This window comes from Granulicatella sp. 20925_1_45 (assembly GCF_041433555.1).
Lineage (GTDB): Bacteria > Bacillota > Bacilli > Lactobacillales > Aerococcaceae > Granulicatella.
The window spans coordinates 1-57,671 of sequence record NZ_JAPWBR010000010.1 but is presented as its reverse complement, the minus strand read 5'-3'; the positions used below and the strand labels follow the sequence as shown (position 1 = coordinate 57,671).

The 57,671-nt window shown below is 37.7% G+C and carries 54 protein-coding genes and 1 other RNA gene (1 of these 55 running past the window's edge); 8 read left to right on the top strand and 47 right to left on the bottom strand.

The genetic code is table 11. The features are described from left to right. The 3 genes in view from pyrR to lspA are tightly spaced (at most 14 nt apart) and all read right to left on the bottom strand, a layout consistent with a single transcriptional unit that may run on beyond the window. Positions 1-207, bottom strand: the start of a protein-coding gene (pyrR, locus tag O3798_RS04720) for a bifunctional pyr operon transcriptional regulator/uracil phosphoribosyltransferase PyrR (protein ID WP_285252285.1). Its footprint begins 330 nt before the window's first position; only the first 207 of its 537 coding nucleotides appear in the window; it begins with the start codon at positions 205-207; the stop codon falls past the left edge of the window. Between the two features lie 14 nt (positions 208-221). Next, complete coding sequence (locus tag O3798_RS04715) at positions 222-1,145, bottom strand: RluA family pseudouridine synthase (RefSeq protein WP_285252286.1); 924 nt, start codon at positions 1,143-1,145, stop codon at positions 222-224. Between the two features lie 9 nt (positions 1,146-1,154). After that, a complete protein-coding gene (gene lspA / locus O3798_RS04710) occupies positions 1,155-1,604 on the bottom strand; it encodes a signal peptidase II (RefSeq protein WP_048711861.1) in 450 nt (149 codons plus the stop codon). A 233-nt stretch (positions 1,605-1,837) separates the two neighbouring features. Between lspA and O3798_RS04705 the strand changes: the two genes are divergently transcribed. Next, positions 1,838-2,476 carry a YkyA family protein gene (locus tag O3798_RS04705; RefSeq protein ID WP_371463665.1) on the top strand — a complete coding sequence of 213 codons (639 nt, stop codon included), beginning with the start codon at positions 1,838-1,840 and terminating at the stop codon, positions 2,474-2,476. A 5-nt stretch (positions 2,477-2,481) separates the two neighbouring features. Beyond that, entirely contained in the window at positions 2,482-3,684 is a 1,203-nt protein-coding gene (locus O3798_RS04700) for a putative glycoside hydrolase (protein WP_371463663.1), read from the top strand. Positions 3,685-3,731: 47 nt separating this feature from the next. Here O3798_RS04700 and parC read toward each other — a convergent pair whose 3' ends face one another. After that, positions 3,732-6,200, bottom strand: a complete 2,469-nt coding sequence (gene parC / locus O3798_RS04695; protein ID WP_371463661.1) for a DNA topoisomerase IV subunit A — start codon at positions 6,198-6,200, stop codon at positions 3,732-3,734. 1 nt (position 6,201) lies between these two features. Beyond that, complete coding sequence (parE, locus tag O3798_RS04690) at positions 6,202-8,262, bottom strand: DNA topoisomerase IV subunit B (protein ID WP_371463659.1); 2,061 nt, start codon at positions 8,260-8,262, stop codon at positions 6,202-6,204. Positions 8,263-8,427: 165 nt separating this feature from the next. Here parE and plsY point away from each other — a divergent pair, with 165 nt between their 5' ends. Further along, a complete protein-coding gene (gene plsY, locus O3798_RS04685; RefSeq protein ID WP_048781945.1) occupies positions 8,428-9,048 on the top strand; it encodes a glycerol-3-phosphate 1-O-acyltransferase PlsY in 621 nt (206 codons plus the stop codon). A gap of 19 nt (positions 9,049-9,067) precedes the next feature. Here the strand turns inward: plsY and O3798_RS04680 are convergent, their stop codons facing one another. From O3798_RS04680 to deoD, 14 genes are all read right to left on the bottom strand, one after another. Further along, positions 9,068-9,940 (bottom strand): aldose 1-epimerase family protein, encoded by an 873-nt coding sequence (locus O3798_RS04680; protein ID WP_371463656.1) that lies wholly within the window; start codon positions 9,938-9,940, stop codon positions 9,068-9,070. A 15-nt stretch (positions 9,941-9,955) separates the two neighbouring features. After that, the gene (codY, locus tag O3798_RS04675; RefSeq protein ID WP_048781942.1) at positions 9,956-10,759 is read right to left on the bottom strand and encodes a GTP-sensing pleiotropic transcriptional regulator CodY; all 804 of its coding nucleotides are present in this window, start codon (positions 10,757-10,759) and stop codon (positions 9,956-9,958) included. Between the two features lie 17 nt (positions 10,760-10,776). After that, positions 10,777-12,183: an ATP-dependent protease ATPase subunit HslU gene (hslU, locus tag O3798_RS04670; protein WP_371463653.1), complete on the bottom strand. Its 1,407-nt coding sequence runs from the start codon at positions 12,181-12,183 to the stop codon at positions 10,777-10,779. 12 nt (positions 12,184-12,195) lie between these two features. Next, positions 12,196-12,726, bottom strand: a complete 531-nt coding sequence (gene hslV, locus O3798_RS04665) for an HslVU peptidase proteolytic subunit (protein WP_048709813.1) — start codon at positions 12,724-12,726, stop codon at positions 12,196-12,198. Continuing rightward, the gene (gene xerC, locus O3798_RS04660; protein ID WP_048709816.1) at positions 12,723-13,676 is read right to left on the bottom strand and encodes a tyrosine recombinase XerC; all 954 of its coding nucleotides are present in this window, start codon (positions 13,674-13,676) and stop codon (positions 12,723-12,725) included. Before xerC ends, hslV begins: the two co-directional genes overlap by 4 nt. Before the next feature lie 687 nt (positions 13,677-14,363). Further along, entirely contained in the window at positions 14,364-16,436 is a 2,073-nt protein-coding gene (gene topA, locus O3798_RS04655) for a type I DNA topoisomerase (RefSeq protein WP_285251982.1), read from the bottom strand. A 159-nt stretch (positions 16,437-16,595) separates the two neighbouring features. Further along, positions 16,596-17,462, bottom strand: a complete 867-nt coding sequence (gene dprA / locus O3798_RS04650) for a DNA-processing protein DprA (RefSeq protein WP_285251981.1) — start codon at positions 17,460-17,462, stop codon at positions 16,596-16,598. 64 nt (positions 17,463-17,526) lie between these two features. Next, entirely contained in the window at positions 17,527-18,294 is a 768-nt protein-coding gene (locus tag O3798_RS04645; protein ID WP_285251980.1) for a ribonuclease HII, read from the bottom strand. After that, the gene (gene ylqF, locus O3798_RS04640; RefSeq protein ID WP_371463648.1) at positions 18,294-19,154 is read right to left on the bottom strand and encodes a ribosome biogenesis GTPase YlqF; all 861 of its coding nucleotides are present in this window, start codon (positions 19,152-19,154) and stop codon (positions 18,294-18,296) included. The genes O3798_RS04645 and ylqF overlap by 1 nt, the downstream gene beginning before the upstream one ends. A gap of 174 nt (positions 19,155-19,328) precedes the next feature. Then, on the bottom strand, positions 19,329-19,985 hold the full coding sequence (locus O3798_RS04635) for an NAD(P)H-dependent oxidoreductase (protein WP_371463646.1): 657 nt from the start codon (positions 19,983-19,985) through the stop codon (positions 19,329-19,331). 122 nt (positions 19,986-20,107) lie between these two features. After that, a complete protein-coding gene (locus O3798_RS04630; RefSeq protein WP_048711194.1) occupies positions 20,108-20,809 on the bottom strand; it encodes an MgtC/SapB family protein in 702 nt (233 codons plus the stop codon). A gap of 136 nt (positions 20,810-20,945) precedes the next feature. Continuing rightward, the gene (lepB, locus tag O3798_RS04625; RefSeq protein ID WP_371444906.1) at positions 20,946-21,608 is read right to left on the bottom strand and encodes a signal peptidase I; all 663 of its coding nucleotides are present in this window, start codon (positions 21,606-21,608) and stop codon (positions 20,946-20,948) included. 15 nt (positions 21,609-21,623) lie between these two features. Further along, entirely contained in the window at positions 21,624-23,126 is a 1,503-nt protein-coding gene (locus tag O3798_RS04620; protein WP_371463644.1) for a S41 family peptidase, read from the bottom strand. Between the two features lie 27 nt (positions 23,127-23,153). Next, positions 23,154-23,858 (bottom strand): purine-nucleoside phosphorylase, encoded by a 705-nt coding sequence (deoD, locus tag O3798_RS04615; protein WP_371463643.1) that lies wholly within the window; start codon positions 23,856-23,858, stop codon positions 23,154-23,156. 207 nt (positions 23,859-24,065) lie between these two features. Here deoD and O3798_RS04610 point away from each other — a divergent pair, with 207 nt between their 5' ends. Further along, complete coding sequence (locus O3798_RS04610; RefSeq protein WP_371463641.1) at positions 24,066-24,731, top strand: hemolysin III family protein; 666 nt, start codon at positions 24,066-24,068, stop codon at positions 24,729-24,731. Positions 24,732-24,789: 58 nt separating this feature from the next. On the opposite strand, the gene O3798_RS04605 is transcribed toward O3798_RS04610, so the two are convergent. The 26 genes from O3798_RS04605 to mnmA form a co-directional block, all read right to left on the bottom strand. Beyond that, entirely contained in the window at positions 24,790-25,788 is a 999-nt protein-coding gene (locus O3798_RS04605) for a 2-hydroxyacid dehydrogenase (RefSeq protein ID WP_371463639.1), read from the bottom strand. Between the two features lie 62 nt (positions 25,789-25,850). Continuing rightward, positions 25,851-26,897, bottom strand: coding sequence for an AEC family transporter (locus tag O3798_RS04600; RefSeq protein WP_048781916.1), 1,047 nt, complete (start codon positions 26,895-26,897; stop codon positions 25,851-25,853). 104 nt (positions 26,898-27,001) lie between these two features. Continuing rightward, complete coding sequence (gene hemW, locus O3798_RS04595; RefSeq protein WP_371463637.1) at positions 27,002-28,162, bottom strand: radical SAM family heme chaperone HemW; 1,161 nt, start codon at positions 28,160-28,162, stop codon at positions 27,002-27,004. A gap of 18 nt (positions 28,163-28,180) precedes the next feature. Then, positions 28,181-28,816: a pyroglutamyl-peptidase I gene (gene pcp / locus O3798_RS04590; RefSeq protein ID WP_371463635.1), complete on the bottom strand. Its 636-nt coding sequence runs from the start codon at positions 28,814-28,816 to the stop codon at positions 28,181-28,183. A 9-nt stretch (positions 28,817-28,825) separates the two neighbouring features. Then, complete coding sequence (locus O3798_RS04585) at positions 28,826-30,541, bottom strand: NFACT family protein (protein ID WP_371463633.1); 1,716 nt, start codon at positions 30,539-30,541, stop codon at positions 28,826-28,828. A gap of 31 nt (positions 30,542-30,572) precedes the next feature. Beyond that, the gene (pepT, locus tag O3798_RS04580; protein ID WP_048781911.1) at positions 30,573-31,799 is read right to left on the bottom strand and encodes a peptidase T; all 1,227 of its coding nucleotides are present in this window, start codon (positions 31,797-31,799) and stop codon (positions 30,573-30,575) included. Further along, positions 31,792-32,937 (bottom strand): Nif3-like dinuclear metal center hexameric protein, encoded by a 1,146-nt coding sequence (locus tag O3798_RS04575; protein WP_371463631.1) that lies wholly within the window; start codon positions 32,935-32,937, stop codon positions 31,792-31,794. Before O3798_RS04575 ends, pepT begins: the two co-directional genes overlap by 8 nt. Beyond that, positions 32,924-33,631, bottom strand: coding sequence for a tRNA (adenine(22)-N(1))-methyltransferase TrmK (locus O3798_RS04570; RefSeq protein ID WP_048781907.1), 708 nt, complete (start codon positions 33,629-33,631; stop codon positions 32,924-32,926). The genes O3798_RS04575 and O3798_RS04570 overlap by 14 nt, the downstream gene beginning before the upstream one ends. 24 nt (positions 33,632-33,655) lie before the next feature. Next, complete coding sequence (locus O3798_RS04565; protein WP_048781905.1) at positions 33,656-34,423, bottom strand: DeoR/GlpR family DNA-binding transcription regulator; 768 nt, start codon at positions 34,421-34,423, stop codon at positions 33,656-33,658. A gap of 35 nt (positions 34,424-34,458) precedes the next feature. Next, positions 34,459-36,216 (bottom strand): aspartate--tRNA ligase, encoded by a 1,758-nt coding sequence (gene aspS, locus O3798_RS04560; protein ID WP_371463628.1) that lies wholly within the window; start codon positions 36,214-36,216, stop codon positions 34,459-34,461. Between the two features lie 14 nt (positions 36,217-36,230). Continuing rightward, the gene (hisS, locus tag O3798_RS04555) at positions 36,231-37,547 is read right to left on the bottom strand and encodes a histidine--tRNA ligase (protein ID WP_371463626.1); all 1,317 of its coding nucleotides are present in this window, start codon (positions 37,545-37,547) and stop codon (positions 36,231-36,233) included. A gap of 371 nt (positions 37,548-37,918) precedes the next feature. Beyond that, positions 37,919-38,728, bottom strand: coding sequence for a Cof-type HAD-IIB family hydrolase (locus O3798_RS04550; protein WP_371463624.1), 810 nt, complete (start codon positions 38,726-38,728; stop codon positions 37,919-37,921). Positions 38,729-38,830: 102 nt separating this feature from the next. Then, a complete protein-coding gene (locus O3798_RS04545; RefSeq protein ID WP_371463622.1) occupies positions 38,831-39,883 on the bottom strand; it encodes a 3D domain-containing protein in 1,053 nt (350 codons plus the stop codon). 138 nt (positions 39,884-40,021) lie between these two features. Beyond that, entirely contained in the window at positions 40,022-40,507 is a 486-nt protein-coding gene (locus O3798_RS04540) for a nucleoside 2-deoxyribosyltransferase (RefSeq protein WP_048711339.1), read from the bottom strand. 85 nt (positions 40,508-40,592) lie between these two features. Beyond that, complete coding sequence (locus O3798_RS04535; protein WP_371463618.1) at positions 40,593-42,218, bottom strand: ABC-F family ATP-binding cassette domain-containing protein; 1,626 nt, start codon at positions 42,216-42,218, stop codon at positions 40,593-40,595. A gap of 127 nt (positions 42,219-42,345) precedes the next feature. Then, on the bottom strand, positions 42,346-42,627 hold the full coding sequence (locus tag O3798_RS04530) for a helix-turn-helix transcriptional regulator (protein ID WP_285252044.1): 282 nt from the start codon (positions 42,625-42,627) through the stop codon (positions 42,346-42,348). Next, positions 42,575-42,835: a hypothetical protein gene (locus O3798_RS04525; protein ID WP_048781895.1), complete on the bottom strand. Its 261-nt coding sequence runs from the start codon at positions 42,833-42,835 to the stop codon at positions 42,575-42,577. The genes O3798_RS04530 and O3798_RS04525 overlap by 53 nt, the downstream gene beginning before the upstream one ends. Positions 42,836-42,945: 110 nt before the next feature. After that, the gene (locus tag O3798_RS04520) at positions 42,946-44,577 is read right to left on the bottom strand and encodes a Na/Pi cotransporter family protein (protein ID WP_371463615.1); all 1,632 of its coding nucleotides are present in this window, start codon (positions 44,575-44,577) and stop codon (positions 42,946-42,948) included. 72 nt (positions 44,578-44,649) lie between these two features. Continuing rightward, on the bottom strand, positions 44,650-45,867 hold the full coding sequence (locus O3798_RS04515; RefSeq protein WP_285252042.1) for a DUF438 domain-containing protein: 1,218 nt from the start codon (positions 45,865-45,867) through the stop codon (positions 44,650-44,652). Continuing rightward, entirely contained in the window at positions 45,868-46,101 is a 234-nt protein-coding gene (locus O3798_RS04510) for a DUF1858 domain-containing protein (RefSeq protein ID WP_371463613.1), read from the bottom strand. Between the two features lie 11 nt (positions 46,102-46,112). After that, on the bottom strand, positions 46,113-47,126 hold the full coding sequence (locus O3798_RS04505; RefSeq protein ID WP_285252041.1) for a CPBP family intramembrane glutamic endopeptidase: 1,014 nt from the start codon (positions 47,124-47,126) through the stop codon (positions 46,113-46,115). Beyond that, on the bottom strand, positions 47,127-48,482 hold the full coding sequence (locus O3798_RS04500) for an MATE family efflux transporter (protein ID WP_285252040.1): 1,356 nt from the start codon (positions 48,480-48,482) through the stop codon (positions 47,127-47,129). It abuts the gene before it with no gap. A gap of 9 nt (positions 48,483-48,491) precedes the next feature. Further along, entirely contained in the window at positions 48,492-49,214 is a 723-nt protein-coding gene (locus O3798_RS04495; protein ID WP_285252039.1) for an HAD family hydrolase, read from the bottom strand. Then, a complete protein-coding gene (locus O3798_RS04490; RefSeq protein ID WP_065426994.1) occupies positions 49,214-49,654 on the bottom strand; it encodes an ACT domain-containing protein in 441 nt (146 codons plus the stop codon). Before O3798_RS04490 ends, O3798_RS04495 begins: the two co-directional genes overlap by 1 nt. Positions 49,655-49,758: 104 nt before the next feature. Beyond that, positions 49,759-52,167: an ATP-dependent RecD-like DNA helicase gene (locus O3798_RS04485; RefSeq protein ID WP_371463610.1), complete on the bottom strand. Its 2,409-nt coding sequence runs from the start codon at positions 52,165-52,167 to the stop codon at positions 49,759-49,761. Between the two features lie 25 nt (positions 52,168-52,192). Beyond that, the gene (gene mnmA, locus O3798_RS04480) at positions 52,193-53,317 is read right to left on the bottom strand and encodes a tRNA 2-thiouridine(34) synthase MnmA (protein ID WP_285252036.1); all 1,125 of its coding nucleotides are present in this window, start codon (positions 53,315-53,317) and stop codon (positions 52,193-52,195) included. Between the two features lie 217 nt (positions 53,318-53,534). Between mnmA and O3798_RS04475 the strand changes: the two genes are divergently transcribed. Next, the gene (locus O3798_RS04475; RefSeq protein WP_048713376.1) at positions 53,535-53,771 is read left to right on the top strand and encodes a helix-turn-helix transcriptional regulator; all 237 of its coding nucleotides are present in this window, start codon (positions 53,535-53,537) and stop codon (positions 53,769-53,771) included. Between the two features lie 76 nt (positions 53,772-53,847). Here O3798_RS04475 and O3798_RS04470 read toward each other — a convergent pair whose 3' ends face one another. Together O3798_RS04470 and O3798_RS04465 are read right to left on the bottom strand one after the other, a co-directional pair. Further along, positions 53,848-54,195: a cysteine desulfurase gene (locus tag O3798_RS04470; protein ID WP_048713379.1), complete on the bottom strand. Its 348-nt coding sequence runs from the start codon at positions 54,193-54,195 to the stop codon at positions 53,848-53,850. Between the two features lie 70 nt (positions 54,196-54,265). Then, entirely contained in the window at positions 54,266-55,372 is a 1,107-nt protein-coding gene (locus O3798_RS04465) for a cysteine desulfurase family protein (RefSeq protein ID WP_371463608.1), read from the bottom strand. Positions 55,373-55,514: 142 nt separating this feature from the next. On the opposite strand from O3798_RS04465, the gene O3798_RS04460 reads away from it, so the two are divergent. The 3 genes from O3798_RS04460 to O3798_RS04450 all read left to right on the top strand — a co-directional run bounded on the left by O3798_RS04460 (position 55,515) and on the right by O3798_RS04450 (position 57,645). Beyond that, positions 55,515-56,783 carry a replication-associated recombination protein A gene (locus tag O3798_RS04460; RefSeq protein ID WP_371463606.1) on the top strand — a complete coding sequence of 423 codons (1,269 nt, stop codon included), beginning with the start codon at positions 55,515-55,517 and terminating at the stop codon, positions 56,781-56,783. A 73-nt stretch (positions 56,784-56,856) separates the two neighbouring features. Beyond that, positions 56,857-57,046: non-coding RNA, 6S RNA (gene ssrS, locus O3798_RS04455), on the top strand. Between the two features lie 140 nt (positions 57,047-57,186). Continuing rightward, positions 57,187-57,645 (top strand): universal stress protein, encoded by a 459-nt coding sequence (locus tag O3798_RS04450; protein ID WP_175814801.1) that lies wholly within the window; start codon positions 57,187-57,189, stop codon positions 57,643-57,645. Positions 57,646-57,671 lie beyond the last annotated feature (26 nt).

Here is a 57,671-nt window from a genome sequence, read left to right as displayed (position 1 = left end):
TGTGATATCCACTTCACCAACTGGAACTTTTTTCTTTTCAAGAGCCGAAATCTTTTCAGCAATGCGTTTTGCTAAAGTAATTCCTCTAGTTTTAATTCCAATGATAACTAAGTTCGAAACATCTTTTTGTTGCTCGATAATTTCATATGAGATTCTAGTTAATGCTCTGCTGATGGCGCCTTCGTCCATAATTCTAACTTCTTTCATTGTCGTCTCCTCTACTATGAAAAACGTCCTTTATGCAATTGGATAAAATCCTCAAACTCTTTTGGCGGTTCCACGTGGAAGTTTAACGTTTCTCCAGTCACTGGATGTGTAAAGCTAAGTGTTCTCGCGTGTAAAAATTGACCAAATTCAGTTGCGTGTTTACCTTTCGGATGATACAAAGGATCATTTACAATCGGATGTTTAATAAACTCCATATGCGCTCTAATTTGATGAGTACGACCTGTTTCTAAACGACAAGACACTAGCGAATAATCAGAAAATGCATCTAGCACTTCAAAATGCGTAACAGCATTCTTTCCGCCCTTTTCTACTACTCGTTTTAAACGGTTCGTTTGATGACGAGATAATGGAGCATCAATTACACCTGTTTCGTGGGAAAAATGACCATCAACAATAGCGATGTACTCACGGTTCATTTTATTCTCACTAATCTGCTGTGCTAACTTTTGATGAACGTCATTATTCTTTGCGATCACTAATAGACCACTTGTATCCTTATCAATTCGGTGAACAAGACCTGGACGATAAATTTCTTCACTCGTGCTATCTGATAAACTATTTGAATGATATAACAAAGCGTTTACGAGAGTTCCGCTATAGTGTCCTTTTGACGGATGAACAACCATTCCACTTGGTTTATTCACTACAATTAATGAATCATCTTCATAAACGATATCTAGAGGAATATCTTCAGGCTGAATGGTAATAGCTTCTTCCTCTTTTTGAAGAATTGTCACTACGTCTCCATTTTGAGCTTTATAATTGGATTTCACCACTTCACCATTAACAGATACAAGTCCAGCTTTTAACCAGCTTTGAATTGTACTTCTACTAATACCAAGCGTGGCAGTTAAGACTTTATCTAATCGTTCAGTTTTTTCTAAATCAAGTGTTAATTCTTTAAATACTGATGTCATAACGCTCTCCTATTTTGATTGTTCTTTAAAAATAACATAATAGAATAAGATAATTACCCCGAAAGTTAAACAAATATCAGCAACGTTAAAAATTGGGAAGTCGATAAATTCAAATTTAAACATATCCACTACATAACCCAAACGAATGCGATCAATAAAGTTTCCTACAGCACCTGCAAGAATAAAAGCATAAGCTGTTAATAATAATTTAGATTTCCCTTTTTCTTTAAACATTAAGTATAAAAGTGTCCCCACAGCTACAGCGGTGATTGCGTAGAAGAAAAACATCTTCCCTTCAAACATCCCCCATGCTGCCCCAGTGTTTCGAACGTATAAAATACTGACTAACCCATTAATGAATTCCATCCCATCATGTAAGTTAAAATTATTTACAATCCATAATTTCACTAATTGATCTGCAATAATTAATACAGCACTTAAAATTAAATATAAAAACATGTCACTTCTCCATTTCTTTTCAATAATAGTATTGTACAAAGAAGTCAACTTATAGTCAACGAACTGAAAATCTGGTTAAAATGAAACACTTTTTTCCACTCAAGGGGTAAAAACGGGTAAAATTTAACTGAAAATGGGGAGAAAGTCCTAAAAATCAACCAAAAGATTGAAAAATCATCAAAATACACGTATAATATCAACAAGAAAACGCATTACTGTAAAAGGAGTGTATTATGAAAAAAATCGCAGCCAAGGTATTCTTGATTAGCGCTGGGTTCTTATTTTTAGGAGCTTGCGGTAATACAAAGAAAAGTGCCGAATCTACTGTTCAAGAAGTACAAGATACCTTACCTGTTGTCGTTCAACAATTAAATGACATTCAAGCGTTAGAAAATTCGTTACAATCAGATTGGGAAGCGGATATCCAAGAAGATTACACGATGACTACTTACGCTAAGAAAACGGGTAAAGTATTCACCAATATTCAAGAACGTCAGCAATTGTTGAAGTCTATGCAAAAATCGCTCAAAGTTTTATCAGATGATGCGACTAGACTAAGTAACTTGAAGGATAAGAACCTCCCTTCAGCAGAAATTCAAATTGTAGTATCAAATCTTCAATCGATTGTTAATCATTTAAAGAACTACTCTGAAATGTCTCAAAAACAATTAGAAAAAGAAGCTGAGTTCTTCGTTAGCATCTCTGGCGGAAAACAAACAAACGATGAATTGAGATCACTCATCATTGAAGTGAACAACTCTGCTAACGAGCGTCAACAAATTATCGAAGAGATTAATTCTCCTATCAGTGAGTTAGATCGTCCAATTCGAATTCTAAAAGCTCGTTTGGCGAACAACGGAAAGGGTGAGTAATCATTATGAAGAAAAAGACTTTATTAACAAGCGCGCTCGCTGTAGCTTCAGTTAGTTCTCTACTCGCTTTCTATCCGATTGCAAACGCACAAGATGCTGCTGATAGTAAGTTGAATTTAAGAACCAATAGTTTATTACGGATGCCTTCAAATATTCCGCAGGAGCATATTTATGATTCAGGAATTTCGATTTCATACCCTGCAGACGGAGTTAAAGGAGTTTATTTACAAGCGTTCCGTGCCAAAGGACAAGACTTGGAAAATATGATTCAATTCGTGAAGTCTACTCCAATTAACTCATTAGTTATCGATGTTCGTGATGGTTATGGACAAATTACCATGCCTCTTGATACAGATAATCCATTAGTAAAAAAACATACCGTTAATGAAGTGCCTGACACAACTGCTCTTCTGAAACGACTCGAGCAAGAACAAATCTATCCAATTGCTCGTATTGTATGTTTTGGAGACCGTTATGTTCCAAAGGAAAACCCTGAGCGTTCATTCAGAAACGCATTAGGCCAATTGTGGTATACGGATGACGGTGAAACATTCTTAAATCCATTCCTAAAAGAAAACTGGGAATATATTGCTGAAATCGCTATTGGTGCTGCTAAGGCAGGATTTAAAGATATTCAGTTAGACTACGTTCGTTTCCCTCTTGGATTCGAGACAGTATCTGATGACTTAGTATTTGATAAAGGTGATTACGCTCATATTAAAAACGATGATGAAGCTCGAATCGCTGCTATCACAGACTTTGTAGCGTTCATTCGTGAAAAATTACAACCATATGGTGTTCATCTATCAGCGGATATTTTAGCGCATGCGATTACTGAATCAAAAATCGGTGGTATTGGGCAAAAATTTGTTAACATCGCGGATAAAGTAGATGTGATCTCTCCGATGATTTTCCCAAGTCACTGGGTTAATTACGCGCTTGATGTAAAAGACCCTGATAAAGATCCTTACGAAATCGTGAAACGTTATATGGTGATTGAAAAAGGATATGTGAAGACATTAAACCCTTCTCCTATCTCAAGACCTTGGATTCAGGCCTTCACGGCAGACTTCCTTGGCGAAGGAAATTATCAGCTTTATACTGCTGATGTCATTAGTGAAGAGATTCAAGCTCTAAAAGAAGCCGGTGTAACCGAGTATCTTCTCTGGAACGCAGCTTCTCAATATTCAACTGAAATTAATTTCTAATCAAAAAGGACTTCCAAAATCATTTGGAAGTCCTTTTCTATCTCTTTTTATTGTTGTGTTAATGAACTGTAATCAAAGTTTGCTAAAACAGCTTTCACTTCTTGGTCAGTATCTCCTAAAAGCGCCGAACCATTACTTGTGCGATCCACAAGCGTTAAGTCCATTGGTCTAACAACTTTTGTTTCGCCGTTTCCAGCAACAATCGTGTATTCGCTAGTTGAAGTGATTTCTCCATCTAAGAATACGACACGATGTGGTTTTGTCTTCAATTCACGTAAAACCATGAGTCCACGTTTTGCACGTGTGAGCATTGAGATTTCTAATACATTGAATCGTTTCACAGCACCACGCTGTGTTGTAAGGAATGCAGAAACAACTTTATGTTCTAATGAGTAAACCATCGCTCCAGCAACAAAATCTTCTTTACGAAGGTTGATTGCTTTCACACCGCTGGCTACTGTACCAACTACTGGGATTTCGCTTAATTCATAGCGTAAGCCAAATCCGCAGTGCGTTACGATAAATACTTCAAGTCCTTCTGGATTTGTGACAACCACTTTCACTACTTCGTCAGTCGTTGTCTTAAGTTTCATCGCGTTACTTGTACGAGTCTTGTATCCTCGGTACGTTGTAAACTCATTGAATAGTGTTTGTTTCACTAAGCCCTCTTTTGTAAAGAAGACAACCGTCCAATCTTTATAAGTCTCGTCGCTATCTTTTGCTTTCACAAATCCTGAAATAATCACTTCATTACTTGCTAGCGAAATCGATTGACTTAAGTGGTTTCCAACATCTTTCCATTTCGCTTCTGGAATTTCATGCACTGGTAAGTGTAAGTAATTTCCTTTCGAAGTAAATAGAATGAGGTTATCTAGTGTCGAAGCTTTTTGGCAAAGGATTACTTCATCCCCTTCACGCATTCCGTTTTCTTCTGGAGCGCTTGAAGCAAACGAACGTGGGCTAACACGTTTGTAGTACCCTTGTTTAGTAGCAACCACATAAACTTCTTCTTCAGTAACTAATACTTCAGTTTCAATCTTAATCTCTTCAATTTCCGCTTGAATTTGCGTTAAACGAGGAGTTGCATATTTCTTCTTCAAATCTCGCAATTCACTCTTCATTACTTGAAGAAGTGTTTTTTCAGATTTTAAGATACTTAAGAAAGTTGCGATTTGCTCATTCAAATCAAGCTTCTCATTTTGAAGGATTGTAATATCTGTATTTGTTAAACGATATAATTGTAAACTTACAATCGCTTCTGCTTGAATCATTGTAAAGTCGTATGTCTCCACTAAACGTTCTTTAGCGTGTTTCTTATCTTTACTATTACGGATTAACGCAATCACTTCGTCTAAAATCGATAAAGCCTTCATCAAACCGTCTACGATATGCAACCGATCTTGAGCTTTCTTCAAATCATACTGTGTACGTCTTGTAATCACTTCTTTTTGGAAGTTAATATATGAAGTTAGAATTGTTTTTAAGCCTACTTGTACTGGACGGCGTTCATCAATAGCCACCATATTGAAGTTATAGTTGACTTGTAAATCTGTATTCTTCAATAAGTAGTTTAGAATGCCTTCTGCATTGGCCTCTTTCTTCAATTCAACAACGATTTGAAGCCCTGTACGGTCAGATTCGTCCCTTACTTCAGCAATACCGTCAATCTTCTTATTCAAGCGAATTTCATCAATCTTCTTCACTAATAAAGCTTTGTTTACTTCATATGGAATTTCAGAAATGATTATTTGTGTTTTACCGCCTTTAATTGGTTCAATCTTCGTTTTCGAACGAATAACCACTTTACCGCGTCCGGTTTCATACGCTTGTTCCAATTCCTCAATCCCCTGGATAATTCCTCCTGTCGGGAAATCCGGACCTTTCACAAATTGCATTAATTCTTTCACAGTCGCTTTAGGATGGTCAATTGCATGAATGGTTGCGTCAATCACTTCTCCTAAGTTATGCGTTGGAATTTCTGTAGCATAACCGGCTGAAATCCCAGTAGCTCCATTTACAAGGAGGTTAGGATAACGAGCAGGAAGTACAGTTGGTTCTTCTTCTGTATCATCGAAGTTTAATACGAATTCAACGGTCTGTTTATCTAAATCACGGAGTAATTCTTCTGAAATTTTAGAAAGACGGGCTTCCGTATAACGCATCGCAGCAGCAGGGTCTCCGTCCATACTACCATTATTCCCGTGCATTTCAATTATCACATCACGAAGCTTCCAATCTTGACTCATACGAACCATCGCTTCATATACTGAAGAGTCACCGTGTGGGTGGAAATTACCGATTACGTTACCGACAGTTTTAGCCGATTTACGGAATTGTTTATCGCTAGTATTTCCATCGATAGACATCGCATATAAAATACGACGTTGTACTGGTTTTAAACCATCACGGATATCAGGAAGAGCACGGTCTTGGATAATGTATTTTGAATAACGTCCAAATCGGTCGCCCATTACATCTTCCAGATTCAATTCTTGAATATCTTGAATTTGACTCATACTATTCCTCCTCTCCTAGTAACGACAATTGTTCTACATGATCAATTGTTGCTTCTTTTTTCTTAACTGATGGTTTCTTTTCTTCTTTTTTCGGACTAGCGGTTGTGCTAATGGCATTTACGTCTGATTCTAAAATACTCTTATCTTCTTCTAGACCAAACTCAACATGACGTTCAATCCACTTACGACGAGGTTCTACTTTGTTCCCCATCAATGTACTTACACGACGTTCTGCTTGTGCTTTATCGTCAATTACTACACGAATTAACGTTCTAGTCTCTGGATTCATGGTCGTATCCCATAATTGGTCAGCGTTCATTTCCCCAAGACCTTTATAGCGTTGTAATAAGTAACCTTTTCCGACTAATTTAGTCTTCTCATCAAGTTCTTTTTCTGTCCACGCATACTCAACGACTTGTTTCTTACCTGTCCCTTTAGAAATCTTATATAAAGGTGGTAATGCAAGATATACTTTGCCTGCTTCAATCAATGGTTTCATATAGCGGTAGAAGAATGTTAATAGTAAAACTTGAATGTGGGCGCCATCGGTATCCGCATCGGTCATAATGACAATCTTGTCATAGTTACAGTCTTCAATCTTGAAGTCACTACCAACACCAGCACCAATCGTATAAATAATTGTATTGATTTCTTCATTCTTCAGAATATCTGAAATCGATGCTTTTTCAGTATTGATTACTTTACCACGCAATGGAAGAATCGCTTGGAACTTACGGTCACGACCTTGTTTAGCAGAACCACCGGCAGAGTCCCCCTCTACTAAGTAAAGTTCGTTCTTCTTAGGGTTCTTACTTTGAGCAGGCGTTAATTTACCAGAAAGTAGCGTTTCTTTCTTCTTGCCCTTCTTACCATTACGGCTCTCTTCACGGGCCTTACGACTCGCCTCACGCGCTTCACGTGCTTTAATCGCTTTACGAATTAACTCTTGCGCAATTTCACCATTCTCTGTTAAGAAGAATCCTAATTGCTCAGAAATCGTATTATCAACAATCCCACGTGCAGCAGGCGTTCCTAATTTATCTTTTGTTTGTCCTTCGAATTGTAGGATTTCTTCAGGAATACGCAGCGAAATAATCGCAGTTAATCCTTCACGGACATCGCTACCTTCAAGGTTTTTATCTTTATCTTTTAAAAGACCAACTTTACGTGCATATTCGTTAAATGCTTTCGTTAAGGCACTCTTCATTCCCACTTCATGAGTACCACCGTCTTTTGTACGAACGTTGTTAACGAAAGATAAAATCGTTTCTGAATAGCCGTCGTTATATTGGAATGCAAATTCTGTTTCTACACCATCCACTGTGCTGTCAAAGTCAACTACAGGAGATAATGTATCTTTTTCTTCATTTAAATATTGGATAAAATCGCGAATCCCTTCTTCATAATGGAAAATTTCTGATTCGCCAGTACGTTCATCAGTCAATACAATTGTAAGACCTTTTAGTAAGAAGGCAGATTCTCTTAAACGTTCCGCTAATGTCTCATAAGACCAGTTCGTCGTAGAGAAAGTCTTATCACTTGGTAAGAAAGTTACTGAAGTCCCAGAACCACGTCGGCTTGTTTTCTCTTTCTTAACCGTTCCTACAGGTTCACCACCGTTTTTGAACGATTGTTTGTATAAAGTACCGTCACGTAACACTTCTACTGTTAACCAATCTGATAACGCGTTAACAACAGACGCCCCGACACCGTGGAGACCACCTGATGTCTTATATCCACCCTGACCGAATTTACCACCGGCATGCAGTACCGTAAAAATAACTTGAATCGTTGGAATTCCAGAAGCGTGTTTCCCAGTAGGCATTCCACGACCATTATCTTTTACAGTAAGCGATTGGTCCTTATGAATTGTAACTTCAATTTTTGTTGCATAACCTGATAAAGCTTCGTCGACTGCGTTATCCACAATCTCGTAAGCTAAATGATGAAGTCCACGGTGATCCGTTGATCCAATATACATCCCTGGACGTTTACGAACAGCTTCAAGGCCTTCTAAAACTTGAATCGCATCATCATTATATTGATTCGTTACTTTGCTCATTTAATACGCTCCTTTTTTTGTCATCTTATCTATAATACTTGTTTTTCGCGATTTTCGCAAGATTTCTCCTTAGAAATGGCGCTAAATTAACCTTTCTCATCCGTTGTATAGACAGCACCTTTTATGTTAAACTGTCACTAGACTGTTTTAAGGAGAAATAGACTTATGTCATTTACTTTTATTATAGGTGCTCTTGTAGCGTACCTACTCGGGTCTATTCCATCTGGATTATGGATTGGACAAACATTCTTTCAAAAAGATATCCGCGAATTTGGTAGCGGGAATTTAGGATCTACAAATGCGTTCCGCGTTCTTGGTCCAAAAGCAGGTTCAGTTGTGTTATTTTGTGATGTGTTCAAAGGATCTCTAGCAACAATTCTTGCAATGACTATCTTTAAACAACCAAGTATTTCACCGCTTTGGATTGCATCTTTTGCAGTGATCGGTCACACTTTCCCTCTCTTTGCTTCATTCAAAGGTGGAAAAGCAGTTGCGACTTTTGCAGGAATGATTTTAGCCTATCAACCACTCTTATTATTATATGGATTGATTATTTTCCTAGTGTTGCTTGCAATCACTCGTATGGTTAGTTTGACTGCTATGGTGACCATCTCTATAGGTGTTCTATTATCACTACTCTTCAACGATTGGGTGCTAACAGCATTCGCACTTGCAATTGATATCTTCATCATTTATCGTCATAGAGCCAACATTCAACGAATTTTAAATGGTACTGAAAACAAAGTCCCAATGCCTTGGGATAAGAAAAATAAAGACACTAAGTAAATCTTAGTGTCTTTTCTTTTTATTCAAATACAAATGTCGCACATGATTGATACGGTGTATCTTTAGTGATTCGGAGAATATTTTTCTTTTCTTTGAGGTTTAATGTAGTCTCACTTGCTAAGTCTGGATAACCATCCCATGGTTCAAAACAAATAAACGGTGAATCGTCTGCCATTGTCCAAACTCCAACTGCTTCGATTCCGTTTAAATGAACCGTTACACTTCTTTGTCCTTTAGGAGAATACAATTTCCCTTTAAACTTAGGGTCTTTTGATTTAAATAACAATACATCATTTGTAAATAAATCATGATGCAATGCAAAGTCTCCTTCGGTAAAAGGAACACCCTCTAAAGATGCTAGATAAGGAATTTCTAGCTCCAATTTTGAAATAGGAGCCTCACTCTCTAATTGAATATGATAATCTTCAAAAGTAAGACCTTTCTCAAGAGGAACTGCAAATGCTGGATGTCCACCAATGGCAAAATACAACTCTGGACTTGTCGTTGATACGCTATAAGTCATCTTTAATGCATTATTCTCTAAAGAATATTGAAGTCTTAGTTCAAACTCAAATGGATATTCCTCTTCAATCATTTTGTCTGTTAACAAGAATGCCGCAAAGTTTTCTCCTTGTTCTTCTAATTGAAAAGCATAATCTCTAGCAAATCCATGCTTTCTAGCAGGATAAGTCTTTCCTTCATATACAAACGAATTTTCTCTTATCGCTCCAATATTTGGGAAAAGAATCGGGGATTGCTTATTCCAATGAATCCCATCTGGTTGATACATGTATTCCGTATCTGTTTTTTTTGAAACAACAGAAGTGAGTTCAGCTCCAAATAGCTTAATCCCAACTTTTAAATACTCATTTTCAATAAAGATTTTTTCCATAATCATCGCCTCGATTTACGCATGTTTTAATTCTGACAATAGTGAAGACTTAATATTTTCATTCTTAATTTTAATATATGTCCCTTTTGTACCTAAACTTCTGCTTTCGATAATACCAGCTGATTCAAGCTTACGGATAGCATTCACAATTACTGTACGAGTAATATGGTATTCTTGAGCGATTTTAAGAGCGGTGAATCGTAAATCCATTCCATCAAACAGACCTACAATCACTTTAATAGCCTCTAATTCACTATAAGATAATGAGTTGAGAGCAAGGTGGACATTTTGTTGTTCACGTTTTTCTTGCTCAATCTTGCGAGTATACCAATGAAGCATTTCTGTCCCGATTACTGTTGCAGCATGTTCAGCTAAGATTAAATCATCTGTAGAGAAAGGTTGCCCCTCTTTCCCCATCACAACAAATCCCAGTTGCTTACCAGAAGCGTAGATTGGAATTACCGTTGTCATTGCTTCTTGGAAGTTATCGTGTAATTCAACCGGGAAAATCGTTAAATTATCGGTCACCGGAATATTTTCCTTTGTGAATTTTAAGGTCGTCAATTCTTTCATATAGAAGTCTGGAAATTGACGACTATCCTTATATTCTTTCATACGATCGTTATTCACTTGGAACTCATCATGAATCCCAAGCATTCTCCCATCGATTGAAGCAATATATAAATCGACTTTTAATAAAGATCCTAAGATTTCAGTCAACTTATTAAATGGTAAGTCAGCAGTTTCTGAGTCTCTCCACACGTTGTCGTATTGCACAATCTCGTTTATTTTTCGTAAATCAGCTAATATTGTACGCACAAGTGTATTCTCCTTTTTTATAAAATGTATTTCGTTAAATCTTGATCCTCACGAATCGCATTTAGTTTACTTTCAACATATTGTTCTGTAATTTGAATGCTTCCCATTTGCATAGATGGCGCTTCAAATAACAATTCTTCAAGTACTGTTTCTAAAATCGTATGAAGACGACGAGCACCGATATTTTCCATTGTACTGTTCACTTCAAAAGCAATTTCAGCCAGTTTTGAGACGGCTTCTTTTGTAAAGATGACTTCTACATTTTCTGTTGCTAGTAAGGCTTTATATTGTTTCAATAATGCATTCTTAGGTTCCGTTAGGATGCGTTCGAAGTCTTCTTTAGATAGATCTTGTAATTCAACACGAATTGGGAAACGACCTTGTAATTCCGGCATTAAATCACTTGGTTTAGCGACATGGAAGGCACCAGATGCGATAAACAAGATATGGTCTGTGTTAATCACACCGTACTTCGTATTCACTTGGCTTCCTTCAACAATCGGTAAGATGTCACGTTGAACCCCTTCGCGAGAAACCTCACTACCGTTATGGCCTTTTGCTGCAATCTTATCAATCTCATCGATAAAGATAATTCCAGAAGTTTCAGCAAGTTTCAACGCTTCTGCATGCATATCTTCTTGATTAATTAAGTTGTTAGCTTCTTCCTCTGTTAGTAATTCTAACGCCTCTTTCACCGTAACAGTACGGCTAATTTTCTTCTTCGGTGTCATTTGGTCAAGAACGGATTGAATTTGCATCATTTGTTCCATTTGATTTCCAGAGCCAGCCATACGCATTGGTTTCTCTGTTAATTCAATCGTCACTTCTTTAGAATCAAGAAGGCCGTCTCTTAATTGTTGCTCAATATCGCGTCGTTTTTGAGCAATCTCTTCAGTGACTTCTTCTTTCATCTCAGGTTCAATACCAGGATTTTGGATTCCCATTTGTTGGAACATACTAAAAAGTGAATCTTGTTGCGGATTTGATACTTTCTTCATGATTCCTGGTTTTAAAACCTTCGCTAATTTCTTAACGGCTTTATCAAACGCTTGAGGTTTAACTTCTTCTTGTTTTAATTTAGTAACGATTTGAATCGCGTTTTCGACTAAGTCACGAACCATCGATTCTACATCACGTCCAACATAACCCACTTCCGTAAATTTAGTGGCTTCCACTTTTGCGAATGGTGCATCGACTAATTTCGCAAGACGACGAGCTAATTCAGTTTTACCTACCCCAGTAGGTCCAATCATCAATAAATTCTTTGGTGTCACTTCTTTTTTCATTTCTTCGTCTAATAATAAACGACGGTAACGATTTCGAAGAGCCACCGCTAAAGCACGTTTAGCATCGTGTTGACCAACGATAAATTGATCTAATTCGGACACCACTTCTCTTGGTGTTTTACTAATATTTGCTTGCATACAACCACTTCCTTACGCTAACGTTTCAGTAATGATATTATCGTTTGTAAAAATATCAATTTCTGAAGCGATTTTTAAACTTTCACGAGCGATATCTTCTGCTGTTAAACTCGAATCTCCAAATCTTAGGAGCCCTCTAGCAGCTGCTAAAGCGAAGTTTCCACCAGAACCAATTGTTAGAATTCCATCGTCTGGTTCAATGACTTCACCCGTTCCTGAAACAAGTAGAACTTGTTCTTTATTCATCACGATTAACATCGCTTCTAATTTTTGTAAACCACGGTCACTTCTCCATTGTTTTGCCATTTCAATAGCAGCACGTTGTAAGTTCCCTTTAAATTGTTTGAGTTTATCTTCAAACATTTCTTCTAAAGTGATAGCATCTGCAACGCCACCCGCAAATCCAACAAGTACTTGATTGTCGAAAATACGACGGATTTTACGAGCGGTTCCTTTCATAATCACTTTTTCACCCATTGTTACTTGGCCGTCACCAGCCATCGCAACTTGGTTATCTTTTTTTACTGCACAAATTGTAGTCATGATTTTCCTCCATTGTTCTTATTAAAGGCACTTGCATCAAATTCACTCTTCCCAGCTTTAGACCTTGGAAAATATAATTGGTAATTTTGTTGAAGAGCTTCTTTTGTCACATGTGTATAAATTTGAGTCGAACTAAGACTTACGTGTCCTAGAAGTTCTTGCACTGTTCTCATATCCGCACCGTTATTTAACAAATGAGTCGCAAACGTGTGTCTAAGCATATGCGGATGAATTTTAAGTGTCAGACCACTTTCTTGGATGAGTTTTTCTAAAATATAACGAACCCCATTAGTCGTCAGTGGATCGCCTAAATGATTCACGAAAACGTAGGAATGGTCCTTACGTTCTTTCGCCATCAAGTCTTTGCGTCCTTCTTCAAGATACGTTTCTAAGGCCGTCCTTGCAAAGTCACCAATCGGAACATAGCGTTCTTTAGAACCTTTACCAATGACGAGAATAATGCTATTTTCAAGGTCTAATTGCTCAAGAGTTAAATTCGTTAACTCACTTACACGCATACCTGTAGCATATAATACTTCTACTAGAGCTTTATTACGTTGGTCTAAAGACTGATTTCCATCGATTGAATCAATAAATTTTTCGATTTCATCCTCATAAAAGAATTCAGGCAGACGCATTTTACCCTTCTTGTAACTGATAGACGCAAAAGGATTTGTTTCTACGATGCTTCTTTCGACAAGAAAATGATAAAACGAACGTAAACTCGAAAGAAAACGAGAAATACTCGAACGGTTATAGTTTTCGCGGTGCAATACACCAAGATAAATTCGAACATCAACGACTGTGACATCATTCCAAGAATGAATTGGAACTTCTGTCAAATAGTCATAAAAATGTTGAATATCACGGTCATACGCATGAATCGTCTCTGGCGAATAACGTCGTTCAACTTTTAAATACGTTAAAAAATCTTGCATTTCGTTCTTCATCGTCTTCCTCCTATCGTTAACTTTATCACAGAAAGCACTTTCTTACAACCGAATTGTCAAAATTATTACGACAATTAATACAAATTTAATAAACAGGATGTGAGAAAAGGCGTTCATAGGCGATGACGGTTCGCAGGTTAGCCGCAAAGGACTGTTTACAGTCGTGCGGACTAACCTCGAAAGGCTTGAGCCTATGCCTTTTCGAACTCAACTTAACAGGATGTGAGACATCGCGCTTAGAAATGGAACGTTGGACCGGAATACCGTAAACGGTCTATAAGACCGTGCGGATATTTCGGGAAACGCACGCCATTTCTGCGTTGGCGAACTCAACTACACCAGGATACGAGGGCGAACGCTCATGACTGAAACACTGGACCGAAACGACGGAAGGAACGTGAAACGTTCTGCGTACGTTTCTGGAAACAAAACTTCACAGTGTGAAGTTTTGCAGTCCTGTGAGTCCGAGTTCAACTCCACAGGATGGCAGAAAGACAGAAGTAAAGAATATTTTTGCAGTGCAAGAATATTCTGCTTCGTCGTCTTTCGCCCGCAAAGTTTATTAGACGTTCTTGAATCATGAGTGATGAAAAGAACGTCAATAAACCACTGCGTATAAATCAAAGCACTGTTATTATTCAGGGCAAAATTAAAGAGCACCTAGATTTCTCTAAGTGCTCTTTATCTTTATTTTTGAACAGCTTCTTTGTAATCGCAATTGCTACATGCAATTTGTTTTCCACCGCGACCTTTTTTCTCTACTAAGTAGTGGTCACATTTAGGACAATTACGTCCGATCGGTTTATCCCATGATACAAATTCGCATTCAGGGTAACGATCACAGCCATAGAAGATACGGTTTTTCTTCGATTTACGTTCGATAACTTTCCCTTTACCACATGTTGGGCATGTAATACCGATATCTTTCACGATTGCTTGAGTGTGGTGACATTCTGGGAAATTACTACAAGCGTAGAATTTACCAAAACGACCTAATTTAATGACCATTGGATGTCCACATTTTTCACAGTTAAATCCAGCTGGTTCATCTTTAATTTGAACTTTCTCGATTTCAACTTCTGCTTTATCCACTTCAACCTTGAATGGTTGGTAGAACTTATCGATGACTTGTACCCACTCTTCTTTTCCTTCTTCAACAAGGTCGAGATTATCTTCCATTGAAGCAGTGAAATGAGTATCGACAATATTTGGGAAATATTGTTCAATGATTTGATGTACTACATAACCAAGTTCTGTTGGTTCAAAACGCTTAGAAACTAGTTTAACGTAATAACGTTTTTGGATTGTTTCAATTGTTGGTGCGTATGTTGATGGACGACCAACGCCGATTTCTTCTAAGGTTTTAATTAAAGTCGCTTCAGAATAACGCGCAGGTGGTTGCGTGAAATGTTGTTCAGGATTTAGTTTAGCTAATTGAACTTCATCCCCAACTTGCATTTCAGGAAGTGCGTTTCCTTTTTTCGCATCTGCATTATCTTGATAAACTTTTTGATATCCAGCAAACTTGACAGTTGATCCATTCGCTTTAAACACATGGTTATTTTGTTCTAAATCAACTTGTACAGTGTCATAAACGGCGGCTGTCATTTGACTAGCAACGAATCGTGACCAAATTAATGTGTACAATTTCAATTGATCTTTCGTTAAATAACTTGCGATTGAATCTGGTGTACGAAGAACTGAAGACGGACGAATGGCTTCGTGCGCATCCTGAGCCCCCTCAGCGTTCTTTACAGCGCGTTTAGTCGCTAGACAGTATTCTTTACCAAACTCTTTCTCAATGAACTCAGACGCCTCATTTTGAGCAGATGCTGAAATACGAGTTGAGTCTGTACGCATATACGTAATTAAACCGACAGAACCACTACGTCCAAGTGATACCCCTTCATAAAGTTGTTGGGCAACCATCATCGTTTTACGAGTTCTGAAGTTTAAGCGATTTGACGCATCTTGTTGCAAACTACTTGTTGTAAATGGTGCTGCAGGATTGCGACGACGTTCTTTTTTCGTCACTTTAGTAACCTTGAATGGTTTCTTCTCAGAAAGTTCTGCCATTACTGATTTTACAGTCGCTTCTTTTTCTAAAGCGGCTTTCTTAGCTGTTGTTCCATAGTAATTAGCCGTGAAAGCTTTCTTTTCTTTCTTGAATTGTCCTTCAAGAGTCCAGTATTCTTCTGGAACGAATGCTTTAATTTCGTTCTCGCGATCAATGATTAATTTCACAGCGATACTTTGAACACGCCCTGCACTGAGTCCCTTTTTCACTTTTTTCCATAAAATAGGAGATAAAGTATAACCCACAAGACGGTCTAAAATACGACGTGCTTGTTGCGCGTCCACTAAGTCCATATCAATCTTTCTAGGATTCTTGAACGCTTCTTTAATTGCATCTTTTGTAATCTCATTAAATTCCACACGAATAGGTGCGTTTAAATCAAGTCCTAATAAATGAGCTAAATGCCAAGAAATAGCTTCTCCTTCTCTATCCGGGTCACTCGCGAGATAGACAGCATCTGCTTTTGCTGCTTCTTTTTTAAGTGATTTGATTAAATCACCTTTCCCACGAATTGAAATATAATGAGGTTCATAATTATGTTCAATATCTACGCCCATTTTGCTTTTAGGCAAATCACGTAAGTGCCCTTTACTAGCAACTACTTTAAAGTTTTTCCCTAAATAGCGTTCAATGGTTTTAGCTTTTGTAGGAGACTCTACAATTACTAGATTTTGCTTCACCATTAAATGGCTCCTTCCCTAATCCACTCTATCTAACAGTTCTCTCAAGCTAAGAAAGCCCGAGAATAGTGAGATTGCTTAAATTATCTTTTGTCATCATATCTAAACACATTCTTTTTGTCAAGGCAACAAAATAATCTCTTAAACTGTTAGATTGTATTTTTAAGGAAAATATTTCAGATTTTTAGAAATGGTATCGCCGTTTTTAACAAGACACGCTCCTGCTTCAATCAAGCTATTGGTTCCCTTTGAATGGGGCGAAAATATGTTTCCCGGAACGGCAAAAACTTCTCTATTTTCACTCAATGCTAAGTTTGCGGTTATGAGGCTTCCACTTTTCTCTTTCGCTTCGATCACACATACTCCATGACTTAGTCCAGCGATGATGCGATTACGGTATGGAAAATGGAATTTTAAAGGTCGACTCTCTAGTGGATATTCAGAAAGGAGTAATCCTCTTTTCGCAATCATGTCATAAAGATTCGCATTTTCAGGTGGATAAACGACATCTAATCCACTTCCAATAACTGCAATAGTATTCCCGTTAGTCTTGAGGGTTTCTTCATGAGCTAATGTATCCACACCTCGAGCTAATCCACTGACAACTACAATACCATCATTAACGATGGGTGGGATTAACTCATGAATACATTCTTTAGCATATTTAGAATGATCTCTTGATCCCACAATAGCTACTGCTCTCTGATTAATGAGTGATAAGTTTCCTCTATAAAATAATACAATAGGAGGTAAATAAATTTCTTTTAATCGTTGGGGATAACCACCGTCCAAAACGGTCAATACCTTCACTCTTTTTTCCTGTAGTCTCTTGATTTCAACATCCCAATCCATTGATTCTATCCACTGACTCGTTTCTTCTGGCAGTGCGTATTTTAAATCCCCTAGAACAAAAGTGTCGTTTAAGGAGACATCTTCATTCAACCGTTCATAGAGCTCAAAGAATCGTTTGCTCGTCAGCGTATCGCTCATCGCAACTGCAATCAGTAATCTACGTTTTGTCCAAATCATAAAAAAACTCCTTCTCGAAATAGTCTTTCAATACTATTTACGAGAAAGAGATCTGTTTTGGATTTTATTGATAATCTTTCACTGGAGCAAATGTCATGCGGTGAATTGGTGTTGGTCCTAATTTTGCAAGACCTTCAAGATGCGCTTTCGTACCATAACCGGCATTTTGAGCAAAGCCGTAACCTGGATACAATTGTTCGTAATCCTTCATCATTTGGTCACGAACCTCTTTAGCAACAATACTTGCTGCAGCAATAGAGATGCTTTTAGCGTCCCCTTTAATAATACCTTCTTCAGGAATACCAGTATCCAGTTTCATTGCATCAATCAATAAGTAGTCTGGCTGTTCTGGCAATAATTCAATCGCTCTCTTCATAGCCACTTTACTTGCTTCATATATATTAATCTTATCAATCGTAAAAGCATCTACAATACCGATACCAATTGCGATGGCTTGTTCTTTAATGATTTCAAAAATTTCAGCACGCTTCTTAGCACTTAATTTCTTCGAATCATCCAGACCGATATCTTCCATTCCTTCAGGTAGAATCACGGCAGCTGCTACGACTGGACCAGCAAGTGGACCGCGACCCACTTCATCGATTCCAGCAATCATTTTGTAGCCTTTTTGTTTAGCTGCACGTTCAAAGCTTTGCATTTCCTCAAAGTGAGCAGCACGTACTGCTTTTTTAGCGTACTGACGTTCGAATTTGGCAATTAAATCTTGAACTCCTTTACGCTCGTCACTTCGAAGTTCTGTTAAACGCTCATCCGACAACGTTTGAATTTCTTCAAGAATCAATTTAATTTCTTTGATGGAACGTTTTTCCATTATGCTTCCCCCGTTAACGACACAGGCGCTTGGTCTAATGTATAACGACCAAGTTTCCCTGAACGAATATCAAACACGATTCGTTCACTTGCCTTTTCATAATCTTCTTTAAAGCCTAAATTCTTTGTAATTAACATTAATAAATCTACGTTTGAGAGTTCTAAATCATCATCCGTTAATCGATAAGCTTTCTTTAAATACTCTGGATAATCCAATTTGAACTGACTAAGAGCAAATAATGCAATATCATCCATATGAAGGAGCGCATCTTTAATAGCTCCAGTTAACGCTAGCTTATTTCCAACTTCTTCACTTTCAAACTTCGGCCATAGAATTCCTGGTGTATCTAATAACTCAAAATCATTTTCGATTTTCAACCAACGTTGTCCCTTTGTAACCCCAGGGCGGTTTGCAGTTTCCGCTTGGTTTTTATTAATCATACGATTGATAAAAGTTGATTTTCCAACGTTTGGAATACCAAGAACCATTAAGCGAATCGGTCTAGGACGGATTCCTTTTACAAGATTCTTTTCAAAGACCGGTGCCATTAATTCTTTAATCGCGGCCTTTACTAGTTTAATCCCTTTTCCGTCTTTTGCTTCTGTTGTAAGAACTTTAATTCCTTGGCTAGTAAAATAATCATTCCAACGTTTTGTTTGAGATGGATCTGCCAAATCTACTTTGTTTAATAAAATTAACTGTTTCTTTTGACCTTTAATTTCTTCGATAATAGGATTGCGACTTGATTCTGGAATACGAGCATCCACCATTTCAATCACAACATCGACTAGTTTTAATTTTTCTGTTGCTTCCCGGCGCGCTTTGGCCATATGCCCAGGGAACCATTGGATTGTTGCCATAAATTTCGAATCCTTTCTATTTGGTCTTTAATAAATCATTCATATTGAACCATCAAACATTATACCATGTTTTCATTCTTTTTTCCGTTCTCTTCCTCATCCCTATAACGAAAAATCTCAGTACAACAACGATTCCTTGTCATTGCACTGAGATTTCATTTATATGCAAAAATTTTAGTCGATTACTTCGTAAATACTTTCTGTATTCCAACGAACTTTTGGTTTAATCTCTTCGTCTCTATAACCAAAAGCACACATAACAGATACTCCAAATTCTGATGTATCCAAAACGCCTTTTTCTTCTAAATAAGCTTCTACTTTATCTTTATCGAATCCTTCGATTGGACATGAATCCATCCCCATTAGAACTGCCGCATTCATCATATTTGTCATTTGGATATACGTTTGTTTACTTGCCCAGTCAAAGAGTGAACGTTCATCGTTCAGCTTTGCATCACTTTCTTGGAAACTCTTAATACGATGCGCATAAGCAGAATCGGGATCATAACTTCTATGTCTTACTTCTTGCATTAATTTTTCGATATAAGGAGTTTCATAGTTCACGCCTTTACGAGCTAGATAAATCACAAAATGACTAGCACCATCAAGCATTGAAACAGCGCCCCAAGCCATTGATTTTAAATCTTGCTTCATTTCTTTGTTATTTAATAAAAGCATTTTCCAAGGTTCAAAACCAAGCGAAGAAGGAGCTAATCTACCTACTTCCACAAGTGCTGCCCAATCTTCATCAGAAATGCGACGAGTTGGATCAAATTTTTTAGTAGCATAACGTTGGTGTTGTAATGCAACGACTTCTTCTCTATTCATCATACAAGTCTCCTTAAGTGTAAAATTTACACACAATATATATCATTAGTTTAACAATTTAGAAATAGAATAGCAATCCACCTAGTTAAATTAAAAGAGACTGAATTGCTTCAGTCTCATCTTTACTATTGAGGATTGTTTTCTGACGACTTGAACTTCACTTTCTTAATCTTGAAGTCAATATGTCGCTCCCTGATGGTTGCTTCAATATCATCAATCGAAATTTGTTTATCATTTTCAATCTGAATGTTAATTTCATATTTACCACCGATATCTTTTACATCAACATTCGCAATTTGATATTGTTTTAAATCACAGTATTGATAAATATCATGAACGAGCGAGATATCACCTACCGTCCCATTGATGCTTGCTTGGTAGATTTGATGTTGTTTTGTAAAATCATGTGTTAGCCATTGGATCAACATAACGAACACGCTACATACGAGACCAAAGAACCATAATCCTCCACCAATCGCCATACCGATACCGGAGGTCGCCCAAATACCAGCTGCTGTTGTTAGTCCACTAATTTTCTTGTCACGCATGAAGATAATTCCCCCACCGATGAAGGAAATACCACTAACGATTTGTGCTGCGACACGTGTTGAATCAAAGTCATGAGTATCAAGAAACGCTTCTTTGGAAATAATCATCATCAATGCGGAAGTTAAACAAACAATAACGTGGGTTTTAACACCGGCTTGTTTATTTCTGGCTTTTCGTTCGTATCCAATTAACAGTCCGCAAATACATGCGAGGATAATTGACGTAAAATGTCTTAACTCTAACATTGCGTCAAATGAACGCACAAAAATTTGATCCATACTCTTCCTCCTTTAAAAATGTACCTTTCTATTTTACGCATATTTCGATAGAAAGTCAACAATAATGAAATCGTTTTCTAATCATAGTTATTCTACAAGCAAAAGAAAAAGAGACAGAAATCTGCCTCTTTACTCTCTATTGATATAAATTCGAATAGTCTTTCAATCCACCAATACGGTTAAGCGGCCATACTGTAAATACGGCTTTTCCTTCAATGGCGGACTTATCAATAAATCCAATCATTCGACTATCTTTCGAAACGCCTCGATTGTCTCCCATGACAAAGTATTTACCTTCAGGAACCTTGTCCTCTCCAGTCAACTCTTTCAATGTAAAATCATCGATGAAGACTGTCTTCTTGTCGTTATTTGTGTTAATAAATGGTTGCTCCACTTCTTTTCCGTTAATATACAGAACTCCATTTTTCGCTTCAACCGTATCACCAGGCATTCCGATGACGCGTTTGATATATTCTTTATCTTCGTCTGGAGCTTTCAATACAACCACATCAAAACGGTTAATACCGCCAATTTTTGACATAATCATATGATCTCCATTATGAAGGGTTGGATACATCGATTGTCCACTAACTGTAAATGGACGACCTACAAAGAAGTAGAGAATCGCCATAATGATACTTGCAACAGCAATAGACCAAATCCAACTAAGAATTTCTTCTAGAATTTCTTCTAGAATCGGATGTTTTTTCTTAGGTTCATTCCCTTTATTCTTACGAGAGTTTAATCTCTCTTCGATAGAAGCTAGGGCCGAATTTTCCACTTGGTTATCTTCGTACATTCCCATCCTCCTTTGTTATTGTAAAGCTTTTACAGCAGCTTTGTATTGAGTATCGTTTGCTTTCAATGCATCCCGAATCGCACTCATTAATGCTGTACCAGTTTTTTCATCTACTTCGCCAGTTTCAGATAATCCTTTTGATTTTTGGAATTCTTTTACAGCTTCAGTAGTTTTACTATCAAAGTACCCATCTGCAGTAACATCGTATCCTAAACCTTTAAGGATTGTTTCAATTGTTTTCACATTGTCAGACACAGCGCCTTCTTTAACGACTTCACGCGTGTCGATAATCGTGATGTTGTAATAATCTGGCATTGAGACTTCTTCCGTTGGTTCAATACCTGTTTTATGAATCCATGTTTTGTTAGGTGTTAACCATTTTGCTATCGTGTATTTCAATTCAGCGTTATCGCCAACTTCAATTACAGATTGAACGGTCCCTTTACCATAAGTCTTCTTACCGATTAATTTTGCATCTGCAGACTCTTTCAAGGCTGCGGCCAAAATTTCAGAAGCAGAAGCACTACCTTCATTTACAAGTAATACGTATGGTTCAGTAATCTCGAACGTACCATAGTCTTTAGAAGCGTTGTATGACTTGATTTGTCCATCACGATTTTCAACATTAAGAATAGTCTTTCCATCATCAACGAACATATTCGCAATCATAATCGCTTGATCTAACAAACCACCAGGATTATAACGAACGTCGAAGATAAATTTCTTAACGCCTTTTTCGCGTAAATCTGTTACAGTTTTTTCAACTTCTTTTGCAGTGTTTTTAGCAAATGAGTTGATTTGAACGTGACCGATTGTCGCATCGGTTGAATCCACAGTTCCTTTAACCGTTTCAATAGCAATTTTAGCGCGAGTAATCTTTACTTCTAGCTCTTGTGTGCCACGTTGGATTGTTAAGGTTACATCTGTTCCGACTTCCCCACGGACCTTAGAAACAACATAAGAGATGCTCTTACCTTCCATGTCTTCACCATTCACTTTAAGAATAGCGTCATTTTCTTGAAGACCAATCTTTTGAGCAGGTGTTCCTTCACGAGTATTACTAATAATCACTCGGTTATTTTCAGAACGTAATTCCGCACCAATTCCTCCAAATGAACCTGTCATCGTTTCATCGATCGCAGCAGTTTCATCGTTTACTAAATAGTTCGTATATGGATCACCTGTAGCTTCTGCCATTCCTTTTAAGGCTCCGTTGATAATATCATCTTTGTTAATGTTTTTATCAACGTATCCAGAAACAAGTGTATCATATACAAGTTCTAATTTTGCCAAATCGTCATTTGTAAGAGTATCACTTGATTTTCCAGTGACATTGTTTGAATCATTCTTTGTTTCAGATTGAGCCACTTGATTTTGAGAAGTTCGAGCAGCATAGCTCGTTCCAAAATAAGTGAATACTCCTGTTAATAATACCGCTAAAAATAATATCCAAACGGAAACTTTTTTCGACTCAAGACCGTTTTGAACAGCGCCTTGAGGTTTTGGATTATTTCCCATTCGGGTTCCTTCTTTCTACTTCAAAATTTATGCACGTACAGTTTCTAACGCGATTTCCATCATATCGTTAAATGTTTGTTCACGTTCTTGTGCAGTTGTTTCTTCACCTGTTAATAGGTGGTCACTAATTGTAAGAATTGCTAATGCTTCTTTTTTGTGTTGAGCTGCCAAAGCATATAATCCTGCAGCTTCCATTTCCACACATAGCATTCCGTAATCCATTAATTTCTTCTTGTCTAATTCAGCGTTATAGAAACGGTCAGAAGACAATACATTCCCTACGTGAACGCCAACACCACGGTCTTTTGCTAAATGATACGCTTTATCTAATAAGTTAAAGCTTGCGATTGGAGCAAAAGTTACTTGGTTTTGGAAAATGTTGTTGAAAATGGATGAATCTGTTGTAGCTCCTTGTGCTAAAACGATATCACGAACTTTAACATCTTCTTGCATACCGCCGGCAGAACCGATACGGATGATGCGTTCTGCGCCAAATTCAGTGAATAATTCATTGGCATAAATCATAATAGATGGAATCCCCATCCCACTACCTTGAACAGATACACGTTGACCTTTATACAAACCAGTGTAACCAAACATGTTACGGACTGCATTGTATTGTTCTACTTCTGTTAAATAATGTTCAGCAATAAATTTTGCACGTAATGGATCTCCTGGCATTAAAACTGATTCAGCAACTTGGCCTTTTTTAGCATTAATATGAACACTCATTTTTTATTCTCCTTTTGTGGGAAACCCCGTTATTGATATATGTACTATTCTACTATAAAACACAAGTAATGGAAACTTAAAACCGCCTATTTAAGCCTTTCTTAACAACGAACGTACGTCAATTTCACAAAAAAAGTCCTAGAAAGTCTGTTTGACAAAAGATGTTTTGCCTTCTATAATGAGAGTTATCGAAAGGAGTGTGTTGCGATGAAAGCATCTACTTTAAGAAAAGAACGAAAAGCTCAATCCATAAAATCTGAAATTATTGGTGAAGTGTTAAATGCCGTAACGCATGGTATCGGTGTCGCTCTTGCGATTACTGCTCTTGTATTACTTTTAATGAAAGCCGTAGCGGTTAATAATACTACTCAAATTATCGCTTTTAGCGTCTATGGTGCATCGCTAATTCTTTTATTTTTAGCTTCTACACTCTATCACAGCTTTAAGTTCACAAAAGCGGCTAAGGTATTCCAGAGAATTGACCACTCGTCCATCTATCTCTTGATTGCGGGCACCTACACTCCGTTTTGCTTAATTGGAATTGGAGGCCAACAAGGATTAATCTTCTGTATTGCTATCTGGGTCTTCGCGATTGGGGGCGTCATCATTGAAGCCTTCTTCTTAGAGAAGTTCTCAAAAATATCTGTTTTTCTTTATTTAGCAATGGGCTGGGTATCCATTTTCACATTGAAACCTTTATATGAAAGCATGGGCTGGGGAGGCATTTTATACCTCTTCCTTGGTGGATTAAGTTACTCACTAGGAACAATTTTCTACAAGCGTAAATATCATAATTTCTATCATGTCGTTTGGCATCTCTTTGTACTAGCTGGAGCAATTTTTATGTTCCTAGCCGTTTTCAAATATTTATAATGATACGCAAAAAACATCTCTTAGATTGCTCTAAGAGATGTTTTTCGTTTGCTTTCAATTAGCATTGAATGTCATTTTTACATGAACCAGTTTCAACATATTCTTTTAAGTTTTCAAAACTTGTTTCAACCATGTTTAATACTGCTTCATCAGTGTAACTACCCATATGAGGTGTTAATAATACACGTGGGTACATTTCAACTAATTTGCGGATAGCAGGATTTGCGATTTCTTGACCACGTAAGTCTTTGAAGAACACTTCGCTTTCTCCTTCTAATACGTCTAAACCAACACCACGTAAGTGACCAGATTCTAAAGCTTCGATAATTGCATCGATATCTTGTAATTCACCACGAGCAGTGTTTACTAAGATAGCACCTGGTTTCATTTTGCTGATGAAGTCTTTAGTGATTACTTTTCCGTTAGCAGGAATGTATGGAGCGTGAATTGAAATCACGTCTGATTTCGCTAATAACTCATCTAAAGGTACTTGAGTACAGATGTGGTCAACGCCTTCTTTAGGGAAAGCATCGTAAGCTAATACGTTAGCGCCTAAACCTTTGAATAATGTCGCAGTTGTTAAACCGATACGTCCGATACCAACAACCCCAACAGTACAGTTACGGATTTCTTTAGCAAACATTTGAGTGTCTACAGTGAAATCTTGTTGGCTTGTTTTTGCTGCAGTATATGCAACGTTACGTAATAATGTCATTGCTAATGTTACAGCTAATTCACTAATTGCGTTTGGAGAATAGAAAGGAACGTACCCTAATTTCATTCCTAATGATTTTGCGTATTCAGCATCGATGTGGTTTACACCAACAGTACGAGTTAATACGTACTCTACTCCTAATTCTTTGTAGATATCTAAAGTTTCTTTGTTCGCCCAGCAGTTACCACGTAAGATAACAGCTTTGAAACCTTCTGCTTTGCGAGCAGTTTCTTCAGAATTTAAGTATTCTGGAATACAAGTTAATTCGTATCCAAATTTTTCGTTTACTTGTTCGAAAATTGGTAATTCAACTTCACGAACACCATATGCTAAAACTTTCATTTTAAATCCTCCATTTTATATAAATTGAAAAGTAGACCGAAATTCGATCTACTTTTTTTGGTTTAACCTACTCCTGGGAAAATAACAGATCCAACAACAATCCAGAAGACGATTGCGAATACTGCTAATACAGTTCCTAATAATGAAGCATTACTTGCAAGTGCTGCTTCTTTATCGTATTTGATAGCGTAAGCCACTGCAACTGTTGCTGGTGGTGTAGCTAACATAATAAGAATACCTTTTGAAGCTTCAGGAGCCATTGGTAAGAATGGGCTAACTGCGAAGATCACTGCAACGAATACTGCAGGAACTAAGATTAATTTAACAACGCTGTAGTACCAAACCATCTTATCTTTAACGGCTTCACCTAAAGAAATGTTTCCTAAAGTGATACCGATTGCTAACCATGCAAGTGGTGAGCTTAAGTCAGCTAAGTAAGTAATAGCTTTGAATAACCATGGAGCTGTCTTATCGATACGTAAGAAAGCGTACATAACTTCTTTAGTTTCTTCACCAACTTTTACTTGTACAGCAACTTGTGGTAATGAAGCTTGGAAAATCCAGATTAATAATCCTGCAAATGTTGCGATAACGATGATGTTACCGAAAATCATTTTTAAGTTTTTCTTCTCGAATTTTAATCCGCTCATACGAATTAAACCGTAAGAGTATAAGAATACACGGTAAGCTAGGTTAAAGATGTTCGCGTATAAAGTACCAGTCGCTCCTAACAATCCGTTAATGATTGGAATACCGAAGAAAGTTGTAGAACCGAAAGTTGTTAATACTGATAAAGTAGTTTTACGGTCACCTTTCTCCTTAATAAAGAATAATTCTCCTAAAAGAATTAAAATGACATAAGCGATAAAACCAAAAATAAATACGTTTAAACCAGTTGTGAATGTCTTGTCGTTAATGTCAACCATGAAGGCTTTGAACGCTAACGCAGGAATCGCAACTGAAAGTAAAACGTTAGATAAGACTTTACCACTGTTTGCATCAACAATATTTTTCTTACGGATGATGTAACCCACTAAGATAATTGAAATTGTTGAGAAGATAGCAGACACAAATGTTGGTGCTGTTAAGATCTTAACGATATTTTCCATTGGATAGATATCCCCTTTTCTTTTGTTTTATTTTTTTTGCATTTAAAATGCCATAAGATATGATACCACATTCTTTAAGAAATGTTTAACAATATCCCCTGTTTTCAAAAAATTTCATTTTTATTTTCATCAATCAAAAACGATTGGAAAACGTTATTTCCAAGAAACTTCCCTTGGTGAGTTAGAACGTACCCATCAGAAGTAGTTGTGAGCAATTCCTCTTCAATTAGTTCTTGAATAACTTCTCCGTAGATTTCATCCATAGAATTTCCAAATCTTTCCATAAATTCCTTCTTTGAAACACCTGAAAACTTTCTTAACCCTAAGAACATAAATTCCTCAATCATTTGTTTTTTTGTTAACAAAATCTCTGAAAAAATAGGCAATTTTTCATCTCTTAACGGAGTCAGATAATGTTGAATAGGTCCATTATTTTGGTAACGAACTCCATTCACATACCCATGAGCACCCGCACCAAAAGCAAAGTACTCATCCGCCTTCCAGTAATGGAGATTATGTCTTGATTCATATCCAGGAAGTGCATAATTACTAATCTCATAATGATGACGACCGAAATCCTCCATCGTCTTCATCGCCAGTTCAAACATATCAGCCTCTTCATCTTGACTCGGCAATGGAAGTTTCCCTTGTCTCATCAAATTGTAGAATACCGTCTTTTGTTCAAGAATTAATGAGTAAATGGAATAATGAGGCAGGTCTAGAGTCATCGCCATTTTTAAACTCTCTTCAAAATCTGAAATTGTCTGTTTTGGAAGCCTAAAAATCAAGTCGATACTCATATTCTCAAATCCGACTTGTCTTGCGTTCTCGATAGTACGAATTGCCGTTTCTTTTGTATGCTTACGACCAATGGCTTTCAGTAAATCGTTATTGAAGGTTTGGACTCCCATGCTGAGACGATTCACGCCGCCTTCCTTCATCACAGAGAGTAATTCAGGTGTACCGTCATCTGGGTTCAGTTCCATTGTGAACTCTGCACCATTTTGTAGTGGTAAATGTTGATGAATTCCATCTAACAATTGCTCCATTTGTTGCGGAGTTAATGAAGACGGTGTCCCTCCACCCACATATAATGTTTCCAGTGGAGCGATTTTATATTTTCTTCCAGTGAGTTCCATTTCACGAATCAATAATTCAATATACTCATCGACTGGTTGTCCTTCAATAAAGACTTTATTAAAATCGCAGTAATAACAAATATGCGAACAAAAAGGGATATGAATATATGCTGCTTTTGTAGACATTATTCAAATCCCTCCTTTCTAAAAAATGGCTCCTTCTTGAACCTTAATATCTTCATCATTTAAATAATCACGAATTGTCTCAATCGCGATTTGTAAAGCTTTTGTGCTCTCTTCAAGCGGTAGAGACGGTTTATCCGTCGTTTGCTCTGGAATAAACGGAATATGCATAAATCCTGCTTTAAAAGGCTTATCGGCCTTTGTTGCAGCAAATAACGCTTGATACATGATGTGATTACATACAAATGTCCCAGCAGAATTGGAAACTTCCACCGGAATTCCCGCTTCACGAATCGCTTTTACAATTCGTTTGATTGGTAAAGTTGTAAAGTACGCAGCTTCACCATCAAGTTGAATAACTTCATCAATTGGTTGTTGACAGCTATTGTCTGGAATTCTCGCATCATCGACATTAATTGCAATACGTTCCATTGTAATACCAGTTCTTCCCCCTGCTTGACCAACGCTCAATACTGCGTCTGGTTTGACATCATTAATGACTTCATTCAAACGCTTTGCTGATTCTTTGAATACAGTCGGTAATTCTAAACGAATGAGTTCTACTCCTTCAATTTCTGGGAGAGCCTTCACACATTCAATCGATGGATTAATTATTTCCCCTCCGAAAGGGTCAAATCCTGTCACAATAATTTTCATAATATCCCTCTATTTCGGTTTATTATTTCTTAACGCTTCAACCTTTATTGGATCTGGCGTAATATACGTGTTTTGCTGACCTTCGTAGACTACAAAACCTGGTTTGGCACCGTTTGGTTTACGAATTTTTGAAACTTGAACATAATCCACTGGAACTGTTCCAGAAAGACGATATTTCGAGTAGTATGCAGCAAGCATCGCGCCTTCACCAATCGTTTCTTCCGCTGGATCACTTGATTCAATAATCACGTGAGAACCTGGAATATTTTGCGCATGAAGCCATAAGTATTCTTTCTTCGCTTGGCGTAGAGTTAATTGATCGTTTTGTAAGTTGTTTCGTCCAACCAAGATTCGTGTGCCATCTGTTGCATAAAACACATGCGGTTTCGCGCCACCTTGTTTCTTAATACCTTTTTTTAAAGCAGAACGTTTTAAGTAGCCACTCTCAACAAGTTCTTCACGGATGGCTTCTAAGTTAAATACATCCGCTTCTTCGATTTGGTAAATAACACTTTCGAGGTAGTCCATTTCATTTTTCGTTGCTTCTTGTTGCTCGTGAATATGAGCGACTGCATTTCTTAGTTTTTGATACTTTTTAAAATACGCTTGCGCATTTTGAGAAGCTGTTAATAATGGATTTAACGGAATCGTCACTTCTTCATAGTCTTGATAGAAGTTTTGAACCGTTACACTACTTTCACCTTTTTCAATTTGGTGTTGATACGTATTAATTAAATCACCGTAAACACGATAATGATCTGCATTTTCAGTTCTGGCTAAATCTTCATCGAGTTTTACCATCTTCTCACGGTTCTTTCGAAGTTCAGATTTCAACATTTGCAATAGGTGTCCTGCTAATTGCTGAATCTTCTCTTCTTGAATCTTCTGTACATAGTATGCACTTAGTAATTCAGATAGACTCTCAAAGCTTTGGGATTCACCCGTCTTACTTAAATATGGAAATGGTAAGAAGTACGTCTTCCCATCCTCTGCCTTTGTAAGTGTAGGCTGAATTGCCGTATTGCCTTCTTCGAGATAGTGATGTAAGGCTTCTGCTAAGCTTTGACCCTCTCTTTCACTACGTTCCACAATTTCATGAGCGGATTGCTTACTAATCCCTTGAAAGACATTCATTAATGTTCTCTCTCCTGGTTCTCCAATAAATGGATGAAGTAAACTGTCTAATTCAAATAGCGAATAGTCAAAAGGATTCTTCTTCTGCGTTTGAGGTGGCATCACATAGCTTGCACCTGGTTGTAAGGTGCGATAACTGTTTTGACCAAGAGAGACACGTTTCACACAATCGATAATCGTGTTATCTTCTTGATTGACTAAAAACAAATTACTATGTCGTCCCATAATCTCGATTGTGAAACGATATCCAGCCTTATCCCCAAGTTCATCACGCGTTGAAACGTCCAACTGTAGAATACGGTCATTTTCTACTTGAGTGAATGATTGGATAATAGATCCTTCTAAATACTTACGAAGAATCATACAAAAGTTAGGAGCAACTTCTGGATTCTCTGGTTTCTCAGAAATAAATTGTACACGAGCCATCATTGGGTGTGCCGAACAAACAAGTAAGTAGTTCTTACGGTTGGCACGAATGGTGAATTGTACATCGTATGGTAATGGTTGATGAATCTTTGTAATACGTCCTCCAACTAATTGAGGCGCCACTTCGTCCATCATCCATTTGGTGAAAATACCATCAAATGTCATGAACTCACTCCTTTCTTTTTACTGTTAAAAATTATAGCGCTGCTAAACGAGCGATTTCGATAATTACTTGTGTTGCTTTTTCCATTGATTCCACAGCAACATATTCATAGCGTCCATGCATGTTTTCGCCACCAGCAAAAATATTTGGAGTTGGTAATCCCATGAATGAAATCTTAGAACCATCTGTACCACCACGAATTGGTTTAATAATTGGTACGATGTCTAAGTTTTCTAACGCTTGTTTTGCCACATCTACACAACGGAAATCTTTTTCAATGATTTCAGCCATGTTGTAGTACTCGTCGTGTAAATCAACAGTAATACGGTCTGTATCTAATTCTTTATTCATACGAGTCGCAATGCGTAGCATCATGTCTTTTTTCGCATTGAATAATTCACGGCTGTGGTCACGTAAGATGTACACTAATTTAGCTTCTTCCACAACACCTTCCGCTGCTACTAAGTGGTAGAATCCTTCACGTCCTGTTGTGTGTTCAGGAACTTCGAACTCTGGAAGTGCGTTTTGGAACTTACGAGCTAATTCAAGTGCACTTACCATTGTATCTTTAGCAGTTCCCGGGTGAACGTTCTTTCCTTGAATACGAACTGTAGCGCGGCAAGCGTTGAAGCTTTCATATTCTAATTCACCAACTGGTCCACCATCCATTGTATAAGCAAAATCACATGCAAATTGTTCCACATCGAATAAATCAGCACCGCGTCCGATTTCTTCGTCTGGACCAAATGCTACACGAATTTTTCCGTGTTTAATTTCTGGATGTTGTAATAAATAAGCACCTGCTGTAACGATTTCTGTCACACCAGATTTGTCGTCAGCACCTAATAATGTTTTACCATTTGTTGTGATTAATGTTTGTCCAACATAGTTCTTTAAGTTCGGGAAGTCTTTAGGGTCTAATACGAATTTTCCTTCTTCGTCTAGGACAATTGCTTCACCGTTATAGTTTTCATGGATTTGAGGTTGAATATTTCTAGCTTCAAAGTCCGCTGTATCCACGTGAGCAATGAATCCAATCGTTGGCACTTCATGGTCAACATTTGATGGGATTGTTGCTGTTAGGAAGCTGTTTTTAGGATTTAAATAAACTTCTTGGAATCCTAATTCATTTAATTCTTGCTCTAAATCTTTTAAAAACGCTGTTTGAGAAGGCGTTGTTGGGACTGTTTGACTTGTTTCGTCAGATCTTGTTTCTTTCTTTACGTAACGAATAAAACGTTCTGTTAATTCTTTATGCATTTTCTTCACCTGCTTTATAAAATTCAAATGGATCTGTAAAAGTTTCACTTTCAATCACTGTTACATCCCAATTGTTTTCTTCTTTCCATTCACGAGCCCATTTGGCTAATTGTTTTCGACATACAACCTCAATATGATGACCAGCATCCACTAGGAATAATGAAGTTTCTTGAATATCATGGGCTGTATGGTAGAAAATATCACCTGTTACAAAGGCATCCGCTCCGTTTCTGAGCGCATCCATGTAATAATTTCCGCCTGAGCCACCCATTACAGCGACTCTTGAAATGAGGCCTTCTGGGTTCACACGAGATGGAACATAACGTAAGCCTTTTAGGTTAAATCGCTCAGTAACAAAAGCGATAAATTCATCCCCAGTCATTGCTTTTGGAAGATTTCCAACGCGACCAAATCCTAAAGTCTTTCCAGAATTCTTCAATGAGAAAACGTCGATTGCTGGCTCTTCATAAGGATGTGCTTCTCTTAAGGCGCGTAAAACATCACTTAACACCTCTTCAGAGCATACAACTTCTAGTTTGACTTCTTCTACAAATTCTGGTTTATTTAACGATCCGATTGCAGGCTTCGCCCCTTCGACGGGTGTAAATTGTCCTACGCCAGAACTTTGGAACGCACAGTCTTTATAGTTGTCACCGATAGTTCCAGCTCCCGCTTCAAACATCGCTTCTAAAACTTTATCAGCATCATTTTTAGAGACAAAAGTAATCACCTTGACAGATGGAATTGTAGTTGTTGGAGACATCACTGTTACATCAGATAATAGCAATTCATCTGCCAACCAATCATTCACACCGCCTTCAACGACATCAAGGTTGGTATGTGCAGCGTACACCGCAATATCATGCTTCAGAATTTGTTGGAACATTTTATTTTGCGGAACGGTTAAATCAAATAACGCAACTGGCCTAAAAATTGGTGGATGATGCGCGATAATTAAATCAACGTTTTTAGAAATGGCTTCTTCGATGACACTTGGACGAATATCGAGCGTCGTCATAATCACTTTAACTTCTTGATTCCAATCTCCAAAATGAAGTCCAATGGGATCTTTTGGAACCGAAAGACTCTTTGGCACTCGTTTTTCAAAACGACTTACCACATCTCTAACTGTTGGCACGATCAATCACTCCTTGCAATTCATTAAACGCTTTTTCAAACTGCTCAATTTTTTCATGTTGAGGCGTCTTACTCTTTTGTAATTGTTCCAAAATCTCTTTGTTCTTACGGTTTGTTCGTTTCCATTTTGCAACACATAATTCAGATGGTTGTTTCAATAAAACCGGACCGTATTTTAATTCTAGTTCTGTGTATTCTACACGTTCATTTACTGGTTCAGCGACAATAATTTCATATAGGCGATGGTTATCTTCAACGACCGTCTCATGAGTAATACGATATGAATGCTTCATTAACCATTCACGTACAAAATGCTCCGCAACGTTTGGTTGAAGAATGAGACGTTCTTTGCCGTTTAAATGACCGCCAGTGTATCCAGCTTCTAGGATTCGAGAAATGAGCTCTCCGCCCATCCCACAAATCGTAACAGCAGTAATCTCATCTTCTTTTGAAAGAATTTGCAATCCGTCCCCAAAGCGAACTTCAATGCGGTCTTCCATTCGATAATCACGAACTGTTTGCTTCGCTGATAAGAACGGTCCTTCAACTACTTCACCCGCAATCGCTGAAGTAATCTGATTATTTTGAATTAAATACACTGGTAAATACGCATGGTCACTACCAACATCGCATACCTTTGAACCGTTTGGAACAAAACTAGCAACACGAGTTAATCGTTCTCCTAATTCAATCATTTTATACCTCTACATTCTTTTTCATTACGAAATAAATAACACTTTCACACCGATACTCTTCAAATAAGCTACGGTTTCAGGGTCAGCGGTATGGTCTGTAATTAAATGAGTAATCATATTACAATCCGCTGTATGAAAGTTTGAATCACGACCCACTTTAAACCCTTCCGTTACAATGATGCGGTGCCCTGTTGTACGTTCTAAAATCACACGGTTCACTGCCGTCTCTGGCAGTGCATACGTTGAAATCCCGTTTTTACTAATTCCTCCAACACCTAGGAAACAAATGTCTGCACGCGCTTTTGAGAATGAGTTAATCGCAAAATCCCCAACAAGAGATTTTTTCTGTTCGAAAATTTCTCCACCACTAATCACGATTGACGCTTTCGTAGACGGCTTTTTGAAGATGGAACGACCATTATTCGTTAAGATTGTAACGTTGGCATCCGCTAGAAAATTTAATAACAAAAAGGCAGTAGAGCCTGAGTTAATAAAGACCATATTATGATCTCTTACTAATCCCGCGGCTCTTCTTGCGATGTTTTTCTTCATGGAATTATATTGAATTTGATCCACGTTTTCTTGTTTAATTTTTCCAGCAAGGTAGCGTGCGCCTCCGTAGAAGCGCTCGATAACTCCTTGGTCTTCAAATTGTTGTAAATCTCTTCGAATGGTGATTTCAGAAACTTCTAACTCTTTCGATAAGTCTTCAACAGACATCTCATGGTTTTCTTGTAAAAGCTGAAGGATACGTTGTTGTCGTTTAAACACAACCCCTTTACTACTCTTCAAAGTTTCTTCCTCCTTTTTAGAAATCCATTCAGGTCTTATTTAATTTTTAATGAAAGCTCATCTAATTGTTTCGCTGACACTTCACTTGGAGCTTGTGTCATTGGATCCACTGCTGAGCTGTTCTTAGGAAACGCGATGACTTCACGAATGTTGTCTTCGCCAGCTAGTAACATTACTAAACGGTCTAACCCAAGAGCAATTCCTCCGTGTGGTGGGAAACCGTAATCTAATGCGTCTAATAAGAATCCGAATTGACTTTCTGCAGATTCTTTTGTAAATCCTAATACTTTGAACATCGCTTCTTGCATATCGCGACGGTAAATACGTAATGAACCTCCACCTAATTCATATCCGTTTAATACGATATCGTAGGCTTGTGCTTTCGCTCCTGCTGGATCATCGATTAATGCTTGGAAATCTTCGTTCGCAGGACGAGTGAATGGGTGGTGCATTGCAACATAACGGTCTTCTTCAGCATCATGTTCTAATAATGGCCAATCAACAACCCATAAGAAGTTGAATTTGTTTGTATCGATTAAGTTATGTTTCTTACCAAAGTGTAAACGTAATTCAGATAATGATTGTGCTACTACTGATGGTTTGTCCGCACAGAAGAACACGATATCTCCAACTTCAGCGTTGATACGTTCACGGAAAGCTGCTTCTTGGTTCACGATGAATTTTGCGATTGGGCCTTTCAAGCCATCTTCTTCAACTTTAATCCATGCTAAACCTTTAGCTCCGAATTTAGAAACAAAGTCTGCTAAGCTATCTGCATCTTTACGAGAATATTCGTCTGCAAGTCCTTTTAAGTTAATGACTTTAACTTCACCGCCGTTTTCGATACATGAACTGAACACTTTAAGGTCAGATTCTTTCATGATGTCACTCACGTCGATTAATTCTAAATCGAAACGAGTATCTGGTTTATCGTTTCCGTAACGAGCCATTGCTTCTGCAAATGAAATACGTGGGAATGGAGTTTGAACATCCACATCCAATGTATCTTTCATCACTTTCTTCAATAAGCCTTCCATCATTTCTTGGATTTCTTCAGCTGATAAGAAGCTTGTTTCGATATCGACTTGTGTAAATTCTGGTTGACGGTCTCCACGTAAGTCTTCGTCACGGAAGCAACGAACGATTTGGTAGTAACGATCTAATCCAGCACCCATTAACAATTGTTTAAATGTTTGAGGTGATTGAGGTAATGCATAGAAGCTTCCTTCGTGAACACGTGAAGGTACTAAGTAGTCACGCGCTCCTTCTGGTGTAGATTTCGCTAAAATTGGAGTTTCAACGTCAATATATCCTTCACCGTCTAAATACTCACGAATTGATTTAGTTGTTTTATGACGTAAGCGTAAGTTTTCTAATACAGGACGACGACGAATATCTAAGTAACGATATTTCAAACGTAATTCTTCTGATGCTTTTTGTTCGTCATCGATATAGATAGGAGAAGTTTTCGCTTGAGAGAATACTTCTACTTCATCTACTAATAACTCATATTTACCCGTTTTTAGATTTGGGTTTTCTAGTCCTTCTCCACGATAAGCCACTTCACCAGTTACTTGAATCACGTATTCAGAACGTAATTTTTCAGCGATTTCAAACGCCTCTTGGTTACGTGCTGGGTTGAAAACCACTTGCATAATCCCTTCGCGGTCTCTTAAGTCGATGAAGATAACTCCACCGTGGTCACGACGTTTTGCCACCCAACCATCTAATGTCACTGTTTGTCCAACTAATTTTTCACTAATGAATCCACAATATTCTGTTCTTCTTTTCATATCCATCCCTCTTTCTATTTACCAAAGTACTCGTCAATGGCTGTTGTATCCATTGTGATTTGACGATAAATGCTATCAAAATCTTCGTAGAGTTCTTGTAAATTAATTTTTACTTCTTTACCAGTATTCATTACTTTCACTGGTACTTGTTTTGTTTCTAATTCTTCTTCACCAAGTGTGATGACCACTTTAGCGCCATATTTTTGAGCGTTCTTGAATTGTGGTTTTGCTTTACGTCCGAAGAAATCACGATCCACTGAGTACCCTTGTTGACGGAGTGAAATTGAAAGTTTCAATACTTCCTCTTCTGTTGCTTCACCAAGTCCAACAACATACACATCTAGTTCTTGTAATTCAGGAACTTCTACTTTTTCATCTTTCATTAATAGCACAAGACGTTCGATTCCAAGACCAAATCCAAATCCTGGTGTTTCAGGTCCGTCAAGTTCTTGTACAAGACCGTCATAACGTCCGCCACCACAAATCGTCGTTTTAGCACCGAATGATTTAGAATCTGTCATGATTTCAAAAATTGTATCTTGGTAGTAGTCAAGCCCACGTACCATTGTTTCATCGATTTCAAATGGAATCTCTAATGCGTTTAAGTATTGTTGTACTTTTTCAAAGTGAGTGCGTGCTTCATCTGATAAGAATTCTAAAATACGAGGTGCATTTTTCACAATTTCAATATCACGTTTGTCTTTACTATCTAATACACGTAATGGATTTTTGTGAAGACGATTTTTTGAATCTTCACTTAATTCATCCGCAAATGGTTCTAAGTAACTGATTAACGCTTCACGGTATTTAATACGGTCAGCTGTTTTACCTAGTGAGTTAATCACTAAGCGCATATTTGATAATCCGAGTTCTTTTAATAAATCCCAAGCCATCGCGATCGTTTCTACGTCTGTAGCAGGATTTGTAGAACCAAACACCTCAACTCCTAATTGGTGGAATTGACGAAGACGTCCTGATTGTGGACGCTCATAACGGAACATTGGAGCCATATAATACACTTTATAAGGTTTCTTATGCTCTGGTCCGTATAATTTATTTTCTACATAAGCACGAACAATCGCTGCAGTTCCTTCTGGACGAAGTGTAATGTGACGATCTCCTTTATCGTAGAAATCATACATCTCTTTTGAAACGATATCACTCGTATCCCCAACACCACGGCTAAATAAATCGTAGCTTTCAAACATTGGTGTACGCATTTCTTCAAATTGATAATCGCCTAAAATGATGCGTGCTGTTTCTTCGATATAGTGCCAAATTTTGAGTTCTTCAGGTAATAAATCGGCTGTCCCTTTTGGTTTTTGAATCATATGAATCATCCTTTCTTTTAATAAAAATAAAAAAATCCCAACTTCAATAGAAGTCAGGACGAAAATTTCGTGGTACCACCTTAGTTCGGAAAGAGCTCTTTCCCTCTTAATGATAACGGAATTACCGGAATAACTTTGCATTATTCTCCTCAAGAGTGTCTTTCCTTGTACGGTTAGAAGCTTTCAGCCACGGCTTCTATCTCTTTAGTGTACGTTTTATGTCTCTGTCTAAGGATTTATATTGTTGCTATAAAGAATACTAGAGGAATGCGTATTTGTCAAGAAAACCTCATTATTCTATCCTGTCTAAATCTACTAAAAAGAGAGAAAGCAAAATGTAACATATAAGTTACATTTTGCTTCTTGTACTCTTACTGAATTAACTTGTCAATCGCTTTAATAACGCCATTATTTTCATTAGTATCTGTGACGATGTCCGCGATAGCTTTTACCTCTTCGCTTGAATTCCCCATCGCAATGGCAAGTCCTGCGTATTCTAACATCTCGATGTCATTAGCAGCATCCCCAATAGCCGCGATTTCACTCGGCTCGATATTTAGTTTTTGGGCTAATTTTTCTAATCCAAAAGCTTTATTTACACCTTTTGTTAGTACTTCAACTAAATATTTTTGGCTACGAACCACATAAAATTCGTCTCTCCACTCCTGGGGAATAAATGTTTCAAACTCATTGAGTTGTTCTTCATCTCCCATTAGTAGGATTTTATAGAAATCAGTGTTTAAAGACTCTTTGGTTGGAATTCTTTTCAACTTGCCACTCACAAGTTTTACATCAAACTCCATCCATTCAGTTGGATCTTGATCAAAACAATAATAGTAATCAACACCAGCACCCATCACGCTGATTCCATGTCTCTTTCCTAATTCAATCCATTTTTGAATCGCACCAGAATCAACGAACGCATCCATCACACGTTTACCTGTTTGACTCTCGTAAATGTTGGCGCCATTTTGACTAATAATATAGTGGTTTTCTTCTAAATATCCTAAGTCTTTTAAATATGGACGAATTCCACTTTCAGGACGACCTGTACAAAGCACTAATAAAGTTTCAGTGTTTTTGTTATGAAAGTTCTTGAAATATTGTTTCGTCTCATCTAATAATTCTTTTTTTCTGTTTAATAGTGTGCCATCCATGTCGATAGCAATTAATTTAATCATTACAACTACTCCTTATTATTAATACAAAAATATTTTATCACAAAACCTCTATTGAAAACATACCCAACAAAAAAACACTCTCTATTTGAGAGTGCTTTTCGTTTAGTTTAGAATTCGAATCGTAACATTTCGTCTTCCCCATTGGTTTGCTTGATCTACTGTTGTGAAGTGAAGGTCAATGATATTTCCTTTAATTGCTCCACCAGTATCTCCAGCAATCGCAATTCCGTATCCAGGAACTTCAACTAAGCTTCCTAAAGGAATCACGCTTGGGTCAACTGCAATGACTGTTGGATTCTTACGTAAGTCGATTCCAGTCGCTGTATAAGGGCTTAATCCTGGTTCGTTATAAGAATATCCAGTCGCTTGAACGTTTAATGTTCTTCCACCAGATTGGTTGCTTGCTGCAGCTGCTTGTGTCGTTGGTGTTTCTTGTGTTGCAGGTGCTTGTGTTTGAGCAACCGTTGTAGCTGGTTCAGCTGTCGCAGCTTGTGTCGTTGGTGTTTGCTGCGTAGATGAGGCTACATCTGGTTTATCTGTAGTTAATTGTGCAACTGCTGTAATAGCTGATGCCACTACTGCAGATGTTTCTTTCTTTTGTTCTTGAACTTTTGCAAGAGCTTCTTTGTTATCAGCAATTAATTTTTTCAAATCATTGACTGAACCTTCAAACGCTTGACTCTCAGCGGTAAGTTGTTCTTTTTTAGCGACTACGTCAGTTGACGCTTGTTCTGCTGCTGTTTTCAGGCGAGATAATTCAGCTACTTGCTCGGATAAGCTCTTCAACACTTCTTCATCCGATTGGAATAATTGTTGAAACACATATAATCGATTAAAGAAATCTGAAAGACTTTCTGAATTTAGTAAATGTAAAATACTATAAGAAACAAAGTCAGAAACTTGAATTTGTTGCAATCGTTTAGATGCGACTTGTTTACGTTCTTCCACTTTTGTTTCTTGTGTCGTAATCTTTTCAGCAAGCGTTTCTTTCTCTTTATTGAGAGAATCGATTTGTTGGTTTAAACTTTCAATTTCTTGATATTTCGTATTCACTTTTTGTAATTCTGAAGTTAATTGTGCTTCTAGTTTTTGAATATCCGCTTCCTCCGCAAATACTGAAGGTGCTAACGGTCCAGACACTAAGATAAAAGCCATTAAAGTCAGAACAATATGTTTAATCTTTTTCAAAAGTGATTTTCACCACACTTTCTCCAACTTACCTCACATTTTACATGAGAAACATATTGAGAAAGTATCAGTTATATTACAGAACTGTAACAAAACTTTACAATTTTATGATTCCTTAAGATAGGCTTTTAGCGCTTCAAGGAGCTCATCGCTGCTAGAAACAATCTCCCCGCGAAGTTTGACAAGGCCTGCTGTATAAAGGTTTACATAGCTAAACTGTGACTCTGCTACTTCTTGTAATGCCTCTAATTTTTGAGGATTATCTGCCCCTTGTTGACGGCTATCTGTGTATAATCCAAGAATTGGCATATCTGCGTGATACGCTACCCCGATTTCACTGGCAACACCGACATCAATCACTGCACCATCTAAAACAGCAATCATTAAGTCTGATTCTAATAAGGCATCTGTATCATATTGGGCAATCATTGTTGAGTCCGCATACGAGCTCTTGTCATTAATCGCCATTTGTTCTTGTGGTAAGTACACCTCTACCCCTGGGAACTGGTTGCGAATTTTTTCTACGAGTACTTTGTTAAAGGCTAATTCCATTTCTGAGAATAATGGACTTGCAAAATAAATTTTTGTCATATGAATACCTCCTCTAATAACCTTATCCTACACTAAATACAGCAAAAAGACCAGAAGACTTTAATCCTTCTGGTCTAATAATTTATTAATTATATAACGCATCTACACGTGCTTGAACAGCCTCATCTTCAAGGAACTCATCATAAGTAGAGCCAAGACGGTCCACAATGCCTTTTGGTCCGATTTCGATAATGCGGTTCGCAGTTGTTTGAATAAACTCGTGGTCATGACTTGAGAATAGTAATGAACCTTTGAAGGCGATTAAGCCATCATTCAATGCAGTGATTGATTCTAAGTCTAAGTGGTTTGTTGGATCGTCTAAGATTAATACGTTTGCTTTAGAAAGCATTAATTTAGATAACATACAACGCACTTTTTCTCCCCCTGAAAGAACAGTTACTTGTTTCATAACATCGTCTCCAGAGAATAACATACGACCTAAGAAGCTACGTAAGAATGTGTTATCTTGTTCTTCTACTGGTGCGTATTGACGTAACCATTCTAAAATATTTAAGTTCTCATTTGAGAATTCGTCTGTCATATCTTTTGGTAAGTACGCTTGACTAGTTGTGACACCCCATTTGAATGTACCGCTGTCTGCTTCCATTTCGCCTGTTAAGATCTTGAATAATGTTGTAATTGCAATATCTGAACGGCTTAAGAACGCTACTTTATCGTCTTTTGATAATTGGAAGCTTACGTTTTCGAAAATCACTTCACCATCAATTATTTTTGATAAGCCTTCGACTAATAATAAGTCATTCCCGATTTCACGCGCTGGTGAGAAACCAACGAATGGATATTTACGGCTTGAAGGTTGAATATCGTCCAATGTAATTTTATCCAACATTTTCTTACGAGAAGTCGCTTGTTTTGATTTAGAAGCGTTCGCAGAGAAACGAGCGATAAACTCTTGTAACTCTTTGATTTTCTCTTCTTTCTTCGCGTTTTGGTCAGCTAATAATTTTGCAGCTAATTGGCTTGAATGTAACCAGAAATCATAGTTACCAACGAATAATTTAATCTTACCGAAGTCAACGTCCGCCATATGCGTACATACTTTGTTTAAGAAGTGACGGTCATGGGATACAACGATTACTGTGTTATCAAAGTTGATTAAGAACTCTTCCAACCATGCGATTGACTTTGCATCCAAACCGTTTGTAGGTTCGTCTAATAAAAGAACGTCTGGTTTACCGAATAATGCTTGTGCAAGTAACACTTTAACCTTGTCTGCTTCGACTAATTCGCTCATTAGTTTGTAGTGTTGGTCTTCAGTGATTCCTAACCCTTGTAATAATTGTGAAGCATCACTTTCAGCTTCCCAACCGTTTAATTCAGCAAACTCCCCTTCAAGTTCAGCAGCACGGATACCATCTTCATCAGAGAAATCTTCTTTCATGTAGATAGCGTCTTTTTCTTTCATGATGTCATATAAATGTTTATGACCCATGATAACTGTATCAATAACACGTTCATCTTCGAAGGCGAAGTGGTCTTGTTTTAAGACTGTTAAACGTTCATGTGGATCTAGGATAACTTCACCAGTTGTTGGTTGTAATTCCCCAGACAAGATTTTTAGGAAAGTTGATTTTCCGGCACCATTCGCACCAATAACCCCATAACAGTTTCCTGGTGTAAAAGTGATGTTAACATCGTCAAACAATTTACGGTCTGAAAATAATAGACTTACGTTTTGTACTTTTAGCATTTCGTTCTCCTTTGTTTTTGAATTCGATTCATTCTATCATACTCTAGCTGTTTTTTAAACCTTTGTACTAACTGTTACACAAAATAAGCTAGTCTGCTGTAGACTAGCTCAAATAGTATTCTGTGTCTTACTTTGTAAATTTCAGTTCAACCTTATATCCATTCTTCGCGGCCATTTCGATAATAGTTGATAAGCGTGGATTCGTTTTCCCTTTTTCTATTGCAGAAATTTTATTTTGTAACAGCTGATTCTCTTCGGCATAGCGACTTTGAGAAAGACCGGTTTCAAGGCGTAACTCTACAAGCTGCAATGCAATCTTTTGCTTCGAATATTCTTTATTAAAATCAGATACAAAATTAGGATACGTAGTATTTAACATAGTGTATAATTTCTTCTGGTATCGTCCCATTTGGTACACCCTCCTTATAGTCTCTTGAAACCTCAAAGCGTAAATACTCCCGTTTATTCTTTCCTGCTCCCCATTTTTCCCAGACGGCTGGCGTGAGACCTTCTTCTTCAACGATGGTTAGTACCGCTAATATTTTTACCAATTTATCATAAGGAAGATCTTTAATATCCTCATATTTTGATTCACTTATTTCAAATGTTTCTCCCATAAACATCCCTCCTAAACACATTATACCGTATAAGGAATATACCGTATACGGTATATCTTACTTTTTATAAAAAAAATCCGTAGACAAAAATTGCCTACGGATTGAGAGTGTTATTCAGTTACGATAACCGCACGTTTCAAACGTTCTACTGTTTCAGAAATATTTCTGAAGTGGTCGCTGACACGTTCTAGGTTACTTAATAAGTCCATTACGAAAATACCTGATTCAGCAGAAGCAATTCCTTTGTTCATACGTTTCATGTATTTATCGCGAACTTCAATCTTGAGTTTATCAATATCACGTTCGATTTGGATCGCTTGTTGAACTTTATCTTGATCACCAGTTGATAAGGCGTCAATTGATAATGCGAATCCTTTTTGAACAAGTGCGTACAAGCCATCTAATTCGTGAGCTGTATCTTCGTCTAGGAAGATTTCGCGTTCGATAATTGATTTTGCGAAGTCTGCAATGTTTTCTGCGTGATCCCCGATACGCTCGATGTCGTTAGCTGTACTAAACAATTCATCGATTGTTTGTTGGTCTTTTGCAGATACACTTTGTTGAGAAATTTCAACTAAATACTTCACAATTGCTTTTTCGTACGCATTGATATTTTTCTCGTTTTCAAGAGCTTTCTTCACAAGTTTCTTATCACGCGTACGAGCAGCTCCAATCGCATTTTCTAAAGCACTACTTGTTTCTTGAGCCATCGCAGCGAATTCATACATTGTGTTTTCTAACGCGATTGTTGGAGTTACCAAGATACGTTTATCAAGATAACGCGTAATGCTTTCTTCCTCGTCTTCTCCATCAGGAATAATCATTTGAATCAACTTCACTAAAAGATTTGTGAATGGGAATAGGACAATTACGTTAACGATATTGAAAATCGTATGTGCATTGGCAATCTGACGAGCAACATTACCAGGATCAATAGATTCAACAACATTCACAAGAATACCGCGAAGGAAAAGCATAAAGTAAACTGTACCGATAACATTAATCATTAAGTGGAATAAAGCAACTTGTTTTCCACGACGAGAAGTACCTAAACTACTAATTAAAGCAGTTGTACATGTTCCGATGTTATCACCGAAGATGATAAACACCGCTGTAGTAATAGGAAGCACACCTTGACTAGCAAGAGCGATTAATACCCCAATGGTTGCTGAAGAACTTTGTAAGACAAGGGTCATTAAAAGACCGATTCCGACACCAATAAATGGATTGCTACCGTATTGAAGAATCCAGTTAGTAAATTCAGGCAATTCTTTTAACGGTTGTAAAGCAGAACTCAATGAGCTCATACCAATAAATAAAATACCAAAACCAATAAAGATTTCACTAGCTTCTTTAACTTTTGGATTTTTAGTAAGCATGTTCGCTACTAAACCAGAAGCGATGACGATAGGTGCCCATTGTGACAAGTTAAAGGAAACCATTTGCCCTGTAATCGTCGTTCCGACGTTTGCTCCAAAGACAACACCTACTGCTTGCGCTAATGTCATTAGCCCAGCGTTTACGAAACCAACAACCATTACTGTCGTTGCTGATGAACTTTGAATGATTGTTGTTACAAACATCCCAACAAGTACTGACATGAATCGATTTTTCGTTAATTTACGAATAATCCCTTTCAAGCCTTCTCCGGCTACTTTTTGTAATCCGTCGCCCATCAATTGCATCCCGTATAAGAATAAACTTAGACCAGCAATTGCACCGAGAATCATCGTCATATACATAAGTCAATAACTCCTTTAAAGTTAAGTGTAATGTGGAATGTATCCACGTGCATTGTAACATATTAAAAGTCATTAAGAAAGAGTTCGCTTCACATCTGCTTGATTAAAATGATCCACTAACGATTGGATGTTTTGAACGTATTCAAGACACCCAACATAGTTATCTTCTTCATCCCAAACAGCGTGATACGTCACATGCACCATCATGCCGTCTTTCTTAAACCACATTTCTTCTTTTTCTTTTTGTTTTGACTTTAATTGTTCAAAAATGGTTTGAACCGTTTCATGTACTTTAGGCGGATGACATAAAATCACGTCACGGCCTATTGCGCTTGGTGTGCGTTTAAAGATTTTCTCTTCACCATTTCCTTCGTTGTAATATTTCACAATATTATTGTGATCTACAAACGACAATTCCATCGGTAATAAATTCAAAATCAGATTGAGCTGCTTCAATGAAAGCGACCCAGTCGATAAAGGAATATCTCCTTCTTCTTCAACCTCGACTTTTGTCTTCACAGGGGCGAAGTCTTTTTTGACCGCCCACTCTTTTTCAGGTTTTACAATACAGTATCCATATTCTGGGGACTGCGTAGCAATTGTTTCCCAATCATCTACATGGAAAACTTGTTCCACCATCGGAATCAGAATATTCTCTTCCTTTTGAATCATCTCTAGTAATTCATCACGGACCACTTCAAACTCTTCTAACACATTAGCTTGTTCATTTTCTAGTGCCGTCTTGAAATCCTTATACAATTCACGAATTTGGTCATCAACACCCCACATTACCTTAGGAGGTGCGGTAATGCCCTTTTTCTCCATAATCGGAAACATGGCATATTCTTTTCTTTGAAAGTGATTATCAAATTGACCAAGCAACGAAATTTGGCGATTCAAACCCTTTTTAATTGTTTCATCCTTCGTCTCTAAATAATTCTTCAGCAACCGTTCCACACGGTCTAATGCGCCTCGAATCGCTAAATTTTCCATCTTCATGACATGTACTGGATGTCCCGGTTGTTCGAAATCAGCAACCGTTGTTTCCGTATTGACTTTAGACCCCATCAAGTTTGCATGGACATTACAGAGGCTCATAATTTCAGCAAAAGTAATCCCTTCACTCATTAAGTTTCTCTCCATTAACTGGATTTCATAAGGAGTGATTTCATCAAAGGCTGCATTGAATTCTTTTTGAATGACTTCTTTATCTTCTCCTGCATGAAGGCGCAGCATCAAGTCTTTTAAAATCTCCTGACGCTCTTCCATCGTGTAATCTTCTTTAGCCATCTAATCCCTGCTTTCTTTAACGATGTATCCATTCATCTCTAATGTTTCAACAATGGTTTCTAAAGGAACTTTTGCAATTTTAGAACCTTTAATCATATTCGTAATACGTCCAACAGTATGAACCATCTGCGGTTGATTAAGTGGTTTAAAGCCAATTTCAACGAGTAAATCCTTTACTTCTGGATGCTCAGTGATTGTTGTATAGACGCTATCTTCTAAATAAATAGTATTCAAAGAAGCTCCTCCTATCTAAAAAATAAGTATGGTGCGAAGTATGGTAAAAAAGTACGATATACAAGATAAATAATGTATAAGATAATCGTTACTCGACTAAACGTGATTTGTGCAATTCCATGGAAACCACGATTCACATCCAAATATTCCTTAATATCTTTCCATTTCAAAATAATCACAAATACTAACACAACAAAGCCAATTAAATCTAGTAGTTGAACGAGAGAAAAATTGCCAAAATCTATCATTTGTGCAAGATAGATATCGAGCACAACTGCAAATATGAAGTTATTCATCATATGGACGACTACTGCCCATTGGAAGCCGTATTCAATAGCAACATAAGCAAAAACAATACCCGCCATAAATGTGAAGACTTCTTGTGTAATGTTGGCATGGAATAGTGAGAAAATAAGAGCCGTGAATAGAATCGTAAATACTTTCCCGTAACGCTCAAGACGATATCCAATGAACCCTCTAAAAATAAATTCTTCTACAACAGGAGCCATGACTCCTAAATACAGTACAAAAATGATACTAGACGTTAACTCTTCACTTGTATTTGCTACAAGAGTTGCTGGAATGCCCATTTCCAATAACAATTTTTCAAGACCTGTTAATAAGAGTTTTGAGATAAAGCGAATTCCAAATAAGCTCGCAGATAACATTGCAAACGACTGTATATTCATTTTTCTTGGAGCAACGTGCTCATAAATACGTTTCATTGGAAATTTTTTTGAAAGAGACCAAACAAGTAAACTTAGAGAAGCCGCAATAAATAGGCCTACTCCCCAAATTCCGTAAAAATCTTCAGTGTCAACTGCATTTTGGGCCGCCCCTTGTTGACCAGCAGCTGCGAAGAAGAAGAAAACTAACATATAAACAATTAATCTTCTTCCGATAGAAGTAATGTCCTTTTTAAACAATTCTTCCATATCTTCTTGATAAAATTCATTTTGTGGGTCGAAATCTTCAGACCCTCTTTCTTCATTAAATGTTACTTCTTCTTTGTATGATTCAAACATTTACACACCTCGTGATTCCTTATATTTTTTAAACACTCTTCTTAATCTGAAAACTAAGAAGATACAACTACTCATTAATCCCAATATCAAACCAATCCAATAAGAATATGGACCAGCATTAAATGCATTATCTAGTATAAATCCGATTGGCAATCCAATAATCCAATAGCCAATTAAAAATAAGATAAATGGCATTTGAACATCTTTGAACCCTCTGAGTGTTCCTTGAATTGGCGCTGCCACTGCATCAAACAGTTGGAACAACAGACTATAAGTTAAAAACACAACGGTTAACTGAATAAAGTCTGGGTCTGTTCCATATAGCGCGGCCACCGATTGGATATTGAGCGCTAATAATGTTAACGTCACAACAGCAAGTGTCACAGCCGTCGCAATTCCAATATAAGCAAAATGCATTGCAGAACGAATATCTTTTCTACCGACTTCATAAGAAACAATAATGGTTAACGCAGTAGAAATACTGATTGGGAATGCATAAACGACAGTTGCAAAGTTCATCGCAGCCTGGTGGGATGCAATAATCGATGTCCCAAATTTCGACATGAGTAATCCTACAAATGCGAAAACAGCAACTTCCGCAAAAATCGACAAACCAATTGGAAGCCCAATCTTAAATGGTTCCTTCCACATTTTGACATCAATTCCGCTCCATTTTAAAACATCATATTCTTTTAATACTGGATGTTTTCTAAACACTATAAATGCTACAACGAGCAACCCCCAGTAAGCCAGTGCGGTTCCAAGTCCAGCCCCAGCTCCTCCCATTTCAGGGAAGCCAAATTGACCGTAAATCAGTGAATAGTTAAAGAACATATTCAGCGGAACCACTAATACCATGAGCAACATCGATACTTTGGTTAATCCTAAAGCGTCCACAAAAGATCTTAAGACACTAAAGAGTAATAATGGAATAAACCCTAAGGATAACAACGTTAAATATCCTACTGCTACAGCTTCCACTTCTTGTTCTAAATTCATCAATCCTAAAACAGGTTTAAGAAATAGGAGTCCAAAAACAAATAGTCCAATGGCTAATACGACGCCAATGATTAAGTATTGACGCATCACCTGCTCTATTTTATCCATTTTCTTCTGTCCAAAATATTGTCCAACAATCGGCACCAGCCCTGAAATCGTCCCTGTCAATAATGAGAAAAATGGCGCATACAAGCTCCCACCAATCGATACTCCGGCAAGATGGACTTCGTTATATCGTCCAGTCATGACCGTATCAATAAATTGAGCCGAATAATTGGCAATTTGATAAATTAAAACTGGAATTAAAATGGTTAGTAGCGCTTTGAATTTATGATTTTCTTGTATCGTACTATTCATCATTTCCTCCTAACTTAATTCATCAATTGATTTCACTTTAAAGATTGCACTAGGAAGAACTTCTAGATTATTAGGTTCGCTTGTCACAGCAATAAACCCAGCAGTATTTTTGGCAAACTCTTCATCTACTGTTGAGTCCCCAATATAAATCATCTCGTTAAAAGAGACACCAAAACGATTTTGAATCGCATGTAGTGAATCCGTTGCTGGCTTTGAAGGAAATTCATCGGTGGTTCCAATGAAGTCGAATAACTCATTAATTCCAGCAACTTGTAAAACGGCTTCGGCTGGTAACTTCGAATCGTTTGTGACTAAAGCAATCACAAATCCTTTTTCCTTCAGTACGCAAAGTGCACGCTTTACATCTCCAAGTGTTTGGATTTTCTTTGGATGACTTAGAATATAGTCGGCAAAGTAATGCACTACAAAGTCGTAATTTTCTTCGATATCGATTGGCCTGAAATGATTTAAGACTTCCAGCATATCGCGAACTGTACCTGAAGCAATCACGCTGTTTTCGATGATGTCAGTTTCAGTGATACCAAGACGGTCAAACAACTCGTCATGTTCTGCATTTGTTAGATTCATCTCATTACGATTCACTAATTCGTTAAGAACTAAAATCGTTGGCTCAAACCATAACGTGGATGTATCCGTTAATGTGCCATCTTTATCGAAAATCAATACTTTAATATTGGTTTCTGTTAAATAATTTAAAAATTCTTGTTTCATTATTCGATACTTTGTAACTCCACAGAAATAATGTTATCTAAAGCATTAATTTCTTTAATCACGTCTTCTACACTTACCGTTGCCTCAGAAATATCAATCATGATTTGTACAACAGCGACACTGTGAATCGCTAATCCTTGGAAGATCGTTAGGATGTTCATATCACGATTTGCAAATACTTCAAGCGTCTTTGTCAGCGTTCCTTTGATATTTTTCATATGGATATTGATAGATGCTTTTCTTCCTGCATTTACAGAAGAAAATCCTTGTACTTTACGATAATACTTATAATAAACACTGCGTGAGATGCCAACCATCTTCACTACTTCAGTGACGTCTTTTGCTTGTCCTGTTGCAAGTAGTTCTTTAGCTTGCAAAACTTTAGCAAATACAGGAGGAACAGCATCTTCAGAAACTAAAAAATGTTTTTGTCGATTCATCATTTGTCCTTCTTTCATAATCATTTGTATCCATTTTACCCTACATCATGGACAGATGGCAATTAATTCCGGCTAAAAGAACACGAAAAAAAGAAGCTAGATAACTAGCTTCTTGTCATAAAATCATATGGTGTTAAGTCGTCCATTCCAATCATCGGAGAAATAAGAGCGTCTTCAATTGCTTGGATGGTTAATTGGATTTCTTTGCCTTCGTCTGAAAGAACGGTATCATCGAGCGACGACTCTGTTTTATTCTCTTTAATTGCTGGAGTTTCTTCTGTCTTTTCAATGTCGAAATTCGTTAAGAACTCTTGTAAGAAAGTCGCACGTTTAGGAGGAATCGTTGTCGCACTCTTTTGGAATGCCCCTGCTTCCCCACACATAATGAGATACTGCTGACTTCTTGTAACTGCCGTATACAATAGATTTCTTTGCAACATACGTGAGTACTGATTCACCATTGGCAAGATAACCATTTTAAATTCAGACCCTTGTGCCTTATGAATCGAGCAGCAATAAGCAAGCGTCAATTGTTGCCAATCAGTTCTATGGTATTCGACTTCCGTTTGATCAAATAGAACGAAAATCTTATCCACTTGGTCATCATTTTCTTTTGCAAACTGAATCGCTGTGATTTCACCAATATCCCCATTGTAGACATTTTCTTCCGGTAAATTCACTAGTTGAAGGACTTTATCCCCTACACGGAAGACTTTATCAAAGGATTCCACTTCGCGCACAGAATTTCCAATCTTAGGATTTAAGATTTCTTGCATCATCTGATTGATGGCATTAATACCCGCATCCCCTTTATACATCGGAGCCAGAACTTGAATATCTCTCTTCGTATAGCCTTTTTTAAGTGCCGCTACAACGACTTGCTCAATAATGGTTACCAATCGTTCTGTAGAACACGGCAAGAAGCTGCGGTCTGTTTGTTTCTCCATAAAGTTCCTTGGCAAGAATCCATCTTTAATGCTATGGGCTAATTCGACAATCGATGACTGCTGTGTCTGGCGGTGAATTCGCTTCAGTTCGATGGCTGGTACTTGATTCGTTTCCAGTAAATCCGTTAAGACTTGTCCAGGACCAACAGAAGGCAATTGATTGCTATCTCCGACAAGTAGTATCTTCAATCCTTCAGGCGCCGCTTTAAACACGCGGTTCATTAACCACGTATCCACCATTGACATCTCATCGATAATCAAGAACTCTCCGGTAATTTCCTTATCTTCAAAACTATCATCCACACTATCAATCGCAATTCCGAGCAGGCGATGAATCGTAGAAGCAGGATAACCTGTCAACTCATTCATCCGTTTCGCTGCACGTCCTGTTGGTGCTGCAAGAACAATCGCCTCTTCAATCTCTTCATCGTTATCAAGTTCATTCAGTTGCGCGTAGACGTCAATCACAGCATTGATAATCGTTGTCTTCCCAGTCCCTGGTCCACCTGTTAATACAAAAAGCGGTTCAGTCATAATACGGTAAATAGCCTCTTTTTGAGACGCATCATATTGAATCTCAAACTTCTCTTCGGTTTGTTGAATGGCTTCATCAATTTTTTCTTTACTAATTTCAAGTTTTGAAGCCGTAATCCGTTTTGAAAGAGCATTACTAATGCCAAGTTCAGCGTAGTATAAAGACGCAATCGCAATACGATTTTCATCAGAAAACACAACACCTTCACGGATTAATTCATTCAATGCATCTACTAGTCTATCTGGTTCGATTAAGTAATTTTGGCATGACTCGAGTAATCGCTGTGCTTGCGTAATTAACACTTCTGCCATCAAGTAAGTATCTCCTGTTTGATAGCAGAAATCTCTTGTCACAACAAAGAGCGCACCCTTAAGTCTTGAAGTATCGTCTGGATCAATCCCCATGGACTGGGCAATACTATCCATTCGTCTAAAACCAAGTCCTTCAATTCTTTGAAGAAGTACATAAGGATCCTCGTCTAAGACAGCTCTAGCCTTATCTTTATACATGCCGATAATTTTCTGAGCAATCGCAGGTGTAAATCCAAGATTCGTCAGTTCAAACATTAACTTCTCAGTTCCCTGGTTTTGCTGAATGACTTCTCGAATCATTTCTTTTTTCTTTTTCGTGAGGCCTGTAATCCCATCAAGCGCAGTCTCGTCGTTTAAGATACGCTCCATAGCATCCTCGCCCAACTTCTCAATAATTTTCTCAGCCGTCTTCTCCCCAATTCCTGGAAAATGAGCGCTCGATAAATATTGAATGAGCCCTCTTTTACCAGTTGGTTGCGTCTGTTGATAATTATCTGCTTGGAATTGTTCTCCGTATTTTGGATGAGAAACAATTTTCCCATTAAAACGATAGGAGATATCCGAATGAATTTGTCCGAAAATCCCAGTCACAACAATCTCGTCATCCACATCCACGCAATCCGATTCGATAACGCGAACGAGCATGACTTTATAGAAGTTTTGCGGATTCTCGAAAAAAGTCGTTAATACTTCCCCTACAATATAAGGTGTATCACTCATTTGGAATCTCCTTTCTTTGTTTTATTTATACGTATTGACGTTCTTCTCCGTTCATATACGCTTTATCGATGATGCCTCCACCAAGGCACTCTTCCCCGTCATAAAATACGACAGCTTGGCCTGGTGTAATCGCACGAACAAGTTCATCAAAAATAACCGTTGCACGCGTTGGGTCCTTTTCATCTAATACTACTTTCACTTTAGTATCTTGTTGACGGTATCTGAATTTAGCCGTACATTCAAATGTTTGCTCTTTTGGTAGGTCATTTGTAAATTGAATATCTGTCGCTGTTAAGCTGTCTGAATAGAGGTTTGGATGATGGAAGCCTTGACCCACATATAAAGTGTTTGTCGATAAGTCTTTTCCGATTACAAACCATGGATCATTTGTCTTACCACCGCCACCGATACCAAGACCTTGGCGTTGTCCAATTGTGTAGTACATGAGTCCAGCGTGGTCGCCTTTTACTTCACCATCCAATGTCACCATTTTTCCAGGTTTAGCTGGTAAATAGTTTGATAAGAATTCATTGAAGTTACGTTCTCCGATGAAACATACACCAGTAGAATCTTTCTTCTTCGCAGTCGCAAGATCATACTTTTCAGCAATCTCACGCACTTCTTTTTTCTCTAAGTGTCCAATTGGGAACATCGCTTTTTCTAATTGCTTTTGATTCAATTGACTTAAGAAATACGTTTGGTCTTTATTATTGTCTTTCCCTCTTAATAAGTGAACAATTCCATTTTCGTCTTTTTCCACACGTGCATAGTGACCCATCGCCACATAATCTGCTCCTAATTGCAGTGCATAATCTAGGAAAGCTTGGAATTTCACTTCTTTATTACACATCACATCTGGGTTTGGTGTACGTCCTAGGCGATATTCACGAAGGAAGTATTCAAATACACGGTCCCAATATTCTTTCTCAAAGTTTACTGAATAATACGGAATTCCAATTTGTTCTGCAACCGCAGCTACGTCCTTGTAGTCTTCAGTTGCTGTACAAACGCCATTTTCGTCCGTATCATCCCAGTTTTTCATAAAAATACCGATGACATCATATCCAGCTTCTTTTAATAGTAAAGCTGTTACAGAGGAGTCAACTCCTCCACTCATGCCAACGACAACTCTTGTTTTTTCGTTACTCATTCTTTCACCATCATTTCTATTTATTTCCTGAACTAGTCGATTTGAAGGTCGAGTTATCAGAATTTACCCTAATTTTAAATTTATTTTTATTTTTTTCAAAATTTTTGCTTGTAAATCATTGAAAATGCGATAGTACTGGGATTTTTGCCCAATTGTGTTTTTGACAAACGGTTGCGTTTTCACTATAATTAAGTTGAGAAAAAGGGGGCGAAGGTGTATGATGATCTCTTTACGAGCAGCACGGGTAAATCGTAATTTAACACTGTTAGAAGCCGCCAAATATCTTAAAATAAACAAAGATACGCTTACGAAGTATGAAAAAGATTCAACTAATCTTCCATATTCTTTAAGCAAAAGAATGCAGGAGCTATATGAAGTTCCTAGCGAGAATCTTTATTTTGGCGACACTCAAAGCTTCGTAGCACAATTTAAGCCGCTACCTGAAGTCGAATAATACAGCTACAGGGAACACCGCCCGTGCATGATAAACGAGACAGTTCAATTTTGAACTGTCTCTCTTTTCTTATACACTATTTTGTTGTTACTTCGAGAACTCCTCGTTCAACAAGCCCTTCTAAAATAAACTCTAACTTTTCTACAGCCATAGCAGTATTTGCTTTACCGTATAAGTCAACTGTTTGCAGGCCATTCTTCGTTACTGTCGAAATTTTCAATTGTTTCTTATCTTTATCCACCATGACTTTTAATTTTAATCCACGGTGATCATCAATTGTTTCGTCTAAACTACGAATTAATTGGAAGTTCCCAGATTTTGTTTCTGTAAAGCCATTATCACGTAATGTGTATCCTTTACATGTTGGACTAACCGAAAAGACTTGGTTTGATCCTTTTAATGATGCAGTTGGTGTAAATGCCATATGCGCTTCTCCTCTTTCTTTTTCTACAACGTTAGTTTACCATATTTTGCCTCTAAACAAAAGCTCTCTCTTAACGCAGTGCGTCCACAAAGGCGTCAATATCTTCTTTTGTTGAACCCATTCCAAATGAAAGTCTGACAGATTCTTCAAGACGACTCGTTTCGCCTTTAAACATTGCAGACAATACTGGACTGATTTGTACACTTCCAGCTGAACATGCTGATCCAGCAGATACTGAAACATCTTTTAAATCATTGAAGATTAACGTTTGTGTCGCTTTTCTTCCCTTCAGCCAGATATTACAAATATGCGGATTCTTTGGATTTGCTACGCCGTTAAACTCAAACTCAATGCCTCTTTCAGACAACTTCTCGATTAGATACTCACGTAACTCTTGATAGTTTTGAACGAGCTCATCTCTTTTTTCTACAACGATTTGCATTGCTTTTTCAAGCCCTAAAATATAAGGAACATTTTCCGTTCCTGCTCTGAACCCTAGCTCTTGCCCGCCGCCTTTAATTAAAGCGTGAATTGGCGCATCTTTTGATTTATATAGGAATCCAATCCCTTTTGGCGCATAAATTTTATGTCCTGAAGCCGTTAAATAGTCAATTCCATCCACCGTTAAAGCTTCTTGTGCAAAGGCTTGAACGGCATCTGTATGGAAATAAGTTGGCTTGTCTTTTAATAAAGCAGCAATCTCTTCAATTGGGAAACGTGCGCCTGTTTCATTATTGACCGTCATGACAGAAACCAGACGTGTATCCTCTCTTAGAGCCTGCTCAATTTCAGAAACCGTCACAATGCCATCTTTATTTGGAGCTAAATACGTCACGTCAAAGCCTTCTTGTTCTAAAAATTCAGCCGATTTACGAACAGAAGGATGCTCAACAGCAGAAACAATGATATGACCTTTTTCATTCGCGAAATGCTCACGAATACTCTCGAATACTAAGTTATTTCCTTCAGAACCTGAACTTGTAAAGATAATGGCATCGTGTGGAGATGCTTGTAGTTCAGATAAAATAGCTTTCTTCACACGTTCGATTTTTTGCTTTTGTTCACGACCAATACGATAGACACTAGACGGATTCCCAAAAGAAGCCATTTCCTTTGTAATCACTTCTAATACTTCTGCGTTTACTGGCGTCGTTGCTGCATAATCTAAGTAATTCACCTTGCACTCTCCTCACTTTCAAACAATACTATTATACGTGATGACTATTTATTGTCCTAATAAGTTGTTTTAATCTTTCCTATTATATCATTCTTTCAACTTATGATACACTAAACATAAAGAAATTTAAGGAGGAACTGTCATGAACCATCAACCGCTCGCTTACCGTATGCGACCTCGTACGATTGACGAAGTGATTGGTCAAGAGCATCTTGTCTCTCCTGGAAAAATCATCAATCGCATGGTTGTGGCCAAACAATTATCATCCATGATTTTATATGGTCCTCCAGGAACTGGGAAAACAAGTATCGCTAGCGCCATTAGCGGAAGTACAAAAGTGGCTTTTAGACAACTAAACGCAGCCACCGATACAAAAAAGGACTTACAAATTGTTGCTGAAGAAGCAAAGATGTCTGGTAGCGTGATTTTACTACTCGATGAAATCCATCGTCTTGATAAAACGAAACAAGACTTCTTATTGCCTCATCTGGAAAATGGCCGAATTATTTTAGTCGGAGCAACGACTGAGAATCCGTACATTTCCATTAATCCAGCGATTCGAAGTCGTACTCAAATATTTGAACTTAAACCACTTTCTTCGCAGGATATTCAAAAAGCACTCTTAAAAGCTATCGAAGATGAAGAACGTGGCTTAAGAAAACTAAATCTAGACGTCACAGAAGAAGCCTTAACTCACTTTGCAAGTAGTACTAACGGAGATGTCAGAAGCGCCCTAAACGCACTAGAACTAGCCGCTAAATCAACTGAAGCTAGTGACGATGGAAAAATCCATATCACGATTCAAATCGCAGAAGAATGTATCCAAAGAAAAGCACTCTCTTATGATAAAGACGGCGACCAACATTACGATGTCATCTCCGCTCTTCAAAAATCGATTCGAGGATCAGATGTGAATGCAGCCTTGCATTACGCTGCTCGTTTAATGGAAGCTGGTGACTTAACAAGCTTAATGAGACGCCTTTTAGTTATTGCCTATGAAGATATCGGACTAGGAAATCCTCAAGGGGCCGCTCGAGCTGTCTCAGCCGTACAAGCTGCTGAACGTCTTGGTTTACCGGAAGCTAGAATTCCTCTAGCGAACGCCATTATCGAACTCGCTCTTTCACCTAAATCAAACACGGCTATTCGCTCAATCGATAGTGCATTGTCTGATGTCAGAAAAGGTCGTGCGATTAGCATTCCAGACCACTTAAAAGATGCTCATTATTCAGGTGCTCAAAAATTGGGACGTGGTGTTGGATACAAGTATCCACATGACTATCCAGGACACTTCGTGAAACAGCAATACTTGCCTGACGCGCTTAAAAATGAGGAGTATTTCAAGGCAGAACCAACCTCTTCATATGAGGATGCATTGATGAAACAATACCAAAAATATCGTCAAAAATAATTAGTGATTTCTTAAGAAATCGGTACCAAACTTTTATTGCAATCGACCTACTCTTGTGCTACTATAATGACATAGAGATCTAAGATGTGCGCGGTATTTACTAAGTGTTGACCGAACAATTTACGACTTTTTAGGGATTCAGATTGATATTACAGATAACAAGCCCTTTCACTTGGTAGTTAGGAAGTAATACATAGAAGCCCACCTGCTTTAGATGCGGGTTCAAACTAACAAATACATCAAACGGCATCGTTGGAAATCTATATAAAGTTATTAACTTTAGGCCACTCTTCGTGAGTGGTTTTTCTTTTGCCTTAATTCCTATTTCCATCCGTTTTGGTTCCCTTTTCATTCGCTTTATTTAGGTGTATAATAAGGGTATCAAGAATAAGGATGTGATTTTATGTTTCATGAATATGAAAAAATTCTCGTTCCAATCGATGGTTCCAAGGAAGCCAAACTAGCCTTTGACAAAGCCATTGAAGTGGCTAAACGAAATCATGCAAAGCTTGTGTTAGCACACGTCATCGATACTCGTTCTCTTCAAACACCTACTGGATTTGAAGGCAATTTCTCAGATGAGATTCGTAAACAAGCTGAAAACTTATTTGCTGAATACGTAGAAGATGCTAAGGCTCATAACTTCACGGATGTGGAAACCGTTCTTGAATACGGTTCTCCTAAAGTAGTTATCTCTAAACAATTAACAAAAGATTACGGAATTGACCTTATTATGATGGGCGCTACTGGTTTAAATGCGGTGGAACGTCTCTTCATCGGTTCAGTATCTGAATATGTCATTCGTAATGCTTCTTGCGATGTTTTAGTCGTAAGAACGGACTTAGAAAACAAACGTCCTTAATCCTTTTAACCAAATAAATAAGCACA

What these genes read in the sequence shown, in the direction of transcription:
- O3798_RS04715 (WP_285252286.1), bottom strand. Translation starts at nt 1,145, where the DNA reads ATGACATCAGTATTTAAAGAATTAACACTTGATTTAGAAAAAACTGAA.
- lspA (WP_048711861.1), bottom strand. Translation starts at nt 1,604, where the DNA reads ATGTTTTTATATTTAATTTTAAGTGCTGTATTAATTATTGCAGATCAA.
- O3798_RS04705 (WP_371463665.1), top strand. Translation starts at nt 1,838, where the DNA reads ATGAAAAAAATCGCAGCCAAGGTATTCTTGATTAGCGCTGGGTTCTTA.
- O3798_RS04700 (WP_371463663.1), top strand. Translation starts at nt 2,482, where the DNA reads ATGAAGAAAAAGACTTTATTAACAAGCGCGCTCGCTGTAGCTTCAGTT.
- parC (WP_371463661.1), bottom strand. Translation starts at nt 6,200, where the DNA reads ATGAGTCAAATTCAAGATATTCAAGAATTGAATCTGGAAGATGTAATG.
- parE (WP_371463659.1), bottom strand. Translation starts at nt 8,262, where the DNA reads ATGAGCAAAGTAACGAATCAATATAATGATGATGCGATTCAAGTTTTA.
- plsY (WP_048781945.1), top strand. Translation starts at nt 8,428, where the DNA reads ATGTCATTTACTTTTATTATAGGTGCTCTTGTAGCGTACCTACTCGGG.
- O3798_RS04680 (WP_371463656.1), bottom strand. Translation starts at nt 9,940, where the DNA reads ATGGAAAAAATCTTTATTGAAAATGAGTATTTAAAAGTTGGGATTAAG.
- hslU (WP_371463653.1), bottom strand. Translation starts at nt 12,183, where the DNA reads ATGCAAGCAAATATTAGTAAAACACCAAGAGAAGTGGTGTCCGAATTA.
- hslV (WP_048709813.1), bottom strand. Translation starts at nt 12,726, where the DNA reads ATGACTACAATTTGTGCAGTAAAAAAAGATAACCAAGTTGCGATGGCT.
- xerC (WP_048709816.1), bottom strand. Translation starts at nt 13,676, where the DNA reads ATGAAGAACGAAATGCAAGATTTTTTAACGTATTTAAAAGTTGAACGA.
- topA (WP_285251982.1), bottom strand. Translation starts at nt 16,436, where the DNA reads ATGGTGAAGCAAAATCTAGTAATTGTAGAGTCTCCTACAAAAGCTAAA.
- dprA (WP_285251981.1), bottom strand. Translation starts at nt 17,462, where the DNA reads ATGATTTGGACAAAACGTAGATTACTGATTGCAGTTGCGATGAGCGAT.
- O3798_RS04645 (WP_285251980.1), bottom strand. Translation starts at nt 18,294, where the DNA reads ATGGAAAAACGTTCCATCAAAGAAATTAAATTGATTCTTGAAGAAATT.
- ylqF (WP_371463648.1), bottom strand. Translation starts at nt 19,154, where the DNA reads ATGGCAACAATCCAATGGTTCCCTGGGCATATGGCCAAAGCGCGCCGG.
- O3798_RS04635 (WP_371463646.1), bottom strand. Translation starts at nt 19,985, where the DNA reads ATGATGAATAGAGAAGAAGTCGTTGCATTACAACACCAACGTTATGCT.
- O3798_RS04630 (WP_048711194.1), bottom strand. Translation starts at nt 20,809, where the DNA reads ATGGATCAAATTTTTGTGCGTTCATTTGACGCAATGTTAGAGTTAAGA.
- lepB (WP_371444906.1), bottom strand. Translation starts at nt 21,608, where the DNA reads ATGTACGAAGATAACCAAGTGGAAAATTCGGCCCTAGCTTCTATCGAA.
- O3798_RS04620 (WP_371463644.1), bottom strand. Translation starts at nt 23,126, where the DNA reads ATGGGAAATAATCCAAAACCTCAAGGCGCTGTTCAAAACGGTCTTGAG.
- deoD (WP_371463643.1), bottom strand. Translation starts at nt 23,858, where the DNA reads ATGAGTGTTCATATTAATGCTAAAAAAGGCCAAGTTGCTGAATCAGTT.
- O3798_RS04610 (WP_371463641.1), top strand. Translation starts at nt 24,066, where the DNA reads ATGAAAGCATCTACTTTAAGAAAAGAACGAAAAGCTCAATCCATAAAA.
- O3798_RS04605 (WP_371463639.1), bottom strand. Translation starts at nt 25,788, where the DNA reads ATGAAAGTTTTAGCATATGGTGTTCGTGAAGTTGAATTACCAATTTTC.
- O3798_RS04600 (WP_048781916.1), bottom strand. Translation starts at nt 26,897, where the DNA reads ATGGAAAATATCGTTAAGATCTTAACAGCACCAACATTTGTGTCTGCT.
- hemW (WP_371463637.1), bottom strand. Translation starts at nt 28,162, where the DNA reads ATGTCTACAAAAGCAGCATATATTCATATCCCTTTTTGTTCGCATATT.
- pcp (WP_371463635.1), bottom strand. Translation starts at nt 28,816, where the DNA reads ATGAAAATTATTGTGACAGGATTTGACCCTTTCGGAGGGGAAATAATT.
- O3798_RS04585 (WP_371463633.1), bottom strand. Translation starts at nt 30,541, where the DNA reads ATGACATTTGATGGTATTTTCACCAAATGGATGATGGACGAAGTGGCG.
- pepT (WP_048781911.1), bottom strand. Translation starts at nt 31,799, where the DNA reads ATGCATAAAGAATTAACAGAACGTTTTATTCGTTACGTAAAGAAAGAA.
- O3798_RS04570 (WP_048781907.1), bottom strand. Translation starts at nt 33,631, where the DNA reads ATGATTGAATTAGGAGAACGATTAACTCGTGTTGCTAGTTTTGTTCCA.
- aspS (WP_371463628.1), bottom strand. Translation starts at nt 36,216, where the DNA reads ATGAAAAGAAGAACAGAATATTGTGGATTCATTAGTGAAAAATTAGTT.
- hisS (WP_371463626.1), bottom strand. Translation starts at nt 37,547, where the DNA reads ATGATTCAAAAACCAAAAGGGACAGCCGATTTATTACCTGAAGAACTC.
- O3798_RS04550 (WP_371463624.1), bottom strand. Translation starts at nt 38,728, where the DNA reads ATGATTAAATTAATTGCTATCGACATGGATGGCACACTATTAAACAGA.
- O3798_RS04545 (WP_371463622.1), bottom strand. Translation starts at nt 39,883, where the DNA reads ATGGCTTTTATCTTAGTGTCTGGACCGTTAGCACCTTCAGTATTTGCG.
- O3798_RS04540 (WP_048711339.1), bottom strand. Translation starts at nt 40,507, where the DNA reads ATGACAAAAATTTATTTTGCAAGTCCATTATTCTCAGAAATGGAATTA.
- O3798_RS04535 (WP_371463618.1), bottom strand. Translation starts at nt 42,218, where the DNA reads ATGCTAAAAGTACAAAACGTAAGTCTATTATTTTCAGACCGTAAATTG.
- O3798_RS04530 (WP_285252044.1), bottom strand. Translation starts at nt 42,627, where the DNA reads ATGGGACGATACCAGAAGAAATTATACACTATGTTAAATACTACGTAT.
- O3798_RS04525 (WP_048781895.1), bottom strand. Translation starts at nt 42,835, where the DNA reads ATGGGAGAAACATTTGAAATAAGTGAATCAAAATATGAGGATATTAAA.
- O3798_RS04520 (WP_371463615.1), bottom strand. Translation starts at nt 44,577, where the DNA reads ATGTATATGACGATGATTCTCGGTGCAATTGCTGGTCTAAGTTTATTC.
- O3798_RS04515 (WP_285252042.1), bottom strand. Translation starts at nt 45,867, where the DNA reads ATGGCTAAAGAAGATTACACGATGGAAGAGCGTCAGGAGATTTTAAAA.
- O3798_RS04505 (WP_285252041.1), bottom strand. Translation starts at nt 47,126, where the DNA reads ATGTTTGAATCATACAAAGAAGAAGTAACATTTAATGAAGAAAGAGGG.
- O3798_RS04500 (WP_285252040.1), bottom strand. Translation starts at nt 48,482, where the DNA reads ATGAATAGTACGATACAAGAAAATCATAAATTCAAAGCGCTACTAACC.
- O3798_RS04495 (WP_285252039.1), bottom strand. Translation starts at nt 49,214, where the DNA reads ATGAAACAAGAATTTTTAAATTATTTAACAGAAACCAATATTAAAGTA.
- O3798_RS04490 (WP_065426994.1), bottom strand. Translation starts at nt 49,654, where the DNA reads ATGAATCGACAAAAACATTTTTTAGTTTCTGAAGATGCTGTTCCTCCT.
- O3798_RS04485 (WP_371463610.1), bottom strand. Translation starts at nt 52,167, where the DNA reads ATGAGTGATACACCTTATATTGTAGGGGAAGTATTAACGACTTTTTTC.
- mnmA (WP_285252036.1), bottom strand. Translation starts at nt 53,317, where the DNA reads ATGAGTAACGAAAAAACAAGAGTTGTCGTTGGCATGAGTGGAGGAGTT.
- O3798_RS04475 (WP_048713376.1), top strand. Translation starts at nt 53,535, where the DNA reads ATGATGATCTCTTTACGAGCAGCACGGGTAAATCGTAATTTAACACTG.
- O3798_RS04470 (WP_048713379.1), bottom strand. Translation starts at nt 54,195, where the DNA reads ATGGCATTTACACCAACTGCATCATTAAAAGGATCAAACCAAGTCTTT.
- O3798_RS04460 (WP_371463606.1), top strand. Translation starts at nt 55,515, where the DNA reads ATGAACCATCAACCGCTCGCTTACCGTATGCGACCTCGTACGATTGAC.
- O3798_RS04450 (WP_175814801.1), top strand. Translation starts at nt 57,187, where the DNA reads ATGTTTCATGAATATGAAAAAATTCTCGTTCCAATCGATGGTTCCAAG.